Annotated in this window: 47 protein-coding genes, 1 tRNA gene, 1 other RNA gene and 1 pseudogene (2 of these 50 running past the window's edge); 11 read left to right on the top strand and 39 right to left on the bottom strand. The window is 43.7% G+C overall.

Annotated features, from left to right (window positions below):
• The 3 genes from qoxB to ACKA06_RS04835 all read right to left on the bottom strand — a co-directional run.
• Nucleotides 1-1,477: the 5' portion of a cytochrome aa3 quinol oxidase subunit I gene (gene qoxB / locus ACKA06_RS04825; protein WP_411159101.1), read on the bottom strand. It extends 488 nt beyond the left edge of the window; 1,477 of the gene's 1,965 nt are visible here — the first part of the coding sequence; it begins with the start codon at nt 1,475-1,477; its stop codon lies off the left edge, out of view.
• Nucleotides 1,478-1,496: 19 nt separating this feature from the next.
• Nucleotides 1,497-2,522 (bottom strand): cytochrome aa3 quinol oxidase subunit II, encoded by a 1,026-nt coding sequence (gene qoxA, locus ACKA06_RS04830; protein ID WP_064563450.1) that lies wholly within the window; start codon nt 2,520-2,522, stop codon nt 1,497-1,499.
• A gap of 704 nt (nt 2,523-3,226) precedes the next feature.
• Nucleotides 3,227-4,054 (bottom strand): DUF2935 domain-containing protein, encoded by an 828-nt coding sequence (locus ACKA06_RS04835; protein WP_411159102.1) that lies wholly within the window; start codon nt 4,052-4,054, stop codon nt 3,227-3,229.
• A gap of 142 nt (nt 4,055-4,196) precedes the next feature.
• Between ACKA06_RS04835 and ACKA06_RS04840 the strand changes: the two genes are divergently transcribed.
• Nucleotides 4,197-4,715, top strand: coding sequence for a hypothetical protein (locus tag ACKA06_RS04840; RefSeq protein WP_411159103.1), 519 nt, complete (start codon nt 4,197-4,199; stop codon nt 4,713-4,715).
• Between the two features lie 19 nt (nt 4,716-4,734).
• On the opposite strand, the gene ACKA06_RS04845 is transcribed toward ACKA06_RS04840, so the two are convergent.
• The 7 genes from ACKA06_RS04845 to ACKA06_RS04875 all read right to left on the bottom strand — a co-directional run bounded on the left by ACKA06_RS04845 (nt 4,735) and on the right by ACKA06_RS04875 (nt 14,898).
• Nucleotides 4,735-6,270: a BCCT family transporter gene (locus ACKA06_RS04845; protein ID WP_411159104.1), complete on the bottom strand. Its 1,536-nt coding sequence runs from the start codon at nt 6,268-6,270 to the stop codon at nt 4,735-4,737.
• 266 nt (nt 6,271-6,536) lie between these two features.
• Entirely contained in the window at nt 6,537-7,967 is a 1,431-nt protein-coding gene (gene aspA, locus ACKA06_RS04850) for an aspartate ammonia-lyase (RefSeq protein ID WP_032086591.1), read from the bottom strand.
• Between the two features lie 438 nt (nt 7,968-8,405).
• Entirely contained in the window at nt 8,406-9,104 is a 699-nt protein-coding gene (locus ACKA06_RS04855; RefSeq protein WP_032086592.1) for an ABC transporter ATP-binding protein, read from the bottom strand.
• Nucleotides 9,101-10,747 carry an ABC transporter permease gene (locus ACKA06_RS04860; RefSeq protein WP_411159105.1) on the bottom strand — a complete coding sequence of 549 codons (1,647 nt, stop codon included), beginning with the start codon at nt 10,745-10,747 and terminating at the stop codon, nt 9,101-9,103. Before ACKA06_RS04860 ends, ACKA06_RS04855 begins: the two co-directional genes overlap by 4 nt.
• A gap of 2 nt (nt 10,748-10,749) precedes the next feature.
• Nucleotides 10,750-11,823: a Fe(3+) ABC transporter substrate-binding protein gene (locus ACKA06_RS04865; protein ID WP_032086594.1), complete on the bottom strand. Its 1,074-nt coding sequence runs from the start codon at nt 11,821-11,823 to the stop codon at nt 10,750-10,752.
• A 577-nt stretch (nt 11,824-12,400) separates the two neighbouring features.
• The gene (locus tag ACKA06_RS04870) at nt 12,401-14,509 is read right to left on the bottom strand and encodes a heavy metal translocating P-type ATPase (RefSeq protein WP_411159106.1); all 2,109 of its coding nucleotides are present in this window, start codon (nt 14,507-14,509) and stop codon (nt 12,401-12,403) included.
• A 20-nt stretch (nt 14,510-14,529) separates the two neighbouring features.
• Nucleotides 14,530-14,898, bottom strand: coding sequence for an ArsR/SmtB family transcription factor (locus ACKA06_RS04875; RefSeq protein ID WP_052011414.1), 369 nt, complete (start codon nt 14,896-14,898; stop codon nt 14,530-14,532).
• Nucleotides 14,899-15,154: 256 nt separating this feature from the next.
• Here ACKA06_RS04875 and ACKA06_RS04880 point away from each other — a divergent pair, with 256 nt between their 5' ends.
• The 3 genes from ACKA06_RS04880 (at nt 15,155) to ACKA06_RS04890 (ending at nt 17,273) form a co-directional block, all read left to right on the top strand.
• Nucleotides 15,155-15,997, top strand: a complete 843-nt coding sequence (locus ACKA06_RS04880) for a COX15/CtaA family protein (RefSeq protein WP_032086596.1) — start codon at nt 15,155-15,157, stop codon at nt 15,995-15,997.
• 145 nt (nt 15,998-16,142) lie between these two features.
• On the top strand, nt 16,143-17,060 hold the full coding sequence (locus ACKA06_RS04885; protein ID WP_214872045.1) for a YIEGIA family protein: 918 nt from the start codon (nt 16,143-16,145) through the stop codon (nt 17,058-17,060).
• Nucleotides 17,061-17,066: 6 nt separating this feature from the next.
• Nucleotides 17,067-17,273 carry a capping complex subunit for YIEGIA gene (locus tag ACKA06_RS04890; RefSeq protein ID WP_214872046.1) on the top strand — a complete coding sequence of 69 codons (207 nt, stop codon included), beginning with the start codon at nt 17,067-17,069 and terminating at the stop codon, nt 17,271-17,273.
• A gap of 90 nt (nt 17,274-17,363) precedes the next feature.
• Here the strand turns inward: ACKA06_RS04890 and ACKA06_RS04895 are convergent, their stop codons facing one another.
• The 4 genes from ACKA06_RS04895 to ACKA06_RS04910 form a co-directional block, all read right to left on the bottom strand.
• Entirely contained in the window at nt 17,364-17,516 is a 153-nt protein-coding gene (locus ACKA06_RS04895) for an FbpB family small basic protein (RefSeq protein WP_197495107.1), read from the bottom strand.
• 26 nt (nt 17,517-17,542) lie between these two features.
• Nucleotides 17,543-18,613: an ethanolamine utilization protein EutH gene (gene eutH, locus ACKA06_RS04900; protein ID WP_411159107.1), complete on the bottom strand. Its 1,071-nt coding sequence runs from the start codon at nt 18,611-18,613 to the stop codon at nt 17,543-17,545.
• Between the two features lie 145 nt (nt 18,614-18,758).
• Nucleotides 18,759-19,868: a M24 family metallopeptidase gene (locus tag ACKA06_RS04905; RefSeq protein ID WP_411159109.1), complete on the bottom strand. Its 1,110-nt coding sequence runs from the start codon at nt 19,866-19,868 to the stop codon at nt 18,759-18,761.
• Between the two features lie 177 nt (nt 19,869-20,045).
• Nucleotides 20,046-21,743 (bottom strand): sigma-54 interaction domain-containing protein, encoded by a 1,698-nt coding sequence (locus tag ACKA06_RS04910; protein WP_411159110.1) that lies wholly within the window; start codon nt 21,741-21,743, stop codon nt 20,046-20,048.
• Nucleotides 21,744-22,217: 474 nt separating this feature from the next.
• On the opposite strand from ACKA06_RS04910, the gene brnQ reads away from it, so the two are divergent.
• The gene (gene brnQ, locus ACKA06_RS04915; RefSeq protein WP_411159111.1) at nt 22,218-23,573 is read left to right on the top strand and encodes a branched-chain amino acid transport system II carrier protein; all 1,356 of its coding nucleotides are present in this window, start codon (nt 22,218-22,220) and stop codon (nt 23,571-23,573) included.
• Between the two features lie 53 nt (nt 23,574-23,626).
• Here brnQ and ACKA06_RS04920 read toward each other — a convergent pair whose 3' ends face one another.
• Nucleotides 23,627-24,277, bottom strand: coding sequence for a GntR family transcriptional regulator (locus ACKA06_RS04920; protein ID WP_214872049.1), 651 nt, complete (start codon nt 24,275-24,277; stop codon nt 23,627-23,629).
• 117 nt (nt 24,278-24,394) lie between these two features.
• Between ACKA06_RS04920 and ACKA06_RS04925 the strand changes: the two genes are divergently transcribed.
• The gene (locus ACKA06_RS04925; protein WP_032086603.1) at nt 24,395-25,006 is read left to right on the top strand and encodes a trimeric intracellular cation channel family protein; all 612 of its coding nucleotides are present in this window, start codon (nt 24,395-24,397) and stop codon (nt 25,004-25,006) included.
• Between the two features lie 60 nt (nt 25,007-25,066).
• Here the strand turns inward: ACKA06_RS04925 and ACKA06_RS04930 are convergent, their stop codons facing one another.
• The 6 genes from ACKA06_RS04930 to ACKA06_RS04955 all read right to left on the bottom strand — a co-directional run bounded on the left by ACKA06_RS04930 (nt 25,067) and on the right by ACKA06_RS04955 (nt 31,568).
• A complete protein-coding gene (locus ACKA06_RS04930) occupies nt 25,067-26,251 on the bottom strand; it encodes an amidohydrolase (RefSeq protein WP_411159112.1) in 1,185 nt (394 codons plus the stop codon).
• 75 nt (nt 26,252-26,326) lie between these two features.
• Complete coding sequence (locus ACKA06_RS04935; RefSeq protein ID WP_032086604.1) at nt 26,327-27,235, bottom strand: EamA family transporter; 909 nt, start codon at nt 27,233-27,235, stop codon at nt 26,327-26,329.
• Between the two features lie 788 nt (nt 27,236-28,023).
• Nucleotides 28,024-28,665: a hypothetical protein gene (locus ACKA06_RS04940; protein ID WP_214872050.1), complete on the bottom strand. Its 642-nt coding sequence runs from the start codon at nt 28,663-28,665 to the stop codon at nt 28,024-28,026.
• A gap of 16 nt (nt 28,666-28,681) precedes the next feature.
• Nucleotides 28,682-29,233 carry a hypothetical protein gene (locus ACKA06_RS04945; RefSeq protein ID WP_032086607.1) on the bottom strand — a complete coding sequence of 184 codons (552 nt, stop codon included), beginning with the start codon at nt 29,231-29,233 and terminating at the stop codon, nt 28,682-28,684.
• Between the two features lie 161 nt (nt 29,234-29,394).
• Nucleotides 29,395-30,669: a group II intron reverse transcriptase/maturase gene (ltrA, locus tag ACKA06_RS04950; protein ID WP_411159113.1), complete on the bottom strand. Its 1,275-nt coding sequence runs from the start codon at nt 30,667-30,669 to the stop codon at nt 29,395-29,397.
• 536 nt (nt 30,670-31,205) lie between these two features.
• Entirely contained in the window at nt 31,206-31,568 is a 363-nt protein-coding gene (locus ACKA06_RS04955; protein ID WP_032086608.1) for a hypothetical protein, read from the bottom strand.
• A 623-nt stretch (nt 31,569-32,191) separates the two neighbouring features.
• Here ACKA06_RS04955 and ACKA06_RS04960 point away from each other — a divergent pair.
• Together ACKA06_RS04960 and ACKA06_RS04965 are read left to right on the top strand one after the other, a co-directional pair.
• On the top strand, nt 32,192-33,079 hold the full coding sequence (locus ACKA06_RS04960) for an AAA family ATPase (RefSeq protein ID WP_198257965.1): 888 nt from the start codon (nt 32,192-32,194) through the stop codon (nt 33,077-33,079).
• Between the two features lie 229 nt (nt 33,080-33,308).
• Nucleotides 33,309-33,491 carry a hypothetical protein gene (locus ACKA06_RS04965; RefSeq protein ID WP_032086609.1) on the top strand — a complete coding sequence of 61 codons (183 nt, stop codon included), beginning with the start codon at nt 33,309-33,311 and terminating at the stop codon, nt 33,489-33,491.
• Nucleotides 33,492-33,852: 361 nt separating this feature from the next.
• Here ACKA06_RS04965 and ACKA06_RS04970 read toward each other — a convergent pair whose 3' ends face one another.
• Nucleotides 33,853-34,293 (bottom strand): hypothetical protein, encoded by a 441-nt coding sequence (locus tag ACKA06_RS04970; RefSeq protein ID WP_318293580.1) that lies wholly within the window; start codon nt 34,291-34,293, stop codon nt 33,853-33,855.
• A gap of 254 nt (nt 34,294-34,547) precedes the next feature.
• Between ACKA06_RS04970 and ACKA06_RS04975 the strand changes: the two genes are divergently transcribed.
• Nucleotides 34,548-34,964 carry an LAGLIDADG family homing endonuclease gene (locus ACKA06_RS04975; protein ID WP_232353725.1) on the top strand — a complete coding sequence of 139 codons (417 nt, stop codon included), beginning with the start codon at nt 34,548-34,550 and terminating at the stop codon, nt 34,962-34,964.
• 376 nt (nt 34,965-35,340) lie between these two features.
• Here the strand turns inward: ACKA06_RS04975 and ssrA are convergent.
• The 13 genes from ssrA to rpoN form a co-directional block, all read right to left on the bottom strand.
• Nucleotides 35,341-35,681: a transfer-messenger RNA gene (ssrA, locus tag ACKA06_RS04980) on the bottom strand.
• A gap of 145 nt (nt 35,682-35,826) precedes the next feature.
• A complete protein-coding gene (gene smpB / locus ACKA06_RS04985; RefSeq protein ID WP_032086610.1) occupies nt 35,827-36,300 on the bottom strand; it encodes an SsrA-binding protein SmpB in 474 nt (157 codons plus the stop codon).
• Between the two features lie 344 nt (nt 36,301-36,644).
• Nucleotides 36,645-38,972, bottom strand: coding sequence for a ribonuclease R (gene rnr, locus ACKA06_RS04990; RefSeq protein ID WP_032086612.1), 2,328 nt, complete (start codon nt 38,970-38,972; stop codon nt 36,645-36,647).
• Between the two features lie 27 nt (nt 38,973-38,999).
• Entirely contained in the window at nt 39,000-39,746 is a 747-nt protein-coding gene (locus ACKA06_RS04995) for an alpha/beta hydrolase (RefSeq protein WP_058299643.1), read from the bottom strand.
• A 568-nt stretch (nt 39,747-40,314) separates the two neighbouring features.
• Nucleotides 40,315-40,542, bottom strand: coding sequence for a preprotein translocase subunit SecG (gene secG / locus ACKA06_RS05000; RefSeq protein WP_032086614.1), 228 nt, complete (start codon nt 40,540-40,542; stop codon nt 40,315-40,317).
• 608 nt (nt 40,543-41,150) lie between these two features.
• The gene (gene eno / locus ACKA06_RS05005) at nt 41,151-42,443 is read right to left on the bottom strand and encodes a phosphopyruvate hydratase (RefSeq protein WP_032086615.1); all 1,293 of its coding nucleotides are present in this window, start codon (nt 42,441-42,443) and stop codon (nt 41,151-41,153) included.
• A 348-nt stretch (nt 42,444-42,791) separates the two neighbouring features.
• On the bottom strand, nt 42,792-44,327 hold the full coding sequence (gene gpmI, locus ACKA06_RS05010; protein WP_411159114.1) for a 2,3-bisphosphoglycerate-independent phosphoglycerate mutase: 1,536 nt from the start codon (nt 44,325-44,327) through the stop codon (nt 42,792-42,794).
• Complete coding sequence (gene tpiA, locus ACKA06_RS05015; RefSeq protein WP_032086617.1) at nt 44,320-45,081, bottom strand: triose-phosphate isomerase; 762 nt, start codon at nt 45,079-45,081, stop codon at nt 44,320-44,322. The genes gpmI and tpiA overlap by 8 nt, the downstream gene beginning before the upstream one ends.
• A 41-nt stretch (nt 45,082-45,122) precedes the next feature.
• Nucleotides 45,123-46,307 (bottom strand): phosphoglycerate kinase, encoded by a 1,185-nt coding sequence (locus tag ACKA06_RS05020; protein ID WP_411159115.1) that lies wholly within the window; start codon nt 46,305-46,307, stop codon nt 45,123-45,125.
• A gap of 177 nt (nt 46,308-46,484) precedes the next feature.
• Nucleotides 46,485-47,492 (bottom strand): type I glyceraldehyde-3-phosphate dehydrogenase, encoded by a 1,008-nt coding sequence (gene gap / locus ACKA06_RS05025; RefSeq protein ID WP_411159116.1) that lies wholly within the window; start codon nt 47,490-47,492, stop codon nt 46,485-46,487.
• A 55-nt stretch (nt 47,493-47,547) separates the two neighbouring features.
• On the bottom strand, nt 47,548-48,570 hold the full coding sequence (locus tag ACKA06_RS05030) for a sugar-binding transcriptional regulator (protein WP_064563488.1): 1,023 nt from the start codon (nt 48,568-48,570) through the stop codon (nt 47,548-47,550).
• A gap of 227 nt (nt 48,571-48,797) precedes the next feature.
• Nucleotides 48,798-49,043, bottom strand: a complete 246-nt coding sequence (locus ACKA06_RS05035; protein WP_032086621.1) for a glutaredoxin family protein — start codon at nt 49,041-49,043, stop codon at nt 48,798-48,800.
• A gap of 349 nt (nt 49,044-49,392) precedes the next feature.
• The gene (gene rpoN / locus ACKA06_RS05040; RefSeq protein ID WP_198257967.1) at nt 49,393-50,715 is read right to left on the bottom strand and encodes an RNA polymerase factor sigma-54; all 1,323 of its coding nucleotides are present in this window, start codon (nt 50,713-50,715) and stop codon (nt 49,393-49,395) included.
• A gap of 236 nt (nt 50,716-50,951) precedes the next feature.
• Between rpoN and ACKA06_RS05045 the strand changes: the two genes are divergently transcribed.
• Complete coding sequence (locus ACKA06_RS05045) at nt 50,952-51,629, top strand: GIY-YIG nuclease family protein (protein ID WP_411159117.1); 678 nt, start codon at nt 50,952-50,954, stop codon at nt 51,627-51,629.
• 278 nt (nt 51,630-51,907) lie between these two features.
• Here the strand turns inward: ACKA06_RS05045 and ACKA06_RS05050 are convergent.
• A tRNA-Arg gene (locus ACKA06_RS05050) sits at nt 51,908-51,979 on the bottom strand.
• 242 nt (nt 51,980-52,221) lie between these two features.
• On the opposite strand from ACKA06_RS05050, the gene clpP reads away from it, so the two are divergent.
• Nucleotides 52,222-52,818 (top strand): ATP-dependent Clp endopeptidase proteolytic subunit ClpP, encoded by a 597-nt coding sequence (gene clpP / locus ACKA06_RS05055; RefSeq protein ID WP_032086625.1) that lies wholly within the window; start codon nt 52,222-52,224, stop codon nt 52,816-52,818.
• Nucleotides 52,819-53,240: 422 nt separating this feature from the next.
• On the opposite strand, the gene ACKA06_RS05060 is transcribed toward clpP, so the two are convergent.
• The 3 genes and pseudogenes from ACKA06_RS05060 to ACKA06_RS05070 form a co-directional block, all read right to left on the bottom strand.
• Entirely contained in the window at nt 53,241-56,102 is a 2,862-nt protein-coding gene (locus ACKA06_RS05060; protein WP_411159118.1) for an ATP-binding protein, read from the bottom strand.
• Nucleotides 56,089-56,460 carry a response regulator transcription factor gene (locus ACKA06_RS05065; RefSeq protein WP_032086627.1) on the bottom strand — a complete coding sequence of 124 codons (372 nt, stop codon included), beginning with the start codon at nt 56,458-56,460 and terminating at the stop codon, nt 56,089-56,091. Before ACKA06_RS05065 ends, ACKA06_RS05060 begins: the two co-directional genes overlap by 14 nt.
• Nucleotides 56,461-56,463: 3 nt before the next feature.
• Nucleotides 56,464-57,671 (bottom strand): annotated as a pseudogene (locus ACKA06_RS05070) (hypothetical protein) (it continues 2,025 nt past the right edge of the window).

Raw genomic sequence — 57,671 nt, forward strand, 5'->3', positions numbered from 1 at the left:
TGACATTCAATGCTGTCCAGCCGTCTTCAGGTCCGTATGTGTACACACGTCTTGGCATACCGGCAAATCCAAGTACGAATTGCGGTAAGAAACATACGTTGAATCCGATCGAGAAGAACCAGAAAGCCCATTTCCCGATTCGTTCGTTCATCTTGATGCCGAACATCTTCGGATACCAGTAAACAAGTCCCGCGAAGCAGGCAAATACGACACCGGCGATCAATGTGTAGTGGAAGTGGGCAACCAGGAAGTAGTTGTTGTGATACTGGAAGTCAGCTGCAGCCATACCGAGCATGACACCAGTCACCCCGCCGATCAGGAATGTCGGGATGAACGCGACAGACCACATCATCGCGGTCGTAAACTCGATCCTTCCCTTATACAGGGTACCGAGCCAGTTGAATATCTTGATACCGGTCGGAATGGCGATGGCCATTGTGGTGATCGAGAATACACTGTTCAATGCCGCACTTCCTCCCATCGTGAAGAAGTGATGGACCCACACGATGAAGCTGAGGAGTGAAATGGCAGCAAGTGAGATAATCATAGATCTATAACCAAACAATGTCTTTCTAGCAAACGTCGCAATGATTTCCGAAAAGATACCGAAAGCCGGCAGGATAACGATATATACTTCCGGATGTCCCCATAACCAGAACAGGTTCGACCAAAGCATCGGGTTCCCGCCATCAGTCAGCGTAAAGAAATGAGTGCCGAACAAACGGTCAAATGTCATCAGTGCAAGTGTGACAGTCAAGATCGGGAATGCAAACACGATGATGAATGCAGTGATCAAAGTCGTCCAAGTGAACATCGGCATGCGAAGCAGGGTCATGCCCGGCGCACGCATCTTTATGATCGTCACGACGAAGTTGATACCGGTCAATAATGTACCGATCCCTGAAATCTGAAGTCCGAGCAGGTAATAGTTGATACCCGGTCCAGGGCTTCCTTCAATCGCGAGCGGTGCATAGTTCGTCCACCCGGCATCCGGCGACCCGCCGAATACGAATGACATATTAAACAGGATCGCCCCGAACATGAATGACCAGAAACTCAGGTTATTCAAATACGGGAACGCAACGTCCCTTGCACCGATTTGCAAAGGTACAACAACGTTCATCAATCCAAGTAAAAACGGCATCGCCATGAACAGGATCATGATCGTACCGTGAGTCGTAAAGATTTCGTTATAGTGCTGAGATGATAAAAACTCGTTATTAGGCACCGTCAACTGGGCCCTCATCAATAGTGCATCGACCCCTCCGCGGAAGAGCATGACCAATGCAGCGAGAATATACATGATACCAATCTTTTTATGATCAACACTCGTGATCCAGTCGTTCCAAAGCCATTTCCACTTTTTAAAATACGTCAGTGTGGCGACAATCCCGATGACAGTGAATACAATCGAAATATTGGCTCCAAGAATCAACGGATCATTGAGGATTAAATTATCTTTTATAAAATCAATCATCTAGAGTGGTCCTCCTTTCTTAATGCTCGTGTCCTTCGTTGGATTCGTGCTGCATATCTTCCATGTCATCGTCACTTTTTTTGTGACCCTCTTGGCTTTCGTCATTGCCATGGCCTCCGTGTCCGCTGTGGGAGGATTCAGCATCCTCGCTCGCACCGTACGATTTATCAGTCACACCGTATTTTTCACGGATGGCAAATGCATATTCCGAATTCTTGCCATGATCAACAATGGATAAGTGAGTGGAAGAGAACGTCATTTCATCAACCGTACCAGGAAGCATGAGCTTTTCATACGTCTTTTTATCCAGCTTCGGTTCGCTGTCCTGGACCTCTTTCACCCAGTCTTCGTACTTTCCTTCTTTCATCGCCACAAAATCGAACGTCTGGTGGGTCATGCCTTCACCCGTGAAGTTCGAGTTGCGGCCGTCATATGTTCCAGGCTCATCCGCCTGTAAGTATAAGTCATTCACCATTCCCGGCATCCCGTAAATCTGGCCTCCGATTTGCGGCACCCAGAATGAAGCCATGGAGTCCGCAGCGGTCACCTTGAACAGGATCGGGTGATCTTCAGGAACATTCACATAGTTCACCGTTTCGATCCCCTCTTCCGGATAACTGAAGATCCATTTCCAGTCGACAGCAGTCGCATGGATCACGATCGGATCCTTGTGCGCGGTCGCTTTCGGTGCTTCTTTCAGTTCATATAAAGCCTTTGTGTTCGGGATCGACAAAGCGATGACGATCAACACAGGAATCAGCGTCCAGATGATCTCAAGCTTCGTGCTTCCATGCATCTCAGGCCTGTAATCACCTTTCCGGCTGCTTCTATATCTTAATAGAATAAATGTAAAGAATGATAGAACAACGACCATGATGCCAAGCATGTAGTAAATCGACAGCATGATCAAATCTTTTTGAACAGCCCCGACAGGCCCTTTCGGATCGAGAACGATCATCTCGCTTCCCGAACTGAATATGATGATAAAAAATAATGAAACCAGACTGATCAGCACAATCAGGTATGGCTTGAATTTATCAAACAAAGGGTTCACCTTCCTTTACTTCGTATTTAACAGATGTAGCATCATATTATCAAATTCTTTTAAGAAGGTACCCCCCTTTAACCGAACTGTAACCTGATTTTCGAAATTTAGACGAAAGTTATTCACAAAACGGTAACAATGTTGGAAAGAATTGCTCAAGAGGCAAAAAAATGACTCCCAACACTATTTTTAGATAACATTGAGAGCGTTTTATGGATTGATTATTCAGAATTATACTGATATTCGAGGACTATTTGTGACAATTATTTTATAGTTTTGTCATTGAGGTACCCCAAAAAATTAACTCAGCTATTTTTATATTCCTAAAATATATAAATGGATGGTTCACACACTAAAAAGAAGCTGGGACATAAGTAAAAATCATCCCATAAAGGCGAACATTTTAAGTAAAGGCTTGCAACTACCGCTTATGATTTCCGTGCAAGACTCCGCTTTCCGCGGGCGGCTGGTGAGCCTCCTCCTATTAACGGATAGAGGAACTGTCCAGTTCCAGGGCTTAGAGGCACATGCCATAAGCCTCTGAGCAAAGCCCTTCCACTTTTCTGATAGGAGTCTCCGTCTTGCACTCCAATCAACCGCTGGAAGAAGCTAAATTCAAATGTCCATTTGAACAAATTAATACCCGGACAAAATTGCCTCTTAAAATGCAAATTTGTCCGGGTACTTTTGTCTCTCCATCCCTTTCACAAATATGAAGCCCTCTTCAAAGAGCATTGTCCCGCGGCTTCTTTCAGCTTTGGTGAAAAATAACTGAGTCTTTTGATGAAGTAACAGGTTTCGGGAAAGTGGTGCTCCAGGAAACGGAGGGTGGTTTTGTTGAGGAGTTTCTTCTTTTTATATTTTTCCACCATCCCGGATATATATTGGCTCATCTCCAATGTCGTCTGTCCTACCTCGAGGGCGAATTCCCTCTGCCGGGCAAAGCCGGGCTGCTTGAATCTCAGATATCCTTTCAGATGCCGGTTTTGAATGATAAATACCTGGTATTGATCGATATACGCTTCTGCACGCCTGTTCGCCCCGATTTCGATGGGATCGAGCATGTTCTGGAATAACAATGCGTGGCCGAGCTGATCCTCGAGCCAGAGGTCCATCAATTCGACCAGATGAAGCGGCTCGGGTTCCTTCCCCTCCACAAGAAACCCGAGAAACCGCAGATACTCCTGATTTTCAGCCAGCGTTCCGTTCAGATAGGTCGGTGACAGATTGAGATTCACTTTATTATCGATCCTCAATGACTGAAGCATCCCTTCAAACTCAAAGTACCCTTTTGCCACCGGCCACACGTCCCTTGAAAATCGGATCATGGCTTCATCCCCAGGACCTGCGCCACGGGGAACAGAATTCAATTGTTCAATCAGCCCTCCAAACCTCTGAATGTACCGCTCTGCAACTTTTACATACTCCGTTTCCGCCGGAGAAAGATTATCCCGGATGAAATATGCGTGGTCCTGCAGCACTTCCAGCCAGAATAAGTGCTCCTCCCACAACGTGATCATTTGTTTTGCCACATCTTAACCCCCTTTTTATATGTATATATTTTGAGGGGAAGTAAAAAAGAAGGCACTCTTTCAAAATCAACTGTAAAGACACATAAAATCTTCATGGAAAAGGAAAAATAAAACCACCACTATTATGTAAAGGGTGTCTGTTATGAAAAAAAGAAACCTGTTGATCCTTCTGATGGCCCTGCTCCCCTGGTTGTCCCTCCCGTTTATCGGCAGCAAAACATTTAAGCGTTTTTTGCCTGGTACATTTTTTATGAGCATCTATCTATTGGTGGAAGGCAGTGTGGCTGAGAAAAGGAATTGGTGGTCGTTCTCTTCATCTCTTAAACCGAATGTCCTGGCTGAACTGCCTTTAATCTTTGGGCCTTTCTTTATCGGGTCACTATGGATTTTTAAATTCACATATGGAAAATTCATGTCCTATTTCGTCACCAATTTAATCGTAGACGCCTTTTTCACCATTGTCATGCTGAATTGGTTCAAGAAAATCAAGTATGTAACATTAAGAAAATTCACCAGATTACAGCTTTCATTGCTCTTTTTAGTTAAGTCCATTTCCATGTATGGGTTTCAATTCTTATACGAAAAAGTTTTTTCCGGCCGGTTCAAGCCTGATCATCAACCCGAAAGAGTACAAAAACCTCTCTTCGCAGTTAAACGATGAGAGGTTTTTTGTATTTTTCTTATTTCCGGATATTATATTTCCATGCCTGATCTTCATCCATCATCTTTTTGGCAGCATAAATCAAAATAAATTGGACCACGATGATCGGCAGGCCCATGAGCCCCGAGATCACTTCGAGCGGCGCCAGTCCGCCTATGCGCATAAGTAATAGAGCAAGACCTGCAATAACCCCTGCGATCACGATGCGGAGAAGTTTGGCCGGCTCATGTTGACTCATATCCCTGGTACTTGTATATGCCGCTACGGTATAGGTAGTAGAATCAAGTGTTGTAGTGAGGAATATGAGTGCGACGATGATAAAGATAACAATCATGATGCCGCCGATAGGCAGTGTATTTAGAATTTCCGGGATCGCAGCCATCCTTTCATCCTGCCTGACAAGCTTCAGGATGGACAGTTCCCCAGTCAGATAGCGGTGCACTCCGAGTCCACCCAGAACACCTGTGGCGATCCAGGAGATCATAGTCGGTGCCAGGAGGTAGGTAAGGATCATCTCTTTGATCGTCCGTCCCTTTGATATTTTAGCTGCAAATACACTGTGAAGCATCGCCCAAGTCGCGCTGTAGGCGAACCAGAATACAGTATTGCTCTGGACATGGGATGGCTCACCTCCGTGAACGGAATCCGTATTTAAAGAAAAGGTAAGATAATGACTCAATAAAAATGAAACACTGTCGGTAAAATAATTCAAAATAAAGACACCGGGTCCTGCAATGAGGATCAAAACGGCAAATAGTCCAGCCAAATACATATTAAGTGTACTTAAGCGTTTAATGCCCTTCTCGATCCCCAGGTATGCACTCAGTGAAAATAAAAATACCCAGACAGCAGTGACGATGATCGTCATTCCAAAGGTGACTTCCATATTTAACAGACTCGATAAATTATATGTAATGATTGGAGCACCAAGCCCAAGCGTCACGGCGGCACCTGTCAATATACTGATAAGGAATAAGATATCGAGGACCTTTCCGCCCCATCCATCTGTAAACCTGTCACCAAACAGGACCCTGCATGCTTCTGAAATTCTCATTAATGGGCGTTTTTGCACATGAAGGACATATCCCATTGCCGGCGCGATCATCACAAAGATCGCGAACACCTGAAAGCCCCACAGGAACATGCTGTAGGAATTACCCCAAAGTAATGACTCTGCAGATCCGGGATCCACTCCCGCAGGCGGATCGTTTGCAACGGAAGTCCATTGTAGCATCCCCGTCCTCATGATCGTGGATCCTATCCCCATCGCAATCAAAATCGATGCATATTCGAATAAAGTAAATCTGGGCTTCTCCGCCGGATCCCCGAGGACGACCTTTCCATATTTTGAAAAAGAAAAATATAATGCCGCTGCCACGAGGATCACCCCATACCAGAGATAGCCCCAGCTGAATACATCCACAATCGTATTAAAAATGGAGTTCAACAGCTCCAAAGACTCTGCCTCATAAAAGGCAAATGGGATGCTGATCCCTATTACAATCAGTAATGAGGGAAGAAAAATTCTGTAATCGATCAAACGCTTCTTACTCATGTAAACCCCAGTCCTCCTCTTCCTTTAAAACTTTGTCTTATTTCCCCATATTCCATTACCCTTTCTATAAAGAAGAAAACAAGCCAGAGGCCATAGAGTGCAGAAAAGATTTCCAACACGCTGAACTAAAGGAGGTTACATTGCCCGGAATGATTTGTTCCCCGGCCCTGAATAATACCCATCAAAGCAAAAAAACTTGCAGACTAGATCCGATTTACGGATTTTGTCTGCAAGTTTTTTTCCTGTTAAAAGACAGGCAATATCATTTATTCCCGATCAAACAAGACACGACCTGCGATCCCGGGATTTGTCATTTCATAAGGGTTCAAGATCAAATCAAGTTCTTCCTCTGTCAGAACATCGTATTCCAGGCAAAGTTCCCTTACCGATTTCCCTTTCAGGATCGCTTCCCTTGCAATCCTGGAAACGACTTCGTAACCGAGATGCGGATTCACCGCGGTGATGATTCCGACGCTGTTTTCCACATATTCCTTCATGCGTGTCTCATTTGCTTCGATGCCGCTCAGGCAGTTGTCGGTGAAGCTTCTGAAGGCGTTATTCATGATGCTGATGGATTGAAGAAGGTTGAATACAAGGACCGGTTCCATCACATTCAGTTCAAGCTGCCCTGCTTCAGAAGCAAGGGAAATGGTCTGGTCATTCCCCATCACCTGGAATGCCACCTGATTGATGAGCTCCGGCATGACCGGATTCACTTTTCCGGGCATGATCGACGAACCCGGCTGCCTCGCAGGAAGGGAGATCTCACCCAGGCCTGCACGCGGTCCTGAAGCCATCAGGCGCAGATCATTTGCGATCTTGGACATATTTGTCATACATACCTTCAATGTAGAAGATACCTCTGTATAGGCATCCGTATTCTGTGTCGCATCGACAAGGTGCTCGGCACCAGTCAAAGGCAGCCCGCTGATGTCAGCCAGATGCTTCACGACACTTTGAATATATTCAGGGTCGGCATTCAATCCTGTTCCCACTGCCGTCGCACCCATATTCACTTCGTACAGATGCTCGCGCGTACGGCCGATGCGCTTGATATCACGCTCAACAACGCGGCTGTACGCCTCGAACTCCTGACCGAGACGGACAGGAACGGCATCCTGAAGATGGGTCCGGCCCATCTTGATGACATGGTCGAATTCCTGTGCCTTCTTTTTAAAGACGGCCAGCATATCCTCCATCGTGATCAGGAGCTTGTCCAACAGTTTCAATGTGGAGATATGGATGACCGTCGGGAAGACGTCATTGGTCGACTGTGCCATATTCACGTGACTGTTCGGGCTTACTTTCCCGTATTCCCCTTTATGGTGGGAAAGCAGTTCAAGTGCGCGATTGGCAATGACTTCATTCGCATTCATGTTGATGGACGTCCCTGCGCCTCCCTGGATCGGGTCGACGATGAAATGCTCATGCAGTTTCCCTGCGAGAATATCATCACAAGCCTGGACGATAGCGTCGCCGATTCCTTTATAAAGGCGTGTCGTCTCCATATTCGCAAGCGCCGCCGCTTTCTTGACAACAGCTAGCGCGTCAATCATTTCTTTATGAATTCTATAACCTGTCACAGGGAAGTTCTCCACCGCCCTGAGCGTTTGTATTCCATAATATACATTCTCAGGCACTTCTTTTTGCCCGAGGAAATCTTTTTCTATTCTGTATCCGCTAGTAGCAGTCGTCATGTCTCTACCCCTTTTGTGTGCGTTTTCAGTACCACCAACGAGATTCTATCAATATTTGAGTAAGGAAGCAACGCTTTTTACTCTTTGCCATAAACTGACTGACAAAATAAAGCAAGAGGGTGAGGCAAAACTTTAAAGTCATGGTTTACAGGGAAACCTTTTAGAATGAACACTAAATAACGCTAATGATTTCCGTGCAAGACTTCGCTTTCCGCGGGTAGCCCGTGAGCCTCCTCGGCTTCGCCTCCGGGGTCTCACATAAGCTACTCTTCCCGCAGGAGTCTTCGTCTTGCACTCCAATCAACCGCTGGAAAGAACTAAATCCTAAATGTACAATGAACAAATTAAAAACCCGGACTAATTTGCCTCATCTCATGCAAGTTAGTTCGGGTTTTACTAGACTAAATTACTTTTGTTCCAGTCTCCTAAAGATAAAGTCTACTTTAAAAAAGTGAGCTCCCGGTCATTACCGGGGGTCTGCTGCAGAGGGTCATCCTTTTTTCCAAACACAAGGCTCCTGTCACAAATCGCCTGCACGTCATCTTTGTCATGCGAGACCATGATACAGGTCATGTTCGCCTTCTTCAATATGGTGCGGAGTTCATCCCTGATGGCACCCTTCAGGCTTGCATCCAGATTGCTGAATGGCTCATCCATCAGCAGCAGTTCCGGCTTGGGGGCGAGGGCCCTGGCAAGCGCGATCCGTTGCTGCTGTCCACCGCTCAGCTGATGGGGATATCTTTTCTCGAACTCTGTCATCTGTATAAGCTCGAGCATCTCCCTCACACGGGGATTCCTTTCTTTCCTTGGAAGCCGGGACAATCCGAAAAGGAGGTTATCCCTTACCGACATATGAGGGAAAAGGGCATAATCCTGAAACACCATGCCCACTCCCCGGTTTTCAGGCTGAACGAACGTCTTCTCGCCGGCCACTTCCCTGCCTGCAATTTCGATGGTGCCTCCTCGAGGGATTTCCAGGCCGGAAATCAAGCGGAGGAGCGTACTTTTTCCGCTTCCGCTTTCACCGAGGATCCCGACGATTTCTCCCTCATTCATGGAAAAAGAAAACTCTTCTATCACGGGGTTACGTGACTTTGGAAAAGAAAAGGTCAGATTATTGATCGTAAGGATGTTCATTTCTTCACCTTCCTATCAATCATTTGGAATACCGCCACTGATACGACACTTAACAGAATGATCATCAGGGACGGGATGGCTGCTTCATGTATCATCTCATCTTTTGCATATTGATATGTTTTCGTAGCAAGGGTGTCAAAATTAAACGGCCTGAGCAAGAGAGCCAGGGGCAGTTCTTTAATGATCTCAACGAAAGTCAGGATGAACCCGCTGAATAAAGCTCCTTTGATCAAAGGCAGATCGACTTTGAAAAATGTTTTCGTCACCCCGAAACCGAGCATTCTTGACGCTTCCGTATATTTTGGACCGATTTTCTCAAACCCGACTTCCACTGCATTATAACCCGTTGCCATAAAGCGGATCGTATATCCGATCACGAGCATGGAAAGGGACAGGCTCAAAATGAGCGGTGCCTTTCCCCACCCCATATAAGAGTAAAATGGTGCAAGCAGTGAATCCAGTTCAATGAACAGTGCAAGGATCCCGATCGCTATGATCGCACCCGGGATCGAATAGCCGGCGGTAGCCAGTTTCGATAAGATGTACGTCCCGGATGATTGAGTGCGCGTCACATTCCCAAGGATCACTGCAAATAACAGAATGAGTACCGTCGCTATCAGTGCAACATAAACCGTCTGATTCAATAAGGTGAAAAATGAATCATCCCATACTTTCGCAAATGTAAGCTTCGACCACGACAGGAGCTGGATGACGGGAATGAAGAAGCCGAGTAGGAAGATCAAGAGACAATAAGCGAAAGCAGCTGCAGCAGGCAGCCCTTTCAGCCGCTGACGTGCAAGCGGCCTTGCTTTACTGCCGATACTATATCTTCTCCCCTGCCTGAGCCATTTTTCGATGAAAAATAACCCAACCACAATGACCATCAGCCAGGCAGCAAGCCTCATTGCCGAGTCTGCGTCATACATCCCGAACCATGTCTGAAATATCGCCGTTGTGATCGTGTGAATGCCAAAGTAACTTGTCACACCATAGTCACTCAGCACTTCATACACCACGAGCACAGCGCCTGCCACCATTGCCGGCCTTGACAGCGGGAGTACGATCCTTACAAATATCGAGAACGGTTTCCTCCCCAGAAGCCTGGCATTTTCAAGGAAAGAAGCGCTCTGGTTTTCGAGGAATGCCCTGCACATGATATAAACATATGGAAATAGGAAAATTGTAAAGATGAAGACAGCGCCTCTCAGGGAGGAGATTGCCAGCCACTCCGGATCAATCTGATAATCAAACTGATTCCTTAATGTCACCTGAACGACTCCCGTGTAACTCAGCATCGTCCGGTAGGTATAAGCTGCAATATATGGCGGGATCGCCAGCGGAAGAAGGAGCCCCCAGCTGAAAAAGCGTCTCATCGGAAAATCATAAGCGGCAACGATCCAGGCGAGGCTGACTCCCAGAACCGCTGTAAATAACCCGGTCAACAAAACGAGGATAATTGAATTGGCGGCATAATTTTTCAAGAGATATTCTTTTATTTGATACCAGTTTTCATTCGGTTCCTGGAAAATAGAAAAAAAGATAAACAAGATGGGCAGCAATATGATTGCTGCCCCGATCAAGCTTACCAGCCACCATCCGTTAAAATCTTTTCGAAAAAAATGTTTAACAGATTGTATTCTCATGATTATTTCCAGCCTGTTTTATTGAAGATTTCAATGGCTTTTTGATTATGTTTCCCCAGAGTATCAAAGTCCAGATCCTGAATTCTGAACTTGCCCCATGACTCAAGAATTTCAGGTTTTTTCGCTTCGGCATTTACCGGGAATTCATAGTTGTTTGCAGCCAAATATTCCTGAGCATCTTTATCTGTCATATACTCGATCAGCTTAACGGCATTTTCAGGATGCTTACTGTGCTTGGTCAGACCGATTCCGCTGACATTGACATGAGTGCCGTTAGTCTCCTGGTTTGGGAAGAATACGCCCAGACCTTCTGCTACTTTCTTTTCCTCAGGGTCTTCGGAATTAGCCATCAGGCCTACATAGTAAGTATTCATGATCCCTACATCACCCACACCTGCTGCAATGGCTTTCGCCTGATCGCGGTCACCGCCGTCCGGCTGGCGGGCGAAGTTTTTCACGATGCCTTCTGACCATTTTTCAGCCTCTTTTTCACCATTCAATTCGATGAAAGAAGCAAGCAGCGACTGATTGTAAAGGCTTGTCGATGAACGGACAAGCACTTTGCCTTTCCATTTGTCACTTGTCAGGTCTTCGTAAGTCGATAATTGATCTTCTGACACACGGTCTTTTGAATAGACGATGACGCGGGCCCTTGTTGCCATCCCGATCCATTTGTTTTCCTTATCACGGAACGTTTCAGGGACGTTTTCGTTCACAACATCGGATTCAACCGACTGAAGAATATCATTGTCTTTTGCGTGGGCAAGCACACCGCCGTCGACAGTGATGAATAAGTCCGCTTCCGTACTTTCCCCTTCGCGCTTCAGACGCTCGATAAGTTCTTCCGCTTCACCTTTGACGACGTTGACCTTGATGCCTGTCTCTTCTGTGAAGTCTTTATATACTTGATCGTCAGCTTCATAATGTCTGGCAGTGTATACATTGACTACCTTTTCTTCTTTTTTGGAAGCGTTGTCTTTTGCACCCTCAGAATTGTCTTGTCCGCCGCACCCGGCAAGTGCAAGAGTTAATGCCGTTGTTGCAATAAAAGGCTTTAGCAGTTTTGATATGTTCATCTCTTGTTTCCACCCTTATGTATGTATTTGAAAATGATAATTATTCTCACTTATTGATTTTACATAGCCCTTCATGTTCCGTCAATAAAATTTTGCTTCTTAATCGGTTCCCCCGGATTATTATGACATTTCCGTGACAAAGTACATTGCTTCTAAAAAAGAAGTTGGGAGCAGACTAAAAATCCATTGTCTAAAGACGAACATTTTAGAGTGGATTATAAACAACGCTAATGATTTACGTGCAAGACTTCGCTTTCCGCGGGCGGTTGGTGAGCCTCCTTTGACAAGTGGGGTAACTGTCTAGCTGCAGGGCTTAGAGGCACATGTCATAAGTCAAACCGGCCAAGAAGGCAAAGAACGCCTTCTAGGCCGATTCGCCTTATGCCATACGCCTCTGAACAAAGCCCTTCCGCTTTTCGGTTAGGAGTCTTCGTCTTCCACTCCAATCAACCGCTGGAACAAACTACAAACTTTAGACAAGCCCAAACAACTAAAAAACTGGACTCATTCAAATACTCCTATTGAATGATGGTCCAGCTTTTTTAAATTTATATGCTAGTTGTTCAGTTTCTTTCTTCTAAGCTGCACCTCTTTTTTCTCCGATCATAATCGTGAGACTGATCAATGTCACCAGGATGGTAGCACCCATGTCTGAAAGGATGGCAATCCATAGTGTCAGCAGCCCCGGAATGGTCAGTAACAGTGCAATCAGCTTCAATCCGAGCGCAAGTGAAATGTTCAGCTTGATGATCTTGTTGACGCGTTTTGAAATCGTGATGGCAGACGGCAGCTTGCCGAGGTGGTCCTGCATCAGGACGATATCGGCGGTTTCAATGGCGCTGTCCGTTCCTTTCCCCATTGCGATACCGAGATCCGCCGTGGCAAGTGCCGGCGCATCATTGATGCCGTCCCCAACCATCGCAGTCTTTCCTTTTGCCGTCAGCTCCTTCACCTTGGCAACTTTTTCGTCAGGCAGAAGATTCGCGTAGTAGTCAGTCAAACCTACTTGCTTTGCCACCTTTTCAGCGGTCTTATGGTGATCACCTGTCAGCATGACGGCATTGTTGATGCCTGCTGAATAAAGTTCGGAAATGATTCCCTTGCTTTCTTCGCGGATCTCATCGGTGATGCCAAAGACCCCTAATACCTTCTCTTCATCTGAAACGATCACTAAGGTATAGCCGGCATCCTTCAATGAATTGATATCCGTTTCCGTCTGTTGAGATAAAGTAAAGCCGAGGCTTTTCTCATTTCCCACCTTATAGGTAGTTCCCTCGATCACTGCGGAAACCCCTTGGCCAGATATCGTATTGATTTCTTCAGGTTCTGAGTATGTGATGTTTTCCCGGCTGATTTTTTCCATTACCGCTTTAGCAATCGGGTGGGACGATGTCTTTTCAATCGAACCGGCAATCCGGTAAAAATTCTCTACATCATATACGATTGTTTTTTCCACATACGGATGGCCTTTTGTCAGCGTTCCTGTTTTGTCAAAAGCGATCGTATCGATCTTACCGAGCTGCTCAAGGAACACGCCGCCTTTTACAAGGATGCCGTTTTTGGCATTACGGGCAATTCCCGAGACAATCGCGATTGGAGATGAAAGGATCAAAGCACATGGGCAGCCGACGATCAGTACGGCAAGGCCCTGATAAAACCATGACCCCCAATCGCCGTTCATGAACAGCGGCGGGACGACCATCACGAGAGCCGCAATGATCATGATGAGCGGTGTATAATAGCGTGCAAACCGATTGATGAACTGTTCTGTCGGTGTCTTCGTTTCCTGAGCTTCTTCGACCAAATGAAGGATTTTTGCAAGGGAAGAATCTTTGTATTCCTTCGTGATTTTCACTTTCAGTACACCTTCATTGTTGATGCTTCCCCCGAAGACCTTCTCATCCGGCTCTTTTTCAACCGGCATGGCTTCCCCGGTGATGGCCGCTTCATTGACCGAGCTCTTCCCGGCTGCGACGATTCCATCCGACGGGATTTTCTGTCCGGATTTCACAAGGACAAGGTCGCCGGTTTTAAGGGTTTCGATCGGGACGACCCTTTCTTTGTCACCCTCTATAAGGATCGCTTCCTTTGGGGCTACCTTCAAGAGTTCCTCCATCGATTTCCTTGCCTTTTCCATCCCCATGCCTTCCAACAATTCATTGACACCGAACAGGATGGCAACGAGTGTACCTTCCTTCCACTCCCCTATGGAAAAAGCACCGATCAGGGCGATGGTCATGAGAGTGTCGATGTTGAACTTAAGCTTGAGTAAGTTCTTTGCCCCTTTTATGAACGTCGGGTACCCGCTCGTAGCGGCTGCAGTCAGATACATGAAGACCGGGACAAGATTATTCCACTGGGTATCGACATAAATGGCAGACAGAAAGATGATGGCGGAAATCCCCAGCAGGATCTTGATATTCGTGCTGCTATCATGCGTATGAGCATGATCATGGTCATGTTCTTGGCCGCCGGCATCAATGTCATCATGACCTTTGATGATGGCTGCACCATCCGAGGAAAGGATCTTTTCGACTTGTTGCATGTCGACACCCTTGGCGAGCACCAGTTTGCTGCTGTTATACAGGATCCTTGATCCTTCCCCGTTTTCAAGCTTATTGATTTCTTCTTCCATTTCCCTCGCGCAATTTCCGCACGAAAGTCCCTGAAGTTTATATTCGTCCATCTTGAACTCCCCCGTGATACTTAGTGGTGTCTGGCATGGTGCATGGTTTGCTGGAGCATGTTCATCACATGATCGTCATCAGCTGAATAATACAATGTCGTGCCTTCCCGTCGATATTTCACCAGGCGCAGATTTTTCAGGAAGCGCAGCTGATGGGAAACCGTGGTTTGAAGCAATGACAGCTTCTCGGCAATCTCATTCACTGAATGCTCTTTTTGAGCCAATAAGTGCAGAATCCGCACCCGTGTTGGTTCAGATAAAGCTTTGAACGTCTGGGTCACGATGAACAGTGTTTCTTCATCGATTTCCACGCAAGTTTCTTTTGTATCTTCTATTTCATCATGATGCTGTGTGTCCAACTCATGCTTCTTATCCTTATCTTTTCCCATGTTGACACTCCCATTCTATTCTTATATATGATAATGTGTTCATATATTATAATTAAATGATAAAAAAATATACTTCCTGTGTCAATGCGTTCCTTTGATTTTGGAAAAAAGTGAGGATGACCGCTTGCCTTATTTTTTGATAAATGATGAACGTTATGTGAACTCTATACCTATCTTTTGTAGGAAGCCGGCCAAGCTGATAGTATATGAACAGACATCAATATAGGCGATTCAAATATGAAAGGACTTTTATGAAATGAAAAATAAATTCTCATTATTTACGGTCTTCCTGACGATTGCAGCCTTGGTTCTCGGCAATCTGGTCGTGGCGACCAACTCAGGCGACGCCTGCGGTACGGATTGGCCGATCTGCAATGGTAAAGTCATTCCGGATATCACGGACTACCATATCATAATTGAATATTCCCACCGGTTATTCACGACCCTGCTTGGTCTGTTCATCTTAATCAACGCCATCCTGGCCTGGAAGAAAACGTCGGTGAAGCAGGTGAAATTCATCTCGATCCTTTCCGTGCTGCTCCTGTTTACGCAGGCGATGATCGGCGGGATGAATGTGCTGCTAGGGACACCGACCGGATTCACGACGCTCGATGTGATGTTCAGTCTGTTTCTATTGATTTCCCTTGTCTTCCTTTATGCAGGATTAAGCGATCGAACCTTTGACATTAAATACAAGGAAATAAAAAAACCACTGATCATCGGCTTTGCCGCCCTGATGAGTGAAATACTGATCGGTGCAATCTTTAAGCATTTCCGGCTCAGCGAACAGATTTTTGAGGTGAATCACACGGAATTCGCGCTCGCAAACGTTGTCTATCTGGTCCACGGAATATTGGGATTGCTGACTCTTTTCTATATCGGCTATGCCCTTTTCTTATCCATAAGGTTCAATGTGATGAAGAAATCAGCTTTACTGCTGATTTTGCTGGCTGCACTTGCGACGTTCGGAGGATTTGTAGTTAAAACGGAAGAACTCAGCCCTATCACATCTTCCTTACACATGATTTTGTCCATCCTTACCGTCGCGCTGCTGAGCTATATGACAGCGAGGAGTTATTTTAATTCGAAGAGGAACTAGGCAATTGCTGCCTGGTTCTTTTTTTGTTGAATGATTATTCTAAAACTTATGATAAACTTCTTTCCCCAGCTCCCATATCGCATAATAAACAGGCCGTTTCCTCATACTAATCTCGATTGCATCCATGAAATCGAGGTGTTACCTAATGGAACCAGCTGGATTAACGACTCCCGAACTATACACCATCACCAGTGCGATTGTGATTGGAACCATCGCCAGGATCATAACGATAAAAGAAGATTTCAGGCAATATCCGAGCTACCCGAATGGATATCTGATACAAATCATTACCGGTTTTGTGGCAGCGGCCCTCGGAGCAGTGGCCATCCCTGCCTTATTAAGCAAAAATTTTGTGGCAGTGACGTTTCTTACGCTGGCACTTCAGCAATTCAGGGATGTCCGGAAAATGGAGAAAGAAAGCTTGAGCGACCTGGAGGAAACGGAATTCACCTACCGGGGAAAAGCATACATAGATGGGATCGCCAAAACATTCGAAGCCAGGAATTATCTTGCATTCATCACGGCACTCGTCACGTCGCTCGTGATTTCCCTTCTTCATAATGCATTCGATGTGAAAAATCTTTGGGTATGCATTGCAGGCGGCGCGCTTGCTGGTTTCGCACTGCTTTATTATTTGCAGAGATTTACAAAAGGTAAAACGATCGGGGATATTGCTGAAGTGAAAGAAGGAAAAGTGACCGTGAAACAGTCTTCCCTGTACGTAGATGATATGTATGTCAGCAACCTGCTCGGAACGGACAACGCCGAAAAGCTGTTTTCTGAAGAAGGAATGGCCGTCGTCATCTACCCTAAAGAAAATCATTTCAGGATCAGCCTCGATAACTTCGGACAGCGGCAGGCAGCTTTATTCGAAGCGTGCAGGGCACTAGGTGTCAAACGCTATCAGTTCACCAGAAAAGATTATATGGACGGGAAAGTCATGATCACCTTGGTTCCGATCAAGCGCGATATGGATGCCTTCATCGAAGCCGTGAAAAAATGTCCTTTGCTCGAAAGCACAAAGAAATCTCATGCTGTGATGAAAACCAACTTGAAAGGATGATTCTGCATGGGCAGGGAAAATTCAATGAAGCCTCCTTATCAAATATTGGCCTACTTAACCTCGGACCGTGACCGGGTCATAAGCGGCGGACCGCTTCTTCTATACAGTGGGGACCTTGAAGAATTAAAACAGATGACCGTGGACATCGCGAAGGGATTAAAAGCGGATGTTGTGCAGATGACGAACGGGGATTACTTGGTGATCAGGATATAATAGGGCTTATAGCAGAAAGGAGTTTCAATCCCAATTTTCATACTAGAGGAAACAGACAGAGGATCGTCTGCTTCCCCTAGAGGCGATTATCTATGAATCCTCTTTTATTTTATCTTCCCCGCCATTAATCTGGCGGTCCTCTATTTTTTCTTCAATCTTTTCTAATAAATCCTCATTATTCAATATTTCCAATCGATACTTTTCAATCAATTCAATAAAGCTCTCTTTATTTTTGAGTCCCATTACGTGATCCCTTCTTTTACATTTGATCATGCCATTTTATTCGCAGCGAAGTACGCAATCAGCGCTGCTGACAATCCAGCCGTAAGTTTACCTGCAATCATCGGTACTATAAACGATTCATCTACAGCAGCAACAAAACCCAGATGACTCCCCATAACAAAAGAACCACTTACTGCGAACGCTGTATTCACAACCTTCCCTCTTGTATCAATAGCTTTAAAGTTTGAAAACATGGGTACATGGTGTGCAAGGGAAGATATCAATCCCACCAAGGCGTTTTCATTCATACCGACTTTCTTTCCTGCCTTCTCAAAAGGCTTCTTCAGGACCTTTTGCAATACGTATATGAACGGGAAGGCCCCAGCAAGTATAATGGTTATATTTCCTATCGTTTTAAAGCTTTCTGAGAGTGGCACCAGATTATCTATCCACTGGATTCCTGTTAAGGTTTGAAAGATGATCATAACCAAGCCAATGATTAGGATGCTTTCGATGATCTTAGAAAAAACAATGAACAAGACGGTTGTCTGCTTCGGAAATTTCACCAGGGAAAACATAATGATGACAGAGATTCCTATAGTGGGAAGAAGATTTCTGACCATCCAGCCCGGATCATATCCAGCTATCATACCACCCGCCGCACACCCGATCGGTATCGTCATGAACCCTATCAAAATCCCTTTAGCAAAAAATGGATGTTCCTCTTTTGGAATCAGGTTAAGCGCCACCGGTATGGTAAAAACAAGAGTCGGACCCATCATCGTCCCTAAAAAAACCCATGAAAATTCAGCCGCTCCTGCCTCTTTCGCCATTTCCATTGATAATTGATACCCCCCCATGTCCAAAGCAAATAGAGTCGACGCAAACATGGATGGATCTGCTCCCAGCCATAAATAGAAAGGTGTAATAATCGGCATGAAAAAATCGGCTAGTACCGGCGACAATGATATGATACCGATCATGGAAAGGGAGATGGCCCCCATACTTTGAAAGGCCCTGGTAAATTCCCCGCCGATCCCCAGTTTATTTCCTGAAAGCTTATCCAAACCGCCTATAACAGCAAAGATGGTGATGATAAAAATTATAAGTTCATTCAAAATCGTCCCCGCCTTGGTGAGTCAGAGCAGGATTCTCCCCTTCCGACCTTAAAGTTTCTGTGGGACGGGACCCTTTACTGAAGATAAAGCCAGGGTCCTCCGGGAGCCTTTTCGCTTATCTTTTATATGGGCCCTGTCTCCTTTTTTAAATGTCCCCTAAATCCTTGTTTATAACTTGCAGATCCCTCGTGAAACCGGTCAGCAGATAGGGTTCAACCTCTGTGATTAATACATCATCTTCTATCCGCACTCCCCCCAAGCCGGGAATATAGATACCCGGTTCAATCGTGAGAACCATGCCTGCTTTGAGCAATTCATTATTGTTTGAATGAAGGGATGGTTCTTCATGGACATTGATGCCCAATCCGTGACCGATTCTATGAGGGAAATAATTTGCATATCCGGCCTCTTCAATAACTTTTCTGGCCGCTTCGTCTATCTTTCGGATGTTGTTTCCAACTTTGCACTCCTTTAGGGCTGCTTTATTTGCTTTTAAAACAGTGTTGTACATTCTATCCATTTCTTCACTTGCTTCTTTGTACACAACCGTACGGGTAATATCAGAGCTGTAGCCGTTATATTTCACACCCAGGTCAAAAATCACCGTGTCACCAGCTTTTAGTTTATTTTCACCTGTTACACCATGTGGATTACTTGCATTTTCGCCAAATAAAACCATAGGGGTAAAAGACATTTCACGGATTCCGCGTTTTTTCAGCTGATATTCGACCCTTCCCAACACCTCTAACTCTGTGACTCCTTCATACAATGAATCAACGGCAATTTGGACAGCATAATCAGCATATTTGGCTGCAATTCTGAGGCTGTTTACCTCATCGGTATCCTTGATCTCTCTCATTTCAGATAATTTTGGATCAAGATTTGTCAATTCCCCATCTGTCAGGCAGGACTGAATCATTTTAATATATCTAAAAGAAATATAATTCTCTTCAATCCCCATGCCCCCGCCGATTTTATTACCCAAATGCCTCTTCATTTTCCCCCACACATCTTCAGAGTCAGAATAACTGAGGTACTCGTAGATCCAGCCAGCCTTTAATAGCATTTCCACTTCCATTTCGGGCAGCACAAGGACTGGATCATGTTCGGCAAAAACAAACAGCCCAGTAAAACGTTCATGAGGCTCATAGTCAAAGCCGGAAAGATAATAGATGTTATTTCTAGAAGTAATCAGTCCTCCATCCAATCCATTCTTCCTGATATACCCTTGTAAATTTGTTAATCTTTTTTTCAATGAAAACACTCCTCTCTCTCACTTCCTTTTGCAACAATCATGCCAACTTAAAATCCGTAAAACTATGCTTCCCTCAGAAAGAGGTGTCAAAGTTTCTATACAAAATGAAAAAAGGTGTATAAAAAGATTGACACCTTTATTTTTCAACAAAAAAAGAGAAGGCACATGCACCTTCCCTTAGTTAAAACCTGTTATATTCAACTTTCTCATCTTGTTATATAAAGTCGCCCTTGTAATTCCCAGCCTTTTTGCAGCCTCTGTCTTATTGCCTTTCTTACTCTCTAACGTCTCAAGGATTTTCAGCTTTTCATACTGCTTAACTTCCCTCTCCAACTCTTTTGAATCAGGAGAATGCATGGTATTTTTGCCTGCCATTTTTTCCGGAAGCAAGTCAGCGGTTAAATATCCATTCTCTGAAAGCAAAACCATCCGCTCTATCATATTCTTTAACTCCCTGACGTTACCATGCCACTCGTATTCAAGTAAGGACTGATTAATAAGGGGAGCAATATACTGAATATCACAATTATATTTCTTTGAAGCTTTATAAAGAAACAAATGGAACAGCTCAAGGATATCCTGCTTCCGCTCCCTCAAAGGAGGAATCTCTATCGTCAGCGTATTCAGCCTGTAATAGAGGTCTTCTCTAAATTCTCCCTTTTGAACCAGTGCCTCCAGATTCTTGTTGGTCGCTGCGATCACTCTGCAATTAACTGACTTCACCTTCAACCCGCCGACAGAATAGTACACTCTATTCTCCAGCACACGCAAAAGCTTAACCTGCAGGTCTAAAGGAAGCTCGCCTACTTCATCCAAAAATAGTGTACCATCACCAGCAAGTTCAATCTTTCCGATCTTTCCATTGGGGTCAGCCCCTGAGAATGCCCCTTTTGAATATCCAAACAACTCACTTTCAAAAAGTGAGGGAGATAACGCCCCGCAGTTCAATGCAACAAGTGGCTTATCGGCCCGGTTCTCATCATGGATCGCTTTTGCAAAGACTTCCTTCCCCACCCCGGTCTCACCGAGCAGCAGCACATTCGCACTCGTCTTGCTCATTTTCTTGGCCAGAGAGATCGCTTTCTTAATCTTCAAACTGGATCCCCTTATTTGCTGGAAGGGATCAACCGCTTCCTTCAATTCAGAAATCTCATTCTGGAGCTCATGGATCTTTGAGGATGCATGCAGTAACTCCTGATTCATCCACACGTGACTGGTTACATCTGTTTCCGCGGCAACCGCTCCTATAATCTCACCGTTTAAATGAACAGGATTCGTGTTGATGAGCACAAAAAGGTCTTCCCGCGGTTTATGGAGATGGTGTCTGAAAGAATTTCCTGTTACCATCGTTTCTTCATTCAACAGCATTTCTTTCGGAAAGAAATGCTTCATATCTTTTCCCAATATATCCTCTTTTTGTATCGAAAAGATCGTTTCAGCCCCCTTCGTCCACACCATTGTTCTCCCATCCCTGTCAACCACGGACACGGAATTATCTATGGTATCGACAATCGTATGGAAAAAGGCTTTCAGTTTATCATACTCATTTAACGCTTCTTGTAAGAGGTCCCTGAGTGTTACATACCCCACAATCTTCTGATTGCTATCTTTTACAACAATCACGTCATATGAATCTGGACCTTTTCGGATATAAAAGGGGGTCCCCGCCTGGTGACTCAGCGTTTTTCTCCAGGCGTTTTGATTGATGGTACCGCTTCCCAAAGCAGTGTACTCATCTCTGTTTAAGTAATATATCGTTTCGTTGCAATTCATAAATACTAGATGATGACTGCACTGCTCGTCAGTATATTGGCCAGCCCCGGGCACCACAATAAAATCATCATGCATAATCGGATCTAAATATAATTGTTCCATACGGTTACCCCCTTATATCCCAAAAATCAAAGAGAAGTTCGTCTCTCTTCACTTTAAACATTGTATAACATCCATTAACCGAATGCCTACAGGGACTAGGTACTTTAAGGGAAATCATCACCAATAAAATAACCATACCGCCAACCTATAAGAGCATGTCAAGTTCTTCACTGCCTTTTTAGAAGGGGAGTCAATGAGTGACAGGAACGTGGAAGTTTCTTAATTAGATGATATTAGCTGGATAATGATTATCACTTACCATATACAAGTAAGGGAACATGGATTTCGGCAGCGGCTGCATACTATGTTTCATGCATATCAATGGCGAGTGTGCTAAACGTTTTTATTTTACATATGAAAATTTTCTGAAATATATTGCATTATACATATCAGGGGAGTATGATAGATTCCAGTGATATATTGCATATCGAAATTATTATTCTTAAATATTTTTCATCATAGGAGGCAAACTTCATGAAAGGGAAATTGACTTTTTCATCATACGCAACCATCGGTGTCATGCTTTTCGCATTATTTTTCGGCGCTGGAAACCTAATCTTCCCGGCACAGCTGGGTCAGAACGCCGGAACCAATCTCTGGCCATCCATCACTGGGTTTTTAATTACAGGAGTGGGACTTCCGCTGCTAGGAATCATCGCAATGAGTTTCTCCGGGAGCCGTAACCTTCAGGAACTTTCAAGCCGTGTACACCCGGTTTATGCGGTGGGTTTCACTTCCCTGCTTTATCTGACCATCGGGCCATTCTTCGCCTCTCCCCGCACGGGTACCGTTGCGTACGAGGTGGGGATAGCACCTTTTATAAATGAGTCTTCACAGCAAATGGGCCTCTTTATTTTCACCTTGCTATTTTTCGCTGTGGTTCTCTTTTTCTCACTGAAACCTGCCAAACTTGTTGATAATATCGGCAAGTTTTTGGCACCCGGGCTGGTGGTCATGCTAGCCGTTCTTCTCACGGCTGCAATAGCCAATCCGATGGGAGGCATGGAAGCGCCGCAGGAAGCTTATACGAATGGCTCATTTATCACTGGTTTTCTGGAAGGTTATAATACAATGGATGCCCTTGCCTCGTTGGTATTTGGTATTATCGTGATTAACGCGATCCGTGCAATGGGCGTAACTTCGAATACCGATATTCTCAGAGCAACTGTCAAAGCAGGAAGTATTGCCATTTTGCTGCTCGCTGTGATTTATGTCGGAATTGCTTATCTAGGGGCAACAAGCACACAAGTTTATGGAACCTTTGAAACCGGAGGACCTATTTTGAGTAACGCTGCCTCCCACTACTTCGGCATATTTGGTTCTGTTATGCTTGCGATAGCCATTATATTGGCATGTCTTACAACAGCGATTGGATTGACGGTAGCCAATGCCGAATATTTTCATACGTTGTTCCCGAAGATCAGTTATCAGAAACTTGTTGTCTTTTTTGCCACAATCACCTTCGTGATTGCGAACTTTGGATTGTCAAACATCATCTCCTACTCTATACCGGTCCTGATGTTCTTATATCCACTGGCGATTGTGCTGATCATCCTGACATTTCTGTCTCCATTGTTTAATCATGCAACGATTGTGTATAGTTCAACCATCGCGGTTACATTTTTAATCAGTATCTTTGATGGTCTCAAGTCGTTCTGCGACTCAGTTGGAATCGAGTATTTCAGCTGGATGCAGCCAATTGTCGTTTTCTATGAACAGACATTGCCACTGTACAACCAAGGGCTTGGGTGGCTATTGCCGGCTATTGCCGTCATTATCGTTACCGGTTTCATCAGTCACTTCCAAAGAAAAGCCCCGGTTCATGCTTAATGAACATAGGAAAAAGCCGGCCTCCACATGTGCGGGGCCGGCTTTTCATTTGTCTATGGTTGAAAATCGTCCAGTGTACCCAGCCAGTTATCTTTCATGATGGCTGCTGCCTTATCCTTTTCACCATTTTTCATGGCGGTAATAATGGCTTTATGTTCCTCGATGGATCTTTCGGTTAAAATAATGGAATTATGGAAAAAATGCCTTCGAACATGTGCCTGCAAGGATTTTACCATGTTTTTGATATATGTATTTTTGGTTATTTCAATAATGACCTGGTGAAACTCTTCATCCACTTTCAAGGCAGCGTAGGCATTATTTGAATGGATTAACTTTGCGAAATGTTCATTGATATCTTCGAGCTGTTTCAGCTGCTCCTCTGTTATCTGACCAATTGCCAGCTCAGCGGACAAAGACTGCAAGGCTGCGAGTGGAGGGAGCAGATCCTTAATCGCTTCACGTTCGATTTCTGTGACTTCCGTACTCTTACCAGGGTACATTTTGACAAACCCCTGCACTTCCAGAAGCTGCAGCGATTCACGTATCGGTGTCCTGCTGCTTCCTAATGCATTTGCAAGTTCAGTATCATTCAATTTTTCGCCAGGACTCAAAGTTCCATCAATGATCCACTCCTGGATCTGGTTGAACGCATTTTCCTTGGCAGATTGGCGGACAGGTTTTGAATGGTTTGTTGGTATGGGCATAGAAATCAGCCTTTCTGGAAATTCATTTGGTATGAAAAATTATACAGGAAAAAAGACTTTATTGAAATATGCAATATATCATCAATACCCAAAATTATGGATAAGGAGGATGGTTGGATGGCGTGGGATGTATTGAACGTAATTGGGACCATTGCCTTTGCGATGAGCGGGGCCGTCGTAGCTTTGGAAGTGAAATACGATATAATCGGCGCCTATGTTCTGGGATTGATTACTGCATTTGGCGGCGGTGCGATCAGGAACCTTTTCACTGGAATTCCCATCATTGATTTATGGCAGCAAAGCAGTCTTTTTATCGTTGCTTTCATCACAATAAGTATCGTGATTTTATTGCCCAATAATTCAGTTGCTTTACTGACAAAATGGAGTATTTTCGACTCAATTGGATTATCAGCATTTTCTGTTCAGGGAGCCATGTATGCACACTCGATTGACTTACCGCTATTTGCGGTTGTGTTTTCAGCCGCAATTACAGGTGCTGGCGGGGGGATCATCCGTGATGTGCTGGCCCAAAAAAGGCCAATTGTCCTGCGTCAGGATGTATATCTTTTATGGGCCGTTTTTGCCGGTTTTATAATAGGCTTGGACTTTTTGTCAAAATCCTATCAATTCTATATTCTATTTATCATTACATTCATTTTAAGGCATATTTCACATCGATTCAGCTGGAGCTTGCCTACCAGATCCATTCAAAAACAAAAAGAAGAATAGATATAAGATCTTTGTTTTATGTTAAAAAGCTCACTTGAACGTGAGCTTTTTTGAGTATTTCTAGTTGTTCAGGTAATTGCAAACCACATATCCCACCGATTTCGCAGCCACAAGCAATGCATCCTCATCTATATCAAATTTAGGATGGTGGTTGAAGTAAGGATTCTCTGTTCCTTTTGGAGTGCAGCCGATATAAAAATAACAGCCGGGAATCTTCTCAAGGTAGTACGCAAAATCGTCTGATGGCGCCATTTTCGGAAACTCTTCCACTGAGGTAATATCTTTATCGTTAACATCTTTCAAAGTGTCGGCGACAAATATCGTCAACTCTGGATCATTGAACAGCGGAGGGTAGTCGGGGACAAATTCCAGGCCACCCTTTACACCAAATAATGCTTCGATACCATTCACTATCCGATGCAGTTCTTTTTCTATTACTTCCTTTGTTTGATCATCCGAATAGCGGATGTCCCCTTCTATTTCAATACCTTCCTTGATAACATTAAAACTGCCTTTACCGTCAAATGAACCGATTGTCACTACCCCGGTCTGAAGCGGATCCACCCTGCGGCTGACAATTGTTTGAACAGCTGTTACAAAATAGGCACCCGCCACAATTGGATCGTTTGCTTTATGAGGAGAAGAACCGTGGCCGCCGCTCGCCTGTAACTCAAGTTTAAAATAAGCCCTTCCATTAAAGGAATAACCACTATGAATCCCAACCGTTCCAGCGGGCGCAACCGGTAAAACATGGACACCAAAGATCGCATCAACATCGTCCATGATTCCCGATTGGATGATACTTTTTGCCCCGCCAGGCGGGACTTCCTCTGCATGTTGATGAATGATTTTTATGGTTCCCTGAATCTTTTCTTTCAGTTCAATCAGACAGTCAGCCAATACAAGCAGGTAAGCTGTATGAGCATCATGACCGCAGGCATGCATGACGCCTTCATTTTTTGATTTGAACGGTATATCCAGTTCTTCTTTGATTGGCAGTGCATCAAAATCAGCCCGCAGCCCGACCGTTTTACCCGGTCTCCCTCCTTTAATCGTTACAACAATACCATGTCCATTTCCAACTTCCTGTGATACATCAACGCCTTTACCTTTGTAAAAATCAGCTATATAGGCTGCAGTCTTTTTCTCTTCAAAAGAAAGTTCAGGGTGTTCATGCAAGTAACGGCGGATGACAATCATTTCATCCTCCCGTTCTTCGAGCATTTTCACTAATTGATCAATCATCATAAACAGCTTCTTTCTTATATTTTTTTGTTTCCCTGGCCTCACTGTATTCAATCCGATCAAAACAAAAGCTTATTATCCCTCACCATTCCTATACTTTCTCTTCGGTAATAAATTGGTGCCCAGTTCATTCAATGCGATTGCAGCCAGTATAATCGCTGTGCCTATCCACTGCTCCGGTGTCACAGACTCCGACAGGATGAGGCTGGCCGAAAGAATAGCGATGGGCAGTTCAATCGAAGTTAATATATTGGCAACCCCGCCTGAAACCAAGGGAGCACCAGCCGCAAAAAATAATGGAGGAAGAACGGCTCCAAATAAAGATACCCCTAGGGCAGTACCCAGTAAATCTCCCTGCAGCGGCATCACACTTGGAATCTCACGAATGAACAGGATCAGCACTAAAAAGGTTGACCCTGTCACCATTAAAGAGGTACGCGTCCACACATCCACATTCACTGCAACTTTTCCGCTAAAAAAGATAAATCCCGCATAAGTAAACGCGGATAAAACACCAAAAACATAACCTTTAACAGGGAGGCCGTTAATGTCTCCATTTAAGATATTCGAGGCAAAAAAGACTCCAATTAAAATTAAAACAATAGACAAGATTGTAATTGGCTTAGGTTTTATTTTGACCAAAACCCACTCTAATAGTATCCCTATCCAAACAAATTGAAACATCAATATAATGGCTAAAGATGCAGGAAGATATTGCATCGCTCCATAATAAAAAATACTGGTCAACCCGACAAAACAACCAGTAATCATAATCTGGAGAACATTCTTTTTAGTAAGACCCTTAAAACTGGAGCGTTTTATAAGGGTAAATGACCATAGAATCAGAAAGGAGATCATCATTTGTACTATATTTATCTGGCCTAGGGAGTAGCCATGGCTAAAACCCAATTTTGCAAAAACAGGTGTAAAGCCAAAGCATGCTGCCCCTATTAAAATGAATAAAATCCCTTTATTGAATTTCATCATCAGTCCTCCCTTTTTTGAAAGCTAAGCTTTATAAGATGTGCAGTAAAATGAACAGTTTGTGTCCTTATTCCTGATACTTCGATTCCTGTCCACACTCTAAAATTATTTAGTTAGGAAACTAAATACAAAACATTTTGCAGGCATTCATAGAATCCTTTTCCTTACTAAGTGTAAGAGTTCAATGAGAGAGGTTAATTGAACCCGATATGCTTATCCTGTGATTTTCTCATTGTTGTCCTCCACAAGTGATTTTATCTTTTCTGTGACATGACTTATAGACGATAATTCCCTTCCTGCCTACTTTAATGCCCACAACAAACGCAGATGAATGCATTCGAGCACAAGATTAGTTCAACAGTCATATCCTGCACACAAAATGTAACTTTAAGAGTAAAATCGCCAATATATAAAGCAAATACCTGCCAAAAAACTTCAAAAAACTAAATAAAATTTTTAATTACACACTGTAATTAATCATATCATCGCCAAGAATATAAATGTAAAGGATAAAATCGCCAAGAGTTCTCTTCTGAATCTACAGAACAGAACATGTAACCAATCCAATCGAATTAATAACTTAGTCTATAATTTACTAAAAAATCCTATGCACCATTCACTTTAGGACTTTATTTATTCAATTAAAGGGCCATTTAACGGAATTAAGATTGTTTAAGTAATTTAATTTAAAACAATTGGTATGAGTATTTGTTTGCATAATAAAATTAGAGGAAAGGTAACAATTTGTTACCTTTCCTCTAAAACAAAAAACAATTACAAAAATAAAGTTAATTATATTTATTATTCACTTCATCTTCTATATGTTCATATAATTCGATTTCATCTGTATGATCAGAAATGAAATTATAAGGTTCAGCTTCTTTTAATAGACTGAAACTACTCAACTTACCATTAAACTTTTTCTCATTTTTTGAATACTTACCGTATGCTAAAGACACAACACCATATTCGTTTTCATCATCTCCTTTTTGTAAGAAGAGGGTATAGTCTTTTCCATCGTCCATTTTCAAATATGATTCAACCGAGTAGTATTCGTTATCTTTAACGAATGCCGGCTCAACGATAACTATTTTATCTCCTTTCTTTAAAGAATTTTTGTAGCCCTTTAGAACCTCTACTTCTTTCCTCGATCCTAACGTTTCTCCATTGACAACATCATCGCCTAAATCCTGAATGGCTCTTACATTTACAATAAATTCTGCTCTTTCTTCGAGATTAGTAAGATCAGTTGGTACATGGTAGTCTGCAATACTTACAGTATTACTTATTTTAGTCTCTTCATTGATATAATTAACCATTTCCCCCTCATTTTCACCTTGCTTTTTAACTGCAAACTTATCACTGGCCACATTGTTACAACCGGCCAGTATAATAGAAAATGCTATAGGTACAGTGAGTATTTTTTTCATTTTAAGCCCCCGATAATTAATATTTATATGCGAAATTTGATTTATCTAAAGTAGTGTAATCAGTATAAGAGTATTTACCTTGCTTCATTACACTGGATACACTGGAATGTTGATGGACTGCATAATATGCATGACCTAATTCATGAAGTGCGACTTTATTATAGTTTGATTGTGAAAAACCATCATTCTTACATACATACTCATTAATTCTTAGAGTTGCATATCCTGTATCGTAGTTCGCATAACCATACCAATCATATGAAGACGAATTAACGGAATACATGTTTATTTCAATTGGATCACTTTTTGAACCGGATGTAGTGTGTAAGCTAATACTCGTGTTGGCAACTGCGTTCATTTTGCTAGCTGCATTTGAGAAAGCTGAACGATGTGAGGAATACGAAGCGTTATTATAATATCCAGTGCTACTGTAGTAATAATTCTTACCTGAGAATGCATCGGCGTTACGCAACTCAACCCCAATATCTGCACTAGCTGGGGTACCGAAAGACAAAGAAGAAATTAATCCTAATAATAAAACGAACAACAATGGAATTTTTTTCAACATTTACCATCTCCTCCTATATTATATGAAATTATACAATATTCTGAAATTTTTGTATACTAACATTTTTCAATTTCTTAATCGAGTAGAGGGAAAATAAATGTATTTTATTTTCGCCCCTCTCACAACACCGTACATACGGGTCTCGTATACGGCGCTTCAACTTATATTACTGTGTGTACTTTTAGATAATGGGTTAAAACAGAGGGGAGTCCCCTCTGTTTTAGTCTTTTATTTGAAATTGCTCTATGGACCACTTTAGAAAGTCCTATAAACCGATAACCTTTTCTGCAGTAGGTTAGTCCTTTCGCTTCTTCCTTCGGAATCCCTAGTTGAATAAGCGATTTGATTTGTTTACTCGGAACTTTCCATTGTTTCCAGATGATGACCCTAATTCTAGAGCGGAGCTTCTGGTCTATTTGTTTGGTCACTTTTTTCATATTGGCAATCCTGAAGTAGTTTACCCATCCAAAAATGACTTGTTTCAGTTTCAAAATTCGAAAGTCTAGTGGAACACTCCAATTTCGTTTTGTGAGCTGGCGAAGTTTTCTTTGAAATTTCCGTATTGAACTTAGATGAGGTTTCACTTGATATTTCTTGTTCTTATAGTCGTAATAGTACCCGTATCCTAGAAACTTCAGTTCTTTGGGACGGGCAATTCTGCTTTTCTCTGCGTTGACTATAAGTCCTAATTTCTTCTCAATGAATCTCACAATTGATTTCATTACTCGGTCCGCTGCTTTTTCGCTTTTTACAAAAATAAGTGAGTCATCAGCGTACCTTACGAATCTTAATCCTCTATTTTCAAGTTCTGTATCTAGTTCGTTCAACATGATATTACTCAGTAGTGGACTGAGGTTTCCTCCTTGCGGAGTACCGACAGGTGTCTCTTCATACTTTCCATTTACCATGACTCCACTAACTAAGTACTTTCTAATTAATGAAATGACACCTCCATCATCAACTGTCTGAGATATGATGCGCATCAGTTTATCATGGTGGACTGTGTCGAAGAATCTTTCAAGATCGATATCAATAACCCAGTCATGTCCTTCATTCAGAAATTCCAAGCTTTTAATAATTGCCATCTCACAACTTCTTTTTGGTCTGAATCCGAAACTAAATTCGCTGAACTGCTCTTCAAATATCGGACTGAGAACTTGATGAATTGCTTGTTGAACAACTCTATCCACTACTGTTGGTATTCCCAATTTGCGCACCTTCCCGTTTTCTTTTGGGATCTCCACTCTTAAGGCAGCTTGTGGATGATATTTTCTTGTTCTGATGCGCCTCCGTAATTCGTCCTTGTTCTCTTTCAGATATTGTTTCAGTTCATCGACTGTTACCCCATCTATCCCACTAGCGCCTTTATTTTTGTAAACACGCAAGTAGGCTTCATTCATATTTTGATTACTAAGGATTTGTTCTAAAAGTTCCACACTCGTTTCTCCTTCCCTCTCACGTAGTAAGTGATATCTCCCATTTTGGTTATCCTCTGAGATACGCTCATACTTTCACCATTAACACATTCGGAGTAGGTCACTTACGCATTCCTGGTACTCGAAACACTATAAATTGTTCCGCCCTTCATGAATTCACTTCACTACTATGGCTTCTGCTGACTTCTTGCGGCTAACCTTTTTCGACTGTACTGCTGTACATCCACAAGATCTCCCAGGGTAAGACAATTATCTTTCCTCTTTTACTCGCCTGATTTACCTTACAAAGTTACGCACATCTTTTGGACTTTGACTTGTTTGGGAGTCTTATCCCTATGCAAGGCCTTTGTATCAGATTTCTGTTCGTCGAGCCAAGATTTTATTCCACGCTTCCTCCAGCCCTTACCTCACGATAAGTACCTTGCGCTTCCTTAGTGGTTGGTCGATGTGTACCCCCACAGTGGACTTTCACCACCTAGATAATTGCCATGCCTGGCACACCAAAAAAACCACTCTTTAATAGAGTGGAGAAAGGCTTATTTTATAGTATATACCTTGTTTTGTATATAAATCATGTCTACATTTTCGTCATTATTTATTTTATAGATTTTTGTTCCCTTCCCAATAAAAGTAGCTTCAGTATTTTTTAATTCATAATTTGGGTTTTTTTCTTCTTCACTTCCCACCACTGTGAAAGTGATTTCTCCAATTTCCTTCCCAATGTCATCTTTTGTAATAGTATTAGTTTGTTTTTCATTATAATAGTATTTTTTGTCTTGCCATTTTACAACATCAACCCACTCAACAGAACTTTGTTGATTCTTTTGATTATCTGTTTTACTTGAACACCCAATCAAAATTATTAGCAAAACCAAAGCTAACCCCATGATTTTTTTCATGCATTTTTCCCCTTCATATTTAATATTACATATTATTCTAATCTTAAAACTATACTACACAAATTACAATAAAATTTATCTGAGACAGAATATGGGTTACTCATAAGTTTAACAGGAGTGGGTTCTATTTTAGGGGCAACCATTGTTTCGATGGTGGCAAAAAGGTTCTCAGTAAGAGTCCTAATATCCGTTGGTTATTTTATGGTTTCAGTTGGCTATCTGGTCTATACTTTTTCATTTTGGTCAGTAGCTATTGGATTTATGGTTTTAGGTTTTTTAATTCATTTTCTAGTACTGGGTTTATGACTTTTTACCAGAGTAAAGTCCCAATTAAGATGATGGGTAGGATTTCGAGTATATATGGTATTTTTCAGAGTTTTCTCCAGGTGATCTTCATATTATTGATTGGTTTTACAGGTGATATTATTCCAGTTAGGTACAGTATTATTGCGGCCTCTCCATCAATACTTGTCATAAGTATTTGGCAAATAAAATTGGTTTTTATACCAAGTGAATCTGAGTATTTTTCAGAAGAGACCGAACTCAAAAGCACCTCTCTTTTTTTCTATGTTGTAATTTGCTTAACGTTGTAAATCCGCATTTTCCTGACGATACCCCTATTGGTGGAAAAAGAATGCATTATTGAATGTTATATTCATAATCCGCCTTTGTTATTAAAAGAGGGAATAATACGATTATTTGAGAATGATGAGTATATTTTAGTAAAGGAAAACACCTTCGAATTTAATAAAATAACAACACAAGATATTACTAATTTGTATGAAGAATTAAACAAAGAAATAATAGGCCAAGAACAACCAATCTTAGAATTAGTATCAACGATTTATCCTTTAACCGCAAAGTATAGTAACCCTGTTGTCTTATTGTTTTATGGACCAGCTGGCGTAGGGAAAACTGAGACCGCTAAATTATTGAGTAAAGTTTTATACAATGGAAAGTTATTAAGGGAACAAATTTCAATGTATCAAACTGAGGCTTTTGCATCCTATTTATTTGGAGGTAGTATTAATGAAAATTCATTTGCTAAGGGATTAATTGGGCGGGAAACCAATGTAATACTTTTAGATGAATTCGATAAATGTCCTCCGGGTTTTTTTAGTGCTTTTTATCAATTTTTTGATGAAGGGTTATTTGTGGATAGAAACTATAAGGTCAATTTAAAGAATTCTATCATTATCTGCACCACAAACTACGGTTCACTTGAAGAGATTAAAAAGCAATTAGGCAGTCCTATCTTTTCAAGGTTTGATGGATTTATTTCTTTTGGAGATTTATCTCAAGAAGATAAATTAAAGTTAATAAGAATAAAGTATGAAAAAAATCTATCGTTATGGGATGAAGAACAGCAGGCTTTAATAAAAAAGAAAAACGCAATTGATTTTCTTACAGAACATGCAAATAAATTCATTAACGCTAGAAATATTGACAATGGAATTAGATCTTACATGTCTAAATTACTCATACAAGATGTTTTAAATAGAAACACGTGAGTAGCAAAAGCAAACAAAATTGAGAAAAACCAACAAATACATTAGCTAAGAATACATTAGCTTAGACTCTATGACAGCCATTTGTTGGAGTTAGGATCCCAGCAAAAGTGTGCATTTTCTCCTTTATTCAAGTAAAGGGCAGCAGTTTAATGGCATAAACCGAAACTCAATAAAATTAACATTCGTCTAATAAATAGGAAGAATTTAATGTAGTATAAGGGGTGCTGCAATGAGTACAAGGAAAGTGATAGCCATTTTGTCCACTATGAGTTTTATATTTTTAGTGTTAGGTTTTGTTGGTTCAAAAGAAAATCTTGATTTCGCTTTTTCCTTTCTGGGAGGCGGAGTATTTGCGTTAACACTAAAAGATTGGGGTTCAAGGGAAGGGCGTAAAAGAGATACGGAGATTTGAACATCTTTGGCTAACGAGGCAGGTTAATGTAATAACCCAAATTTAATAAATTGGGCTTTCGTCTAATTCAATAAAGGGGAGTATCTTTATTTTGGGTATTCCTGGAGGTGTTAATTATGATTGGTCCTACAGAAGCAGCTCTAATAGTATTCATTCCATTAATAGTAATCGTTATTAGTCTTATATACTTATTTGTATGGTTAAAGAAAAGAAGAAGGAATCGTTAACTAATTCTCTTATTCCATTAAAGTGGGCGTTTACCTAACTTTAGGCGGTTCCCAGTTTTCAACAACCTTACAGAGAAGTGATTAAGTCTAACCAAGAATTAGCCACCAATGTATTATTGGCGGCTATAAAGAGTTTACCTGTAAGGATTTTCATAGTTGTGATAAGCGTTGCCGCCACCAATTTTTCTTTTGGTCTCAGCGTCTATGATGGTATGCTTCCAATACTCTTTATCTTTTGTCTGTACAAAAGAAGCAAAGAAATACACTTGACGTTCTGGATGTATAGAAGCTGATAGATTTTCTTTGGGTTGAGGTTGACAAGAGTAACTTCCTGTTTTCTTCTCGAAGGTCATAATTACATCAGGCACCTCTTTATAAGATATTTTTTGTCTCATACTAAAAGTTGCATTTTTATATTCCTTAAATTCATTTTTTTTCAATTGTTCGTAGAACTGGTTTGCATTAATAAAAGATTTATTTTTGTTATCAGGATACTCAAACTGTTGAGCCACCGAAGGAATTGATAAAGCAACAAATAGAGAGAGGACCATAAAAAAACTCACAAACCTTTTCACCTTTTTCACCTCCAAACGTAATCCTACTTTTCCCCTTTTATTCGATTGATATGTAAAATGGAAAAACATTTTTCGGGTGGTGGAATGTGGCTACTGAACACGTACCGCAGTATGGAGTTTGCGGAATATGGTGGCAGAGCTTGTTCAAGTAAAGGGGGCTTTAATTGAATAACCATATACTAAAAACCTCAAATCTAAATAAATTCACTATCTTCTATTTTAGGGAAAAGTGATGTAAGTGGAGAAGACAGGGGATGAAAATTTTGAAGGATTGGGAAGCTGCCTATTTAGCAGGAATAATCGATGGAGAAGGATCAATAACACTCACCCGCATCCATGAAAATGAACATAGAAGACCATGTATATCCATTGCTTCCACAGATTTAGAACTTCTTGAATACATCAAGGAATTATCCACCGGTCATATCTCCAAAAAGAAAAATTATAACCCCTCCAGACATTTAAACTCATATTCATTTACAATAAAGAATAAAAATGCTGTCCTAAAAGTCTTAAAAGAAGTGACTCCCTATTTAAGGGTAGAAAAAAAGAAAAAGCGGGCAGCCTGGATTCTTGAGCACTATAACAAAGTTACAAAGCGAAATGGAAAGTATAGTAAGGAGTGTTTAAAACGCAAAATGGATTTTGAAGAAGGATTTTTCAATTTATAAGTGTTTGTTTAAAATCAAAAACCAGCCTCAAGAGAGAGGCTGGTTAGAATTTTCAATCACAAAATAAAAACCACCAAATATGTATTTGGTGGAGACGGTGGGACGTGCAATTCCATGCTTTCGTCATGGCACTGACTATATCTTGAACCTGTGTAGCAGAGGTCCTTTGGCGTATTATGCGGAATATAGATTTATCTGATGTCAGACAGGATTCCGCATCCTAGTACTGCCAGGACGGCAGCCTATAAGTCGATACACGGCTGTTGGATTGCTCCACATACCGCTCGGCATTGCCATATCACACTGTGTGTGACTTAGGTTTCACCGATAAAGCCAAATTTTCACTTATGTGTTGCCACATAAGGCGACTAATTACTAATCGAACCCACGTCCAGAAACATCGGCACTTAGGCGTCTACGAGCGTAGTCGATATATTCGCGAGTTCACTGCAATTTCTGCCTATCGACGGGCGTCCATGCAGCTAGTCTGATTAATCTCTTCCTTCATCCTCAGACGGTGGAATCCGGCGTAGCCTACTAAGAGTGAGTCCCTTACCCTACCACATAGGCGATGGAGGGAGGAACAGCTAAAGCGCTATTACGCTGCTAAAGCTAGGTTATTGTTTGATTTGCCAGTTATTATTGGCTTTGACGTTTTAACGTAGACGATCCCTACGGCTCGCGACCCAAGCTCGAACTATCCCTGTCGAATCCGTAACGTCCCCATAATATAAAGGGAAGAACGGGAAGAATAAGTTCAATCTGGTCACTTATTCAATTGTTCTTACTGCCGCTTGATTACCTTGCGACATCTATTATTATAACAAATCTACAGCAGAATGCAATTGTAAGATTCCGGAAATCAGTACGTTCCCTTTTGTCTCTGCGCTAGTTCACGCTGGATTGAACGATTTGCTTCTTTGCGTTTCAGATCTTCACGCTTATCATACTTCTTCTTACCTTTGGCAAGGCCGATGAGAAGTTTTGCGACACCATTTTTAATATAGAGCTTCAATGGTACGAGCGAGTAGCCTGCTTCCTTCGTTTCACCGATCAGCTTGCTGATCTGTTTCTTGTGCAGCAGGAGCTTTCGCGTCCTCAGCGGTTCGTGGTTGTAGCGGTTCCCCTGTTCATACGGGCTGATGTGCATGTTGTGAACGAAGACTTCGCCGTTTCTGATGCGTGCGAATGAATCTTTCAAGTTCACGCGGCCTGCACGGATGGCTTTGATTTCGGTCCCCTGGAGGACGAGTCCCGCTTCGTATGTTTCTTCGACTGTGAAATCATGGCGTGCTTTTTTGTTTTGGGCAATGAGTTTGCCTTCTCCCTTTGGCATGTGGATCCCCTCTTTTCTCTTTCTGTCGTGCTTTTTATTATCTCATATTTTGGTGAAGATTTGTATGAAAAGGAAAGAAGCAAAGGATTAGCTTTGCTCACAAGTTATATATATTCGGTTCTTTATACCGCTTTTGATTTCCGTGCAGGACTTCGCTTTCCGCGGGCGGTTGGTGAGCCTCCTCGTCGCTGCGCTCCTGCGGGGTCTCACCTAACTCGCTTCTCCCGCAGGAGTCTTCGTCCTGCACTCCAATCAAAAGCTGGAATGACCAGATACACAACACAATCCTCTTACACCATAAATTTTCAAATATATTTACCCTTATCTATCATCTAACAAAAAGCCTACTTTTTCTTTTTACGTTTGCTTCTTGGGGCGTTTTCGTAGTGTTTTTTGTTTTTCTTTTTCTTTTTGTTGTTTTTGGGCGGGCGGGTTGACCATTCTCCGTCTTCTTTTTTACGTGACGGGGATTTTCCTTTTCCGCTGTCTGAGCGGAAAGTGCGGGATTCGGACGGCCTTTCCCTTCGGTTGTTTTTCATGCCGACGATTTCGAAGTCGATGGCGCGTTCGTCTTTGTTGACGCTGACGACGCGTATCGTGATTTCATCACCGATGCGGAAGACGTTGCCTGTCCGCTCGCCGATCATGGCGAGGTGCCGCTCGTCGAAACGGTAGTAATCGTCTGTCATGTAGCTGACATGGACAAGACCTTCAATCGTGTTAGGCAGTTCGACGAACATACCGAAGTTCGTGACGGAAGAGATGATCCCGTCGTACTCTTCCCCTACTTTGTCTTCCATGTACTCTGCTTTTTTCAGTTCATCCGTTTCACGTTCTGCGTCGACAGCACGGCGCTCGCGGCTTGATGTATGCTGCGCGATATTGCCCATCTGCGCTCCCCATTTATCGCGCGTCGCTTGATCGATTTTCCCTTCAATCAGGTACGTTCTGATCAGACGGTGGACGATCAGGTCAGGGTAACGGCGGATCGGCGATGTGAAATGAGTGTAGAACTCTGTCGCCAGTCCAAAGTGACCGAGGCTTTCAGGATCATATTTCGCCTGCTGCATCGAACGGAGCATCATCGTAGAGACAACCATTTCCTCCGATTTACCCTGTACGTCTTCAATGATTTCCTGAAGGGCGCGCGGGTGTACGGAGTTGGCTGTGCCTTTTACAATCAATCCGAAGTTCGTGATGAACTCGAAGAAGCGCTGCAGCTTGTCTTCTTTCGGATCTTCGTGGATACGGTAAATGAACGGTACTTCCATCCAGTGGAAATGTTCCGCCACCGTTTCGTTGGCAACGAGCATGAATTCTTCTATCAGTTTTTCTGCAACGGAACGTTCACGCAGGACGACATCCGTCGGTTCCCCTTCATCATCGACAAGGACTTTTGCTTCTTTGAAATCAAAGTCGATGGCGCCGCGTTTCATCCGTTTTGTACGCAGGATCTGGGCAAGGTCTTCCATTTGCTCGAACATCGGCACCAGCGGCTCATAATGCGTGCGGAGCTCTTCGTCTTTGTCGACAAGAATTTTATTTACATCAGAGTACGTCATTCTTTCCGTTGTCTTGATGACACTCTGGAAGATTTCGTGTTTGACGACATCCCCATCCGGTGAGATTTCCATGTCACAGGAAAGTGTCAAACGGTCCACCTGCGGATTCAATGAACAGATTCCGTTTGAGAGTCGGTGCGGGATCATCGGGATGACCCGGTCTACCAGGTATACACTCGTTCCGCGGTCAAATGCTTCCTGATCGATAGGAGAGCTTTCTTTTACATAGTAGGTGACATCGGCGATATGTACTCCAAGCTTGTAGTTGCCGTTGTCGAGCTTTGTCACCGTGACCGCATCATCAAGGTCCTTTGCATCCGCTCCGTCAATCGTAACGATCGTCTGGTCACGCAGGTCCCTTCTATTCGGAATCTCGGATTCGTCGATCGTATCGGGTACATTATTTGCCTGTTCCATCACTTCTTCAGGAAACTCGACCGTGATGCCGTGTTTATGAATGATCGACAGGATATCGACGCCGGGATCATTTTTATGACCGAGGATTTCAACTACTTCCCCTTCTGCACTCTTCCGGCCTTCAGGATAAGCCGTTAGCTTCACGACAACCTTATGTCCCTCGATAGCTCCCTTTTGGGCGGACTTAGGGATAAAGACGTCGCTTGCAAACTTCTTATCATCAGGGATGACGAATCCAAAGTGTTTGCTTTGAGTGAACGTACCGACCATCTGATCGACACCACGTTCCACGATCCGGACGATGGTCCCTTCCCGTCTTGAACCCGACGAGTTCGATGACACACGTACAAGGACGATGTCCCCGTGCATCGCGTTGTTTGTTTCATTCGGAGGGATGAAGATATCATCCATGCCCGATTCCTCAGGTATGACGAAAGCGAATCCTTTCGCATGGGCGGAAACCTTTCCTCTTACCAGATTCATTTTTTCCGGCAGCCCATACCGGTTGCTGCGGGTACGCACCACAAGACCCTTCTCTTCCATCACGACAAGCGCCTTTACAAAATCCTTGAAATTGGTGGAGCCCTCGATTCCGAATGCTTCCTCCAACTCCTGTACCGTCAGCGGCTTATAGGCCTCATCTCTCATGTAGGAAAGGAGTTTATCCACATGCTCTTTAATATTTTCGTCCATGACATTCCCTCCTGCTCTTGCTATTCATTAAACAGTCCAATCCAATTTTTCAAGGAAATTGTACACATCTTCATGAAGCTGCTCTTTTTCCTTATCCAGTGTAATGACATGACCCGATTCTTCGTACCATTTTAAGTCCTTTTCGTCCGATTCAACGTTATCATAAATAATGTTGGCAGAATCGGTATTAATCATATGATCATGTCTTGCCTGTACGACAAATGTCGGTGAATAGATCATATCGACATTCCCGCGCACATCGGCAATCAGTTCCTGAAGAGCTTTCAGCGTGTTCATCGGTGTCTTCTTGAACTCTTCTATTTCCTTTTCAATTTGATCTTCCTGTTTTCCTTCAAATTTTTTAAATTCGCGGGCGTATTCCACGACCCCTTTATACATGACTTCTTCACTTTTTATATACATAGGCGCACACATTGGTACAATACCCTTTACAGGTACAGTGTAACCTAATTTCAAGGAAAATACCCCACCCAATGACAGTCCGGCAACGGCGATTTCTTCGTAGCCTTTATCCTTCAGATGCTGATATCCGTTCATGACATCCTGCCACCAGTCTTCAGGGCCTGTATGAACCAGCTCTTCAGGCGGTACACCATGTCCTTTATAATGAGGTGCGTGTGAAGAGTATCCTTTCTTTTCAAGATAGCGGCCGAGCATCCTCACATCTGCCGAGTTGCCGGTGAATCCGTGCAGCAGCAAAACGGCTCTCGGGCCGGCTTCGAATGTAAATGGCTTTGGTAAAACGGTCTTCATATAGTGTGACTCCTTTTCTCTGAATTTAAACAAACGTTTGATTAACTCCATCCAGTGTTGATGAGGCGGGCTACAACGGTTTAAACGATTGTTTAAAAGATTTGTTTATGTAATGGGATTTCGGTTTGTTTTTTTAAACAAACGTTTGATTAAGATTGGCGAACCCTTGATGCGTATGGGTTCAATGAGTTAAACGATCGTTTAAATGGTTTACTCTTTATTTTTAGCAAAGATTGTGGTTACAATCCAATATTTCGCTTTTTATTTTAGCGCGTTATCAGCGGTTGATTGGAGTGCAAGACGAAGACTCCTATCAGAAAAGCGGAAGGGCTTTGCTCAGAGGCGTGTGGCATAAGACGAATCGGCCTGGAAGGCGTTCTTTGCCTTCTTGGTCGGTTTGGCTTATGACATGTGCCTCTAAGCCCTGCAGCTAGACAGTTAAACCATGGGAATGAGTGAGGAGGCTCACGGGCTACCCGCGGAAAGCGAAGTCTTGCACGGAAATCAATAGCGGCATTATAGGGATAAAAATAAAAAAACCTGACCCTATTAGAGATCAGGTTTTGTATTATATCGCAACGATTGCAGTTGTTAAAATAAAGAATAATACCGCCAGCACGATGGTGATCCGGTGTAATACCAAGTCGATACCGCGTGCTTTCTGTTTTCCGAAAAGCTGTTCTGCACCACCAGAGATGGCCCCTGAAAGTCCAGCACTCTTACCTGATTGAAGTAAAACCAAAGCGATAAGGGCAATTGAATCAATGATAAGCAAAGTGACTAATAAAGCGTGCATGAGTCCCACCTCCTGATACGAACATTACAACATTCTTAGTTTACCATAGGGACATGGTACGGACAAGGTAATATTCGCATAATTGTGGAAAGTGTTGGGTTTGGGAGGAGTGGGATTTTTTTCGGGCCGGAATGAAACATATATCTGTTAGAATCGGGACAGTTAAAAACAGACAAATAAAGGTTTTGGACATTTCGGGTATGGTACTTCGCTGGCAGATTAGAATGATTCTAAGTGGTGCATAAAAATGAAAAGTTGCACGTATTTTAGAAAACTGGAACGTATTTTGTAAAAGTTGCACGTAAATTCAAAATGTGGAATGCAAAGTTGGATAAGTTGCATGAAATCCGTTGCAGAAGGAGATTCCATCAAATATATGACCTCTGTATTGCACCTTGGCAACTCTTTTAAAGACTAATTTGTCTATTTTTAATAAAAAACAGGTAAAACGAACGCATTCAGAAGATAAACTGCTTCTACAGCCGCTGATCAGTCTCCCCCCTGCCCGACCGAGCGCTCAGTCCGGCAGCACACACCACGCGACACCCCATAACAGAAAAAAACAGCCCCGTCACCAACGGGGCTGCCCTCACTAATTAAAACTTCAATTAGCGCTTAACGTTATAAAAAGTTTTCACACCAAGGTATTGTGCAGTGTGTGCCAATTGGTCTTCGATACGAAGCAATTGGTTGTATTTCGCTACACGGTCTGTACGTGATGGTGCACCTGTTTTGATTTGGCCGGCATTTGTCGCAACTGCAATGTCAGCGATTGTGCTGTCTTCTGTTTCACCAGAACGGTGGGAGATAACTGCAGTGTAGCCTGCGCGCTTCGCCATTTCGATTGCATCGAATGTTTCAGTAAGTGTACCGATTTGGTTCACTTTGATCAGGATGGAGTTACCGATACCCTGCTCGATACCTTGCTCAAGCTTCGTTGTGTTTGTTACGAACAAGTCGTCTCCAACAAGCTGAACTTTGTTTCCGATGCGGTCAGTAAGAAGTTTGAAACCTTCCCAGTCGTTTTCGTCAAGACCGTCTTCGATTGAGATGATTGGGTATTTGTCGCACATTTCAGCATACCAGTCAACCATTTCAGCAGACGTACGAACAACGCCTTCACCAGAAAGATGGTATTTACCGTCTTCTTTGTTGTAGATTTCAGAAGCTGCTACGTCCATTGCAAGAAGAACTTCTTCGCCTGGCTTGTAGCCTGCATTTTCGATTGCTTCGATGATTGTAGAAAGTGCTTCTTCGTTGGACTTAAGGTTAGGAGCGAATCCGCCTTCGTCACCTACAGCCGTGTTGTAGCCTTTAGATTTAAGAACTGACTTCAGGCTGTGGAAGATTTCAGCACCCATGCGAAGTCCTTCTTTGAAAGTAGGAGCTCCTACAGGCATGATCATGAATTCCTGGATGTCAACGTTGTTGTCAGCGTGCTCTCCGCCGTTGACAATGTTCATCATTGGAACTGGAAGCTGCTTAGAGTTGAATCCTCCAAGGTATTGGTAAAGTTCCACACCGAAGAAGTCAGCAGCTGCGCGTGCAACAGCCATGGAAACACCAAGGATTGCGTTCGCACCCAGTTTACCTTTGTTTTCTGTACCGTCAAGCGCGATCATCGCTTGGTCGATCGCCACTTGTTCAGTTACGTCGTAACCGATGATTTCTTCAGCGATTTCGTTGTTTACGTTGTCGACTGCTTTTTGAACACCTTTACCAAGGTAGCGGCCTTTGTCGCCGTCGCGAAGTTCTACTGCTTCGTATTCACCAGTAGATGCTCCGGATGGAACAAGTGCGCGTCCGAAAGCGCCTGATTGAGTGTAAACTTCTACTTCGATTGTTGGGTTACCGCGTGAATCTAGTACTTCACGTGCGTATACGTCTGTAATGAATGGCATAAAAATAACTCTCCTTTATAGTTAGGTTTTTATCATACTCTTGTAATAAGGGCCGTTGATTTCCGCTGCAGGCACTCGCTTTCCGCGGGGCGGGCGGTGAGCCTCCTTGGCTTCGCCTGCGGGAAGAAAAGCGGAAGGGCTTTGCACAGAGGCGGGTGGCATAAGGCGAATCGGCCACGAAGGCGTTCTTTGCCTTCTTGGACGAGTTGACTTATGACATGTGCCTCTAAGCCCTAGAGCTGGACACGTCTCACCTGTCCCGCATATCCCGCAGGAGTCGAGTGCCTTCCGCTCCAATCAACTCTGGGTATGAACCCGCTGGCCCCTGCAAAGTACTGTTTCTACAATTTATTTTTTAATCAATGATTTCCCCGTCATTTCCTTCGGCAGATCCACTTTCAGCAGATCAAGCATCGTCGGAGCAAGATCTCCAAGGATTCCGCCGTCGCGGAGTTCGATTCCTTCTTTGGTGACGATGACAGGAACCGGGTTGGTTGTGTGGGCGGTCATCGGCTTGCCTTCTTCGGTAAGGACTTCGTCGGCGTTACCGTGATCGGCTGTGATGATGGCCGTTCCGCCTTTTTTCTCGATCAGGTCGATGATTTTGCCGAGGCATTCATCGACTGTTTCGACTGCCTTGATCGTCGGTTCAAGCATTCCGGAGTGGCCGACCATGTCAGGGTTTGCAAAGTTCAGGATGATCGCATCGTGATTGTCTGCTTCGATTTCGGCAAGCAGAGCATCTGTCACTTCATAGGCGCTCATCTCTGGCTGAAGGTCATAGGTTGCCACTTTCGGTGAATCGATCAGGATCCGCTTTTCGCCCGGGAATTCATTCTCACGGCCGCCGCTCATGAAGAACGTGACGTGAGGATATTTTTCCGTTTCGGCGATGCGAAGCTGTTTCAAACCGTTTTGAGACAGAACTTCACCCAGCGTGTTATCCAGATTCGTCGGTTTGAAGGCAACGAAGCCGTCCACCGTTTCACTGAATTTTGTCAGGCATACGAAGTGAAGATTCTTAGGATGCTTATCGCCGCGTACGAAGTAGCGGAAATCTTCGTTCGTGAATGTATTTGAAATCTGGATGGCACGGTCCGGACGGAAGTTGTAGAAGATGACTGCATCTTCGTCCTTGATTGTTGCAACCGGCTCTCCATTTTCTTTTGTAATGACAGAAGGAAGAACGAATTCATCGTAGATTCCTTTTTCATATGAGTCGTTGATCAACTGCATCGGATCTGTGTAATCAGGTCCTTCACCGTACACCATCGCACGGTAGGACTTTTCTACACGCTCCCAGCGTTTGTCACGGTCCATTGAGTAATAGCGTCCGGAAATCGTGGCGAATTCGCCGACGCCGATTTCCTTCATTTTCGCTTCTGCCTCTTCGATGTATTTCGGTGCTGTCTGCGGACCGACGTCGCGTCCGTCAAGGAACGCATGCACATAGACTTTCTCTACGCCTTCCTGTGCCGCTAAGCCAAGGAGTGCGTATAAGTGTTCGATGTGGCTGTGTACGCCGCCGTCTGACAGAAGACCGAAGATATGAAGGGCTGTCCCTTTTTCTTTCACGTGGTTGATGGCATCAAGGAAGGTTGCATTCGTTTCGAATTCCCCTTCACGGATCGCCAGGTTCACGCGTGTCAGACTTTGATAGACGATGCGGCCTGCACCGATGTTCAGGTGGCCGACTTCGGAGTTACCCATCTGTCCTTCAGGGAGACCGACCGCTTCACCGGAAGCCGTCAACTGGTTATGCGGGTACTTTTTCCACAAGCGGTCGAAGTTCGGTTTCTTTGCCTGTGCAACAGCATTTCCTTCGTTCGTGTCACGGCATGCGAAGCCGTCTAAGATGATTAAAGCTGTTGGTGACTTACTCATGAGAACCTGCCTCCAGTAGCTGAAGGAACGATTGAGGTTCCAGGCTTGCGCCGCCTACCAGAGCCCCATCGATGTCGGATTGAGCCATATATTCTTTAATGTTGTTCGGCTTTACGCTTCCGCCGTACTGTACGCGTACAGAATCTGCTGCAGCTTGTGAGAATTCACTTGCAACAACTTGACGGATATGGGCGCATACTTCGTTGGCATCTTCTGAAGTAGAAGATTTGCCAGTTCCGATTGCCCAGATTGGTTCGTAAGCGATGACTGTCTTCTTGACTTGATCTTCAGTAAGACCGGAAAGCGCCTTTTTCACCTGGGACCCGACAAGATCCTTCGTTTCATTGTTCTCACGCTGTTCCAATGTTTCACCGACACACACGATCGGAGTCAGGTTGTGTTTGAATGCAGCAAGAGTTTTCTTGTTTACGGACTCGTCTGTTTCATTGAACATTTCACGGCGCTCTGAGTGGCCGATGATCACATATTCAACACCGATGTCTGCTAGAGCCACAGGGCTCACTTCGCCAGTGAAAGCTCCGTTTTCTTCGAAGTGCATGGTTTGTGCACCGATTGCCACCTTGCTGTCTTTTGTCTGTTCAACCAGGTTTTCTAAAAATAGAGCTGGTGCACAGATGACAGAGTCGACTTTATCTGTATCAGGAACCAATCCTTTTACTTCTTCAGTGAAAGTCTTTGCTTCTGATGCCGTTTTGTTCATTTTCCAGTTTCCTGCAATGATCGGCTTACGCATAGTGCTCATCCTTTCTTGGCTATCATAATGTTTTTGCTGAATTATTTATCGTTAAGGGCTGTAACACCTGGAAGTTCTTTGCCTTCCATGAACTCAAGTGATGCGCCTCCGCCTGTAGAGATATGACTCATCTTGTCAGCATAGCCGAATTTTTCGACAGCTGCTGCAGAGTCACCGCCACCGATGACAGAGTATGTATCTGTCGCATCGGCCAACGCCTCAGCTACGGCTTTTGTTCCGTTTGCAAATGCATCGAGTTCGAATACACCCATAGGTCCGTTCCAGATGACAAGCTTACTATCCTTGATTGTCGCTTGGAATAATTCCCTTGTCTTAGGACCGATATCAAGTGCTTCCCAATCAGACGGGATCGAATCGATATCCACTTCTTTTGTATTTGCGTCGTTTGAGAAGTCATCAGCAACGACTACATCGACAGGCATAAGGAATTTAACGCCTTTTTCTTCAGCTTTTTTCATGAATTGCTTTGCAAGGTCGATTTTATCTTCTTCTAAAAGGGATTTTCCTACTTCGTGCCCCTGTGCTTTCACGAATGTGTAAGCAAGTCCGCCTCCGATGATCAGGTTGTCCACTTTATCTAACAGGTTATCGATGACACCGATTTTGTCTTTGACTTTCGCTCCGCCGATGATCGCAGTGAATGGACGCTCAGGAGTTGAAAGTGCTTTGCCTAGTACTTCAAGCTCTTTTTCCATCAATAATCCTGCGACAGCCGGAAGATGCTTTGCCACACCTTCAGTTGAAGCGTGCGCGCGGTGGGCTGCACCGAATGCATCGTTCACATAAAGATCTGCAAGCTCCGCGAATTCTTTTGCAAGTTCAGGGTCATTCTTTGTTTCGCCGGCATAGAAACGCACGTTTTCGAGAACGAGTACATCACCATCAGCCATTTCGCTGATTTTGGCTTGTACGTTTTCTCCGTATGCTTCGTCCGCTTTAGCTACGTTCTTTCCAAGCAGCTCTGAAAGTCTTTCCGCTACCGGAGTCAAACGAAGTTCTTCTACCACTTCACCCTTAGGACGGCCCAAGTGACTCGCCAGGATGACTTTCGCTCCGCCTTCCACAAGATACTTGATTGTTGGAAGTGCAGCCTGGATACGGGTTTCATCCGTGATTTTGCCTTCTGACATCGGTACGTTGAAGTCGACACGGCAAAATACGCGTTTCCCTTTTACATCAACATCTTTGATTGATTTTTTATTCATCGTAAAAGGCCTCCTTTTGTGTTTCTTTTCAAAATGAAAAGAAAATTCAGTATAGGAACAAGAAAAAGGGAGTGGGGAATCTTCCCCGCTCCCCTTCATCCCTTTCCATTATAGAGGGTGGGACAGAATTTATCCATCCTCACCGTGCTGATAATGTCAATTTACATTAATGTCGGATTAAAGACCTTTAGAAGCGATGTAATCAACAAGGTCAACTACGCGGTTAGAGTATCCGCTCTCGTTGTCATACCAAGAGATGACTTTCACCATGTTGTCTTCCATTACCATAGTAGATAATGCATCGATTGTTGATGAAGCAGGGCTTCCGTTGTAGTCAGTTGATACTAGTGGCTCTTCGCTGTAAGCAAGAACTCCTTTAAGGTCGCCTTCAGCAGCTTCTTTGAATGCTGCGTTTACATCTTCAGCAGTAACGTTCTTGTCTAGTTCAGCAACAAGGTCAACAAGAGAAACGTTTGGAGTCGGTACACGTACTGCTCCACCGTTCAATTTGCCTTTTAGTTCAGGAAGAACTAGTGATACAGCCTTCGCAGCACCCGTAGTTGTAGGGATGATGTTCTCAGCTGCCGCACGCGCACGACGGTAGTCTTTATGCGGAAGATCAAGGATTTGCTGATCGTTTGTGTAAGAGTGGATTGTAGTCATCATACCACGCTTGATTCCGAACTTGTCGTTAAGGACTTTCGCGAATGGAGCAAGGCAGTTAGTTGTACAAGATACGTTAGAGATCACGTTGTGGTTCTCTGCATCGTACTTGTCTTCGTTAACACCCATAACAACTGTGATGTCTTCATCTGTTGCAGGAGCAGAGATGATGACTTTCTTCGCACCAGCTTCAAGGTGTTTCGCAGCGTCTGCACGCTTTGTGAAACGGCCAGTAGATTCAACGACCACTTCTACACCGAGGTCGCCCCAGCCAAGTTGAGCAGGGTCGCGCTCAGCAAGTACTTTTACTTTTTTATCGCCGATAACAAGAGTGTCACCGTCAACAGTTACTTTCTCTTCAAGAGTTCCGTGAACTGTATCATATTGTAAAAGGTGAGCAAGCATGTTTGCATCAGTCAAGTCGTTGACTGCCACTACCTCTACGTTATCGTTTTTAAGTGCTGCACGGAATACGTTACGTCCGATACGTCCAAATCCGTTAATACCAATTTTAGTTGCCATAATATTATTTCCTCCTTTAGTGTGTGTAAGGATGATTTTTATATTTCAAAAGGCTTCAGCCTTTTAAAAGCTCTTTCGCTGCTCCTTCATCCGTGATCAGGATGGTTGAAGAGGGAGCACTCTTTAAATATGCCCGGATCGCTTTCGCTTTCGAGCTGCCGCCGGCAACCGCAAACACATGATTGATATGCTTCAGGTCTTCAAGCTGGAGTCCGATGGTCGGCACTTTATGTACCACTTCCCCCGACTCATCGAAATAGTAGCCGAACGCTTCACCAACAGCGTGACCCACCGTGATTTTTTCAAAATCATCCGGTGACGTCTTGCGTCTTTCAGCCATTGTAATAGCATCTCCAATTCCATGAAGAACCATGTTCGCCGACTTGATTAAATTCAAGACCTCTTTGATCATCGGTTCCTTCAAAAAGGATTTGTAGACTTCTTTACTCACCTGATCGGGAACATACAATACGCGGTGGCGCATCCCTGTATGCTCTGCCATCTTTGCACAAATCGTGTTGGCCTGGTTCTTTACATCTTCCCCGATTCCGCCGCGCGCAGGAACAAACAGCGTGTCGGATCCGGAAAAGTCGGGTGTCAGCATTTCTGCGACAGCCGCCATGGTAGAACCGCCGGTCACAGCGATGATATTATTCCCCTCAAGGCGCTGTTTCATACTAAAAGCAGACGCACGCCCCAATTCTTCTTTTACCCAGGGAGACTCATCACTATTCCCAGGAACGATGACAATTTCATTAAGATTGAGTAAAGACTGTAATCTTTTCTCCATTTCATTGATCCCTGAAATCTCTCTCATCATGTTTTCAATCCTGTCGAGGAGCTTCATGCCGTCTTCGGTCATGATCATCCCGGATGTCTTGATCGAGATGAGATCCTGATTCTTCAGGAATTCCACTTCACTTCTCAACACCCGTTCCGTCAGCCCGAGGTTCTGCGCTAAGCTCCTGCGGCCGACCGGCTGTAAGAATTGAATCGAACGGAGAATCTGATGCCTCTTTTGCATAACTTCAAGCAGGTCGGGTAATAATCGCTTTTGTATATCTATAATGGATTCCATCGGTAAAAGCTCCTTACATGGAGTGAGTGACTGCCACTTTATAGTAATTCCACAATGGATATGCAATAAACACTGCCTCACATTGTTGTTGATGAAAATGCGGCTTATGCCTGGTTGGACTCTAAAAGTCCCGCATAGACATATTGTGTCCCACTGACTCCAAAAAAAATTCATCCCTGCTTTCAACGTCAATTCTATCAGTATGGATATCGCATTTCAACTAGAAACTACTGGGTTTTTTCATGTAAACGGTTACTCAGTGTAAAATAGTCAATTTGCCCGTACTGAATGATTTCTCCGTCATATTCCACCACAGGAATCATGAGTCCGAAACGCTCCGTCAGCTCGTCACTCTCGTCGATATCCTTCTCGATGATCTCGAATTTCAGGTCGTCCTGGACGAGTTTCAGGTTCAGTTTCGCGTCGGTGCAGAGATGGCATTGGTTTCTGGTGTAGAAGATGACTGGGTTCATTGGTTTGGTCCTCCGTTTAGTGATTTGCGAATGATTTAAGGGGTGGTACTTTTGTTGGTCAGTTGTACCAGTTACAAAACATGTTCATTATACCTGGTACAACTGATATTACTATATATGAAGGTTCGGTCCAAATGGTTTGGGCGGTTGGCCAAGCCGACGGATTTTGTCGTTTTTTGTAAAATTGTCGGCAAATTTAATTTTTTGTCCGTATTTAAGAAAAAATGTCCGTATTTTAAACTTTTTGTCCGTATCCTCAAAAAATTGTCCGTTTTCATCATACTGTCCGAATTCCAACAAAATTCACCAGCCTATTACGACTATGTCCATCCGCAAGGTTCATTTCATTCTATTCATACCGCTTCCTCATCGTAGACGAAGAAATCCCCAGCTGGTCACGGTATTTGGCGATCGTCCGGCGCGAGACATCAAAGCCTTTGTCGATGAGCATATTGACGATTTTCTGATCGGACAGCGGTTTTTTCTTATCTTCTTCGTCCACCAGGCGCTGTAATTCATTTTTGATGGCAGTGGAAGAAGCCGCTCCGGAGTCTTCTGGGCTCAGTGTTCTAATGGCGGCACTGAAGAAGTACTTCATTTCATAGATTCCATAGGGGGTCTGCATATACTTACCCTTGACCGCGCGGCTTACCGTCGATTCATGGACTCCCGCTTCATCGGCCACTTCCTTCAGTGTCAGCGGCTGCAGACCGGACGGCCCTTCGAGGAAGAATGATTTCTGCTTTTCGACAATCAATTTACCCACTTTTAGAATCGTCTGTTTCCTCTGCTGCAGGTTTTGAAGTAGCCATTGGAATTCCTGGTCCTTCTCCCTCAGGTAACGTACGGTTTCCTTATCGGGGTGATGCTCGAGGAAATCCTTGTATTCCTCATTATAGATCACCTTGACAGTCGTCCCGTCAAAAAGGGAAACAGAGACTTCATTCCCACCCGATGTTTTCACGACCAATTCAGGGGCGATGTAATGAGAAGGTCCGTCGCTGTATAGTGCTCCGGGACGTGGATTGCACTCCCGGATGAGATCTGCGGCCTTCTGGATGTCCTTCAGGTCGACATCCAAATCCTTCGCAATCCCCTTCCATTTTTTCGCGGCAAAATCATCGAAATGTTCTTCGACGATCGTTCGGGCAAGCTCTGCGGCCTCTCTTCGCTTTAACTGGAGGGAAATGCACTCCTGCAGGGAACGGGCCCCTATGCCGGCAGGCTCCAATTCTTGCAGTCTGTCAATATAGTACTGGAGCTCGCCGGATTTCAGATCATGCCTGGAGAGGAAATCTTCCGTTTCAATATGCAGATATCCGTTCTCATCCAGGCTGTAAAACAGGTCTTTCATGATTTTTAGTTCAATCGATGTAAACGATTTCAAATCCAATTGAAGAAAAAGATGCTCTTCAAGTGTTTTCTTGGAGACTGATAGAAACTCAGTGAAATCGGTCTTGTTTTTTTCATTATTATAATAAGACTCTCCCCGGACGGGAATGTCTGTGATGGGGTCTTCTATTTGTATGAGGGGATTCTCCAATGCCTTTGTTTCGAGGAAAGCATTCAGTTCCAACGTGGAATACTGGAGGATGGTGATGGCCTGCTTTAGCTCTTGGGTCATCTGAAGCTTTAGTTGCTGTTTCTGCCATAATCCTGTGTTCAAATTCATCCTTCTAACCTCCTCCCCTCATTTTACATGAAATCGGGGGTTTCGTTAATGGGAATTGTTTGGTAATAGGGGGGACAAAATAAAAAAGGATATATTTATCAATTCACTAATTAAACCTTTATCTTATTTTCTCATTTTTCCTTTAAGGTAGTATAAGTATATTTCCTCTTAAATGCGACCATAAATTAAATAATAGAAAAATTGATTCAGTACAAGAAATGGAAGGAGAGATTAATATGCAAAAAAACTTAGAATTCACATTTAAAAATCAACCCTTGACCCCCGCTATCTGTGAACCGTTGATAACTGAATGTTTTGCAGGAAGAAAAGTGACTAGAAACGCAATTGTCAAAGAAGTAACTCAAATGCACTTACTAAGAGGCGGTCTTGAATCAGAGGCTATCGATGTACCGCGGACAATAAAAAAAGCTTTAGAGAATTTGAGAAAAAAACAACTCGCCACTAAACATCCTTCTTACTCCTATTGGATCATTTATCCAAAAGAAAATACCAAAACAACACAACAACATAAAAATCAGAATAACTTAGAAAAAGAAAATATTAATAGTAATGAAGATACAATAGTACTGGGGGCTGGTTCTGGATCTGTATACTTATTTTATTTCCCTGAATATAAAAAAGATTCCCTTGAGAAATGGAAATGTAAAATCGGAAAAACCAAAGGGCGGACAAAAGATCGGATTTTTTCTGAAGCAACACGTTTACCTGAGAAGCCAATTATTCCTGTTGAAATAAGGTCAGACAATCCTCTCCTATTAGAAAAAACTATTCATTATATACTAACTTACAGAAATCAAAAAGATAATAATTCTGGTGGTGGAAAAGAGTGGTTTATAACAAACCCGAAGGAATTTATTGAAATTGCACAATCCATTACAAAAGAAATTTATTAATATTTGAGCACTTCATTTAAATGTAACAAAGACAAGTCTATTAACGGTTAAATACGTAAAATAAAAGTCTTTTTATTTTCCACTGCCTATTAGACTCTTTCAGGAACTAACCTATTTAATACTTTGATGCTAACCTCTGCTTTTCTTTCTGCCATGTTTATTCCTCCCATTGCGTGTTATTCGTTGCGTGGTATAAACAATTGAAAAGCACCCAAACAAGGTAAACAAAAAAAGACCTCATGTCCGCTGATAAACTCAACAAACACAAGGTCTTCGTACGCCCTCGGAGGGAATCGAACCCCCATTTTAAGAACCGGAATCTTACGTGCTATCCGTTGCACCACGAGGGCATGTATGTGGACTTGCAAAACTATCGTCCGAAAGTATATTATAATGTACTTTTTTCAGGAATGCAATACGTTTTCTCTGTTTAAAAAAGGAATGGATGGGTATGATGTAGAAAGGATTACATAGTGTAAGAATCACTGATGCGTCAGGTTTGACCTTTATTGACCAACAGTGTATGATTACAGTACAAAGTGAATATGTATTAAATACAAATAAAAAAGTGTACTTTAAGGAGGAACGAAGGATGAACTTAATTCCTACAGTTATTGAACAAACGAACCGCGGCGAACGTGCATATGACATTTATTCCCGTCTTTTGAAAGACCGTGTCATCATGCTTGGAAGCGCCATCGATGATAATGTGGCGAACTCCATTGTAGCACAACTTCTATTCCTGGAGTCTGAAAATCCGGAGAAAGATATCTCCATCTATATCAACTCACCTGGCGGAAGCATCACGGCAGGTATGGCGATCTATGATACGATCCAATACATCAAGCCTGATGTACAAACAATCTGTATCGGTATGGCCGCTTCAATGGGTGCATTCCTTCTTGCAGCAGGTGCTGAAGGCAAGCGACTTGCCCTTCCGAATGCAGAAGTCATGATCCATCAGCCGCTTGGAGGAGCACAAGGTCAGGCGACGGAAATCGAAATCGCTGCGAAGCGCATTCTATTCCTTCGTGAAAAACTGAACCAGATCCTCGCAGACCGCACTGGCCAGCCGCTAGAAGTCATCGCGAAAGATACTGACCGCGACAACTTCATGACTGCCGAGCGCGCGAAGGAATACGGTTTAATCGACCGCATCATCACTCGCAACGATATGAACAATAAATAATACTCTTTTTTGAGAGTCTCCCCCGACGGCTTTGACCGCCGGGGTTTTTGTTTTGGATTGGGAGAGGGTATGAGATTTGGGACGGGCGGGCACCGGATTTTGTCTGCTTATGTCGAAAAATCGTCAGCTCGCACATATAATCAATATTCCGCACTTATATCCGGAATTTCGCACTTATATGAAAAATTCCGCTCTTAAACAGTTCTGCCCATAACATATCCTCTCTATTTTTCTCCCAGGATCATTATCTCAAAACGAAAGCCGGTACTTTGAACAATCACTCACCTTAAATAGCGATAAAATCCTCAAAAAAACCACTACTATAACTTTAAAAAAGCTCTTTACAATCTTCCCATGAAATAAAAATCGGCCCGCCCCTCGATACGTTAATACGTTAACGCGCTCAGGGACGGGCCTTCACTTTATTCCTCTTTAAAAGGTATCAGCACTTCCCCATTCCTCCCGCTTTTCAGGAGCAGATGAAGAATGGTTTTGGACAGTTCACTTGGGTGATAGGGTTTCACAAGGTAATCAACTGCCCCGAGTGTGATGCCTTTTTCTTTTTCATCGAGTGCGGATGAGATGATGATCGGGATGTCGCACAGCTCTTCATTTGCTTTCAGGGCTTCGAGAACGTCCCAGCCCGACATGGTTCCTTCGAGCATGATATCGAGGACGACAGCATCCGGTTTGAACTCAGTTATTTTTTCAATCGCGGCTTCTCCGGATTTCGCATGCTGCACCTGGAATCCGCTTCCGGATAACTCTGCCGTGAGCAGCGATGCGAGGTTGATGTCATCCTCTATGACCGTGATCGACATGCCATCGCCGCTTGATTCTTCCTCCTTGAAGGTCTGGAGTGTCACCATCGGGAGGCAGACCGTGAACGTACTTCCCTTCCCTATTTCAGAAGCTACCCTGATACTGCCGTCATGATTCTCGATGATTTCCTTTACGATTGTAAGACCCAGCCCTGTGCCGCCGATCCTTCTGCGGTCTGAATTGTCGACCCGATAGAATTTCGTGAACAGCTTAGGGAAGGCATCATCCGGGATGCCGAGTCCTTCATCTATGATATTGATGAACACCATATCCTGTTTTTCATAAACCCGGGTGGTGATGGTTCCGCCGTCGGGTGAATATTTGATGGCATTGCTGATCAGGTTCGTGAACGCCTGTGATAATTTATCTTTATCGCCGAGGACCATCGTACAATCCGTGTCTTTCTCAATGGTGAATGTATGATGGGGCGCATTGACTTTCTGGGTGTTGATGACATGCTGGATGATCGGGACGATGTCCTCGTACCGTTTATCAAAGGTCTGCCTGCCGGACTCCATCCGCTGGACATCAAGAAAATCATTGATCAGCGACGTCAATCGTTTGGCTTCCTGATAAATGGTGGTCAGATACTTCTTCGTTCTTTCCGGCTTCAAGTCTTTCGTCAGCATCAATTCGGTGAAGCCGAGTACACTCGAAAGCGGAGTTCGCAGTTCATGGCTGACCGTCGAGACGAATTCCGATTTCATCTGATCGACTTCGAATTCCTTTGTGATGTCCCGGTGGACGAAGATCGTGCCCACTTTCTCATCACCACGGTAGAGAGACTCCGAGTACACCTGATAGACGGTTCTGCCGTCTTCGAGATGGTACGTATGGAGATGCCTGCCGGCTTTTTCCGATTCTATGACCATCTCATAATACCGGTTAAGCATTTTAGGATCTTCAACCCGGCTTGCAAGCGCCTGTTTCCATTCTTGATAAGGTGCCTGCTGCAGGGCACACAGCTCCCCTTGGATGATTTTCGCCAGTTTCGTATTCATCAGCATGCTGTTCCCGTCGTTATCGACCAGCTGGATGCCTTCCTGGATGTTATTCAGTATATCCTGGTTCATATGGCGGTCTTTTTCCGACTCTTCAAACAGGTTGATCTTTTGAAGGGAGATGGAAATCTGCTTGCTGAGACTCTTGTATTCTTTCAGTTCCTCCGGATTGAAATCCTGGCCGAAGCGGCTGAAGACCATGATGGCTTCCACCTCTTTGCTCAGCGATAATATCGGGATGAAAAGATCATAAGAATACATCGTTTCAAGATGATAGCTCTTCTCCGCCTCCACAAGCCCACGTTTAACCGAAAAAGCTTTCTTCTGTTGAACTAAACGCTGATGAAGTCCGTTATCCATATAGTTGATGAACTGCTCCACTCCCTTTTCGGAAATCCCGCATGATGCACGCGACTTCTTCTCATCAAGGAGGACAATCATTCCGCGCGAGGCGTCCATGACCCCGCACATCGTGTCTACGATGCTATCCAGCACTTCCTGTTTGTTGAGGGAATAAGAAATCCCGTTGATGAATTCATTGCGCCGCTCGAGCTGCTGTTCGCGAAGTTTGGCAACCGTAAGCAGATGCTCAAGCTTCGACTGCTGTGATTCAAGTTCATCCTGCTGGGCGACAAGCTCCTCATTCTGGGCGAGCAAATCCTCTTCCTTCAATTGAATCCGGTGGATCATTTTTTCAAATGCCCGAGACACCTTCCCGATTTCATCTTTCCGATTGTTTTCAAAAGACCAGCTCTGATACGTTTCATCTTCGGCAATCTGCTCGGCTGCGGTTGCGACCTGATTGAGCGGGCTGCCGATTTGTTTTGCCAGCATTCTCATGATTCTCATCAACACCAGGAGCATAAGGAAAATGAACAGGACAAAGGCCCCCTGGCTGAGGGATTGCTTACGTTTCACCTCTTCATATGCCTCATCACTCTTTTGCTCGATTGAATCCTTATAGTCGTTCATCTGATTTTGAAAAGTGTCAACAGTGGCAGTTCCTCCGTCTGCAGATGCTTTTTTTACCGCTTCGAAGTCTCCGTTGTCGTAATTTGTAATGGCATTCGCGACGATTTGGTTAAAATAGTATGCAGAAAATTCTTCTACATCCTTGATGAACGATTGATCCTCTGGTTCGATCGCAAGCATCCTGAATTTCTCGATGGTATTTTCGATCACGATTTCCTGACGGTAAATGCTTTCCTTCAGCTCCAGCCTTCCAAATGCAACGTAGCCCCTGGCATCAAAGAAGGCTTTGCTGAATGCCCTGTTCAGCTGTTCAGCCACTGCTTCTTTCTCATTGAGCTTTTCTCGTTCCGCTTGATATTCATCCGTAATGTATTGATTGTAGAGAAACAAACAGGCAGCCCCGATCAGGAAAATAAAGATGAAGCTGGTCATCACACCGATGAATTGATTGCGCAGGCTTGTTTGGAAAAACCCCCTAATTCTCTTCATTCAAGATTTCCTCGATCCGCTGGACAAGTTCCATTGGGCTGTATGGTTTCGCAATGAAGTAGTCGGCACCTGATTTCAGCACCCGTTCCTTATCCGCCTGCTGGCTTTTGGCCGAAACCATCATGATTTTCACGTCTTGTTTCTCCGGTGTGTTCCTTACCTTTTCGATGACTTCAAGCCCTGTAAATAAAGGCATCATATAATCGAGGAGGATCAGGTCATAGTCATGTTCCATAATGCTTGAGACGGCTTCCCTGCCGTCCGCCGCTTCATGAAGTTCGTGACCCTCATCCTCCAGGGTATCAACCACCAGCATTCTAAGTACTTCTTCATCTTCCGCCACTAAAATTTTGGCCACCTTTTATTCCTCCCCTTTTTCGAAAGCTTTCTTCATTTCAAAATAGGACTCTTTCAGCCTCTCATGATAAGAAGGCTCGTTCCATGTTTCCCAAGAGTAATGATAAAATCCGGCAGGTTCCAAATTGTTTGATTTTACTTCCGGATAAGAAAATTCAGATCCTCTATCCGATTCATACAGCCCTATGTTGATGCCGTCAATCGCTTGTCCTGCCTCCAGACCATTTTCCCAGACATCCCCCATCGCTTCTTTCTGGCTCGGATCCTTTATATTCAAGAGCTGCCATGGAATCCTGATTTCATAACGGTCCTTTGAAGGGCTGACACTGATATCAGTAAGAGAGTCATAGTCCGGATCTTCAGGATTGGCCGTCCCGAATGCCAGTTCACCCGTTTCATAGGAGTCAAACGGAAGCACCTTTCCGCCTATGTTCAGTTCCTTGTTCAGCGTAAGTCTGATCCCGTGATACGTTCCATTATCCTTCTGATCCGCATATTTTTCGCGCGGGATCATGCCGAGGACTTCACCGTAATGGTAATGAAACGTATCATAATAGCTGTCCACAAGCAGGCGGGCTTTTTTCCCGCCTTCGATATGCAGGGCAAAATCCACGCCGGAAGTGTTCACCCCCGACACCCCAGGAAGGGAAGACTGTCCCTGTCCGTCCAGGGTATCAAATAGAACGTAGGTGTCTGTTTCGTCCGTGATACGCTCCGTATCAACCCTCACATAGAGGTAGCGTTCATCACTGGTTACATACATCGCACGGCTGCCGGTTGAAAAGGCAGGCTGAATCCCCTTCAGCTCCCAGTCCTCGGGACGGCCGTCCACTTTGATCATCGAAGCCCTGTCCGGTCCGGGATCGAAACTCAGGAGCCCGAACTGCTGCTCGTTCGTCTGGGCATTCGACCAGTAAGGACGCCTGTCGGGGTTGTCGTAGTCCATCGTGTTCCACGTCCGCTTGAACCATTCATCCTGCCATGCAAAGACGAGTCCGCCGGCCGCTCCTTCTTCGACGATATCGTCGAACAGGCGGCTGTTGATCTCTCCCTGTTCCTTTTCAGAATGATGGCCCTGGTCCAGTCCCTGGACATTGCGGTGCGTGAGTCCCCTTGAACCCGGCACCCCGAATTCTGCCACCAAAAGCGGCATCGAATGGGCCTTTTTCATATCATTCAGATAGCCGGCGTAGTTATTCTTCTCACCGCGGT

The sequence above is a fragment of the Rossellomorea oryzaecorticis genome (genome assembly GCF_045897515.1).
Taxonomy (GTDB): domain Bacteria; phylum Bacillota; class Bacilli; order Bacillales; family Bacillaceae_B; genus Rossellomorea; species Rossellomorea enclensis.

Bases quoted from the DNA above. Each gene is read 5' to 3' on its own strand.
- ACKA06_RS04840 (WP_411159103.1), top strand. From the start codon at position 4,197: ATGAAAAAAAGAAACCTGTTGATCCTTCTGATGGCCCTGCTCCCCTGG.
- ACKA06_RS04845 (WP_411159104.1), bottom strand. From the start codon at position 6,270: ATGAGTAAGAAGCGTTTGATCGATTACAGAATTTTTCTTCCCTCATTA.
- aspA (WP_032086591.1), bottom strand. From the start codon at position 7,967: ATGACGACTGCTACTAGCGGATACAGAATAGAAAAAGATTTCCTCGGG.
- ACKA06_RS04855 (WP_032086592.1), bottom strand. From the start codon at position 9,104: ATGAACATCCTTACGATCAATAATCTGACCTTTTCTTTTCCAAAGTCA.
- ACKA06_RS04860 (WP_411159105.1), bottom strand. From the start codon at position 10,747: ATGAGAATACAATCTGTTAAACATTTTTTTCGAAAAGATTTTAACGGA.
- ACKA06_RS04865 (WP_032086594.1), bottom strand. From the start codon at position 11,823: ATGAACATATCAAAACTGCTAAAGCCTTTTATTGCAACAACGGCATTA.
- ACKA06_RS04870 (WP_411159106.1), bottom strand. From the start codon at position 14,509: ATGGACGAATATAAACTTCAGGGACTTTCGTGCGGAAATTGCGCGAGG.
- ACKA06_RS04875 (WP_052011414.1), bottom strand. From the start codon at position 14,898: ATGGGAAAAGATAAGGATAAGAAGCATGAGTTGGACACACAGCATCAT.
- ACKA06_RS04880 (WP_032086596.1), top strand. From the start codon at position 15,155: ATGAAAAATAAATTCTCATTATTTACGGTCTTCCTGACGATTGCAGCC.
- ACKA06_RS04885 (WP_214872045.1), top strand. From the start codon at position 16,143: ATGGAACCAGCTGGATTAACGACTCCCGAACTATACACCATCACCAGT.
- ACKA06_RS04890 (WP_214872046.1), top strand. From the start codon at position 17,067: ATGGGCAGGGAAAATTCAATGAAGCCTCCTTATCAAATATTGGCCTAC.
- ACKA06_RS04895 (WP_197495107.1), bottom strand. From the start codon at position 17,516: ATGGGACTCAAAAATAAAGAGAGCTTTATTGAATTGATTGAAAAGTAT.
- ACKA06_RS04910 (WP_411159110.1), bottom strand. From the start codon at position 21,743: ATGGAACAATTATATTTAGATCCGATTATGCATGATGATTTTATTGTG.
- brnQ (WP_411159111.1), top strand. From the start codon at position 22,218: ATGAAAGGGAAATTGACTTTTTCATCATACGCAACCATCGGTGTCATG.
- ACKA06_RS04920 (WP_214872049.1), bottom strand. From the start codon at position 24,277: ATGCCCATACCAACAAACCATTCAAAACCTGTCCGCCAATCTGCCAAG.
- ACKA06_RS04925 (WP_032086603.1), top strand. From the start codon at position 24,395: ATGGCGTGGGATGTATTGAACGTAATTGGGACCATTGCCTTTGCGATG.
- ACKA06_RS04930 (WP_411159112.1), bottom strand. From the start codon at position 26,251: ATGATTGATCAATTAGTGAAAATGCTCGAAGAACGGGAGGATGAAATG.
- ACKA06_RS04935 (WP_032086604.1), bottom strand. From the start codon at position 27,235: ATGAAATTCAATAAAGGGATTTTATTCATTTTAATAGGGGCAGCATGC.
- ACKA06_RS04940 (WP_214872050.1), bottom strand. From the start codon at position 28,665: ATGAAAAAAATACTCACTGTACCTATAGCATTTTCTATTATACTGGCC.
- ACKA06_RS04945 (WP_032086607.1), bottom strand. From the start codon at position 29,233: ATGTTGAAAAAAATTCCATTGTTGTTCGTTTTATTATTAGGATTAATT.
- ACKA06_RS04955 (WP_032086608.1), bottom strand. From the start codon at position 31,568: ATGAAAAAAATCATGGGGTTAGCTTTGGTTTTGCTAATAATTTTGATT.
- ACKA06_RS04965 (WP_032086609.1), top strand. From the start codon at position 33,309: ATGAGTACAAGGAAAGTGATAGCCATTTTGTCCACTATGAGTTTTATA.
- ACKA06_RS04975 (WP_232353725.1), top strand. From the start codon at position 34,548: ATGAAAATTTTGAAGGATTGGGAAGCTGCCTATTTAGCAGGAATAATC.
- smpB (WP_032086610.1), bottom strand. From the start codon at position 36,300: ATGCCAAAGGGAGAAGGCAAACTCATTGCCCAAAACAAAAAAGCACGC.
- rnr (WP_032086612.1), bottom strand. From the start codon at position 38,972: ATGGACGAAAATATTAAAGAGCATGTGGATAAACTCCTTTCCTACATG.
- ACKA06_RS04995 (WP_058299643.1), bottom strand. From the start codon at position 39,746: ATGAAGACCGTTTTACCAAAGCCATTTACATTCGAAGCCGGCCCGAGA.
- secG (WP_032086614.1), bottom strand. From the start codon at position 40,542: ATGCACGCTTTATTAGTCACTTTGCTTATCATTGATTCAATTGCCCTT.
- eno (WP_032086615.1), bottom strand. From the start codon at position 42,443: ATGCCATTCATTACAGACGTATACGCACGTGAAGTACTAGATTCACGC.
- gpmI (WP_411159114.1), bottom strand. From the start codon at position 44,327: ATGAGTAAGTCACCAACAGCTTTAATCATCTTAGACGGCTTCGCATGC.
- tpiA (WP_032086617.1), bottom strand. From the start codon at position 45,081: ATGCGTAAGCCGATCATTGCAGGAAACTGGAAAATGAACAAAACGGCA.
- ACKA06_RS05020 (WP_411159115.1), bottom strand. From the start codon at position 46,307: ATGAATAAAAAATCAATCAAAGATGTTGATGTAAAAGGGAAACGCGTA.
- gap (WP_411159116.1), bottom strand. From the start codon at position 47,492: ATGGCAACTAAAATTGGTATTAACGGATTTGGACGTATCGGACGTAAC.
- ACKA06_RS05030 (WP_064563488.1), bottom strand. From the start codon at position 48,570: ATGGAATCCATTATAGATATACAAAAGCGATTATTACCCGACCTGCTT.
- ACKA06_RS05035 (WP_032086621.1), bottom strand. From the start codon at position 49,043: ATGAACCCAGTCATCTTCTACACCAGAAACCAATGCCATCTCTGCACC.
- rpoN (WP_198257967.1), bottom strand. From the start codon at position 50,715: ATGAATTTGAACACAGGATTATGGCAGAAACAGCAACTAAAGCTTCAG.
- ACKA06_RS05045 (WP_411159117.1), top strand. From the start codon at position 50,952: ATGCAAAAAAACTTAGAATTCACATTTAAAAATCAACCCTTGACCCCC.
- clpP (WP_032086625.1), top strand. From the start codon at position 52,222: ATGAACTTAATTCCTACAGTTATTGAACAAACGAACCGCGGCGAACGT.
- ACKA06_RS05060 (WP_411159118.1), bottom strand. From the start codon at position 56,102: ATGAAGAGAATTAGGGGGTTTTTCCAAACAAGCCTGCGCAATCAATTC.